General features: G+C 67.7%; 55 protein-coding genes (2 of these 55 only partly in view). 22 read left to right on the top strand and 33 right to left on the bottom strand.

The genetic code is table 11. The features are described from left to right. From thpR to ACT9AS_RS07715, 5 genes are all read right to left on the bottom strand, one after another. Positions 1-405, bottom strand: partial view of an RNA 2',3'-cyclic phosphodiesterase gene (thpR, locus tag ACT9AS_RS07735; RefSeq protein WP_445099540.1) — the 5' portion only. 174 nt of this gene lie to the left of the window's left edge; the window shows 405 of its 579 coding nt (coding positions 1-405); the start codon lies at positions 403-405; the stop codon falls past the left edge of the window. A gap of 13 nt (positions 406-418) precedes the next feature. Further along, positions 419-2,314 (bottom strand): ATP-binding cassette domain-containing protein, encoded by a 1,896-nt coding sequence (locus ACT9AS_RS07730; protein WP_445099539.1) that lies wholly within the window; start codon positions 2,312-2,314, stop codon positions 419-421. Positions 2,315-2,354: 40 nt separating this feature from the next. After that, positions 2,355-3,062 (bottom strand): DUF5666 domain-containing protein, encoded by a 708-nt coding sequence (locus tag ACT9AS_RS07725; RefSeq protein ID WP_445099538.1) that lies wholly within the window; start codon positions 3,060-3,062, stop codon positions 2,355-2,357. A 292-nt stretch (positions 3,063-3,354) separates the two neighbouring features. After that, complete coding sequence (locus ACT9AS_RS07720; RefSeq protein WP_445099537.1) at positions 3,355-4,953, bottom strand: protein adenylyltransferase SelO family protein; 1,599 nt, start codon at positions 4,951-4,953, stop codon at positions 3,355-3,357. A 3-nt stretch (positions 4,954-4,956) separates the two neighbouring features. Then, complete coding sequence (locus ACT9AS_RS07715; RefSeq protein WP_445099536.1) at positions 4,957-5,637, bottom strand: glutathione S-transferase N-terminal domain-containing protein; 681 nt, start codon at positions 5,635-5,637, stop codon at positions 4,957-4,959. Positions 5,638-5,738: 101 nt separating this feature from the next. Here ACT9AS_RS07715 and ACT9AS_RS07710 point away from each other — a divergent pair, with 101 nt between their 5' ends. Continuing rightward, a complete protein-coding gene (locus tag ACT9AS_RS07710; protein WP_445099535.1) occupies positions 5,739-5,918 on the top strand; it encodes a hypothetical protein in 180 nt (59 codons plus the stop codon). A gap of 114 nt (positions 5,919-6,032) precedes the next feature. Further along, positions 6,033-8,093 carry a DEAD/DEAH box helicase gene (locus ACT9AS_RS07705; protein WP_445099534.1) on the top strand — a complete coding sequence of 687 codons (2,061 nt, stop codon included), beginning with the start codon at positions 6,033-6,035 and terminating at the stop codon, positions 8,091-8,093. Between the two features lie 128 nt (positions 8,094-8,221). On the opposite strand, the gene ACT9AS_RS07700 is transcribed toward ACT9AS_RS07705, so the two are convergent. Then, positions 8,222-9,121: a pseudouridine synthase gene (locus ACT9AS_RS07700; protein ID WP_445099533.1), complete on the bottom strand. Its 900-nt coding sequence runs from the start codon at positions 9,119-9,121 to the stop codon at positions 8,222-8,224. A gap of 109 nt (positions 9,122-9,230) precedes the next feature. Here ACT9AS_RS07700 and ACT9AS_RS07695 point away from each other — a divergent pair, with 109 nt between their 5' ends. From ACT9AS_RS07695 to ACT9AS_RS07675, 5 genes are all read left to right on the top strand, one after another. After that, a complete protein-coding gene (locus ACT9AS_RS07695) occupies positions 9,231-10,259 on the top strand; it encodes a putative sulfate exporter family transporter (RefSeq protein WP_445099532.1) in 1,029 nt (342 codons plus the stop codon). A 663-nt stretch (positions 10,260-10,922) separates the two neighbouring features. Continuing rightward, a complete protein-coding gene (locus ACT9AS_RS07690; protein ID WP_445099531.1) occupies positions 10,923-12,311 on the top strand; it encodes a DUF4932 domain-containing protein in 1,389 nt (462 codons plus the stop codon). A gap of 622 nt (positions 12,312-12,933) precedes the next feature. Then, complete coding sequence (locus ACT9AS_RS07685) at positions 12,934-13,170, top strand: hypothetical protein (RefSeq protein WP_445099530.1); 237 nt, start codon at positions 12,934-12,936, stop codon at positions 13,168-13,170. 91 nt (positions 13,171-13,261) lie between these two features. Then, on the top strand, positions 13,262-13,807 hold the full coding sequence (locus ACT9AS_RS07680; RefSeq protein ID WP_445099529.1) for a YaeQ family protein: 546 nt from the start codon (positions 13,262-13,264) through the stop codon (positions 13,805-13,807). A 16-nt stretch (positions 13,808-13,823) separates the two neighbouring features. After that, a complete protein-coding gene (locus tag ACT9AS_RS07675) occupies positions 13,824-15,023 on the top strand; it encodes an aminoacetone oxidase family FAD-binding enzyme (protein ID WP_445099528.1) in 1,200 nt (399 codons plus the stop codon). A gap of 13 nt (positions 15,024-15,036) precedes the next feature. Here ACT9AS_RS07675 and ACT9AS_RS07670 read toward each other — a convergent pair whose 3' ends face one another. Further along, on the bottom strand, positions 15,037-15,894 hold the full coding sequence (locus ACT9AS_RS07670; protein WP_445099527.1) for a PA4780 family RIO1-like protein kinase: 858 nt from the start codon (positions 15,892-15,894) through the stop codon (positions 15,037-15,039). Positions 15,895-16,000: 106 nt separating this feature from the next. Here ACT9AS_RS07670 and ACT9AS_RS07665 point away from each other — a divergent pair, with 106 nt between their 5' ends. After that, positions 16,001-16,450 (top strand): FKBP-type peptidyl-prolyl cis-trans isomerase, encoded by a 450-nt coding sequence (locus ACT9AS_RS07665; RefSeq protein ID WP_445099526.1) that lies wholly within the window; start codon positions 16,001-16,003, stop codon positions 16,448-16,450. On the opposite strand, the gene ACT9AS_RS07660 is transcribed toward ACT9AS_RS07665, so the two are convergent. Genes ACT9AS_RS07660 through ACT9AS_RS07650 form a run of 3 tightly spaced genes read right to left on the bottom strand, consistent with a single transcriptional unit; the run spans position 16,447 to position 19,313 of the window. Further along, a complete protein-coding gene (locus ACT9AS_RS07660; RefSeq protein WP_445099525.1) occupies positions 16,447-17,433 on the bottom strand; it encodes an MsnO8 family LLM class oxidoreductase in 987 nt (328 codons plus the stop codon). The genes ACT9AS_RS07665 and ACT9AS_RS07660 overlap by 4 nt on opposite strands. Before the next feature lie 46 nt (positions 17,434-17,479). Beyond that, positions 17,480-17,632 (bottom strand): hypothetical protein, encoded by a 153-nt coding sequence (locus ACT9AS_RS07655; protein WP_445099524.1) that lies wholly within the window; start codon positions 17,630-17,632, stop codon positions 17,480-17,482. Between the two features lies 1 nt (position 17,633). Continuing rightward, entirely contained in the window at positions 17,634-19,313 is a 1,680-nt protein-coding gene (locus ACT9AS_RS07650; protein ID WP_445099523.1) for a serine hydrolase, read from the bottom strand. A 315-nt stretch (positions 19,314-19,628) separates the two neighbouring features. Between ACT9AS_RS07650 and ACT9AS_RS07645 the strand changes: the two genes are divergently transcribed. After that, entirely contained in the window at positions 19,629-20,873 is a 1,245-nt protein-coding gene (locus ACT9AS_RS07645) for a TIGR03862 family flavoprotein (protein ID WP_445099522.1), read from the top strand. 147 nt (positions 20,874-21,020) lie between these two features. Here ACT9AS_RS07645 and ACT9AS_RS07640 read toward each other — a convergent pair whose 3' ends face one another. Both ACT9AS_RS07640 and ACT9AS_RS07635 read right to left on the bottom strand, forming a co-directional pair. Further along, positions 21,021-23,501 carry a TonB-dependent receptor domain-containing protein gene (locus tag ACT9AS_RS07640; RefSeq protein ID WP_445099521.1) on the bottom strand — a complete coding sequence of 827 codons (2,481 nt, stop codon included), beginning with the start codon at positions 23,499-23,501 and terminating at the stop codon, positions 21,021-21,023. 296 nt (positions 23,502-23,797) lie between these two features. After that, positions 23,798-24,541 (bottom strand): sulfurtransferase, encoded by a 744-nt coding sequence (locus ACT9AS_RS07635; protein ID WP_445099520.1) that lies wholly within the window; start codon positions 24,539-24,541, stop codon positions 23,798-23,800. Between the two features lie 58 nt (positions 24,542-24,599). On the opposite strand from ACT9AS_RS07635, the gene ACT9AS_RS07630 reads away from it, so the two are divergent. After that, the gene (locus tag ACT9AS_RS07630) at positions 24,600-25,328 is read left to right on the top strand and encodes a S4 domain-containing protein (protein ID WP_445099519.1); all 729 of its coding nucleotides are present in this window, start codon (positions 24,600-24,602) and stop codon (positions 25,326-25,328) included. 7 nt (positions 25,329-25,335) lie between these two features. Here the strand turns inward: ACT9AS_RS07630 and ACT9AS_RS07625 are convergent, their stop codons facing one another. Then, a complete protein-coding gene (locus ACT9AS_RS07625; protein WP_445099518.1) occupies positions 25,336-25,833 on the bottom strand; it encodes a DUF1993 family protein in 498 nt (165 codons plus the stop codon). A 174-nt stretch (positions 25,834-26,007) separates the two neighbouring features. Between ACT9AS_RS07625 and yczE the strand changes: the two genes are divergently transcribed. After that, a complete protein-coding gene (yczE, locus tag ACT9AS_RS07620; RefSeq protein ID WP_445099517.1) occupies positions 26,008-26,646 on the top strand; it encodes a membrane protein YczE in 639 nt (212 codons plus the stop codon). Between the two features lie 64 nt (positions 26,647-26,710). Here the strand turns inward: yczE and ACT9AS_RS07615 are convergent, their stop codons facing one another. From ACT9AS_RS07615 to ACT9AS_RS07580, 8 genes are all read right to left on the bottom strand, one after another. After that, positions 26,711-26,914 carry an oxidoreductase-like domain-containing protein gene (locus ACT9AS_RS07615; RefSeq protein ID WP_445099516.1) on the bottom strand — a complete coding sequence of 68 codons (204 nt, stop codon included), beginning with the start codon at positions 26,912-26,914 and terminating at the stop codon, positions 26,711-26,713. Positions 26,915-27,105: 191 nt separating this feature from the next. Then, positions 27,106-28,878 carry a M1 family aminopeptidase gene (locus ACT9AS_RS07610; protein WP_445099515.1) on the bottom strand — a complete coding sequence of 591 codons (1,773 nt, stop codon included), beginning with the start codon at positions 28,876-28,878 and terminating at the stop codon, positions 27,106-27,108. A gap of 138 nt (positions 28,879-29,016) precedes the next feature. Then, a complete protein-coding gene (locus ACT9AS_RS07605; protein WP_445099514.1) occupies positions 29,017-29,382 on the bottom strand; it encodes a DUF6164 family protein in 366 nt (121 codons plus the stop codon). 18 nt (positions 29,383-29,400) lie between these two features. Further along, complete coding sequence (locus ACT9AS_RS07600) at positions 29,401-30,018, bottom strand: TRIC cation channel family protein (protein ID WP_445099513.1); 618 nt, start codon at positions 30,016-30,018, stop codon at positions 29,401-29,403. Positions 30,019-30,158: 140 nt separating this feature from the next. Next, positions 30,159-31,286 (bottom strand): hypothetical protein, encoded by a 1,128-nt coding sequence (locus tag ACT9AS_RS07595; protein WP_445099512.1) that lies wholly within the window; start codon positions 31,284-31,286, stop codon positions 30,159-30,161. Further along, positions 31,283-32,503, bottom strand: a complete 1,221-nt coding sequence (locus ACT9AS_RS07590; RefSeq protein ID WP_445099511.1) for a tyrosine/phenylalanine carboxypeptidase domain-containing protein — start codon at positions 32,501-32,503, stop codon at positions 31,283-31,285. Before ACT9AS_RS07590 ends, ACT9AS_RS07595 begins: the two co-directional genes overlap by 4 nt. Next, positions 32,494-33,321, bottom strand: a complete 828-nt coding sequence (locus ACT9AS_RS07585) for an N-formylglutamate amidohydrolase (RefSeq protein WP_445099510.1) — start codon at positions 33,319-33,321, stop codon at positions 32,494-32,496. The genes ACT9AS_RS07590 and ACT9AS_RS07585 overlap by 10 nt, the downstream gene beginning before the upstream one ends. A gap of 101 nt (positions 33,322-33,422) precedes the next feature. Then, positions 33,423-34,028 (bottom strand): tetratricopeptide repeat protein, encoded by a 606-nt coding sequence (locus ACT9AS_RS07580; RefSeq protein ID WP_445099509.1) that lies wholly within the window; start codon positions 34,026-34,028, stop codon positions 33,423-33,425. A gap of 204 nt (positions 34,029-34,232) precedes the next feature. On the opposite strand from ACT9AS_RS07580, the gene ACT9AS_RS07575 reads away from it, so the two are divergent. Next, positions 34,233-34,703: an FKBP-type peptidyl-prolyl cis-trans isomerase gene (locus ACT9AS_RS07575; protein WP_445099508.1), complete on the top strand. Its 471-nt coding sequence runs from the start codon at positions 34,233-34,235 to the stop codon at positions 34,701-34,703. Positions 34,704-34,765: 62 nt separating this feature from the next. Here the strand turns inward: ACT9AS_RS07575 and trhA are convergent, their stop codons facing one another. Together trhA and ACT9AS_RS07565 are read right to left on the bottom strand one after the other, a co-directional pair. Further along, positions 34,766-35,422, bottom strand: a complete 657-nt coding sequence (gene trhA, locus ACT9AS_RS07570; protein ID WP_445099507.1) for a PAQR family membrane homeostasis protein TrhA — start codon at positions 35,420-35,422, stop codon at positions 34,766-34,768. A 4-nt stretch (positions 35,423-35,426) separates the two neighbouring features. Beyond that, positions 35,427-35,771 (bottom strand): zinc ribbon domain-containing protein YjdM, encoded by a 345-nt coding sequence (locus tag ACT9AS_RS07565; protein ID WP_445099506.1) that lies wholly within the window; start codon positions 35,769-35,771, stop codon positions 35,427-35,429. Positions 35,772-35,925: 154 nt separating this feature from the next. On the opposite strand from ACT9AS_RS07565, the gene ACT9AS_RS07560 reads away from it, so the two are divergent. Then, positions 35,926-36,531, top strand: a complete 606-nt coding sequence (locus tag ACT9AS_RS07560) for a DUF4136 domain-containing protein (RefSeq protein WP_445099505.1) — start codon at positions 35,926-35,928, stop codon at positions 36,529-36,531. Between the two features lie 28 nt (positions 36,532-36,559). Here ACT9AS_RS07560 and ACT9AS_RS07555 read toward each other — a convergent pair whose 3' ends face one another. Next, entirely contained in the window at positions 36,560-37,918 is a 1,359-nt protein-coding gene (locus ACT9AS_RS07555) for a Gfo/Idh/MocA family oxidoreductase (protein WP_445099504.1), read from the bottom strand. Between the two features lie 82 nt (positions 37,919-38,000). On the opposite strand from ACT9AS_RS07555, the gene ACT9AS_RS07550 reads away from it, so the two are divergent. Beyond that, on the top strand, positions 38,001-39,629 hold the full coding sequence (locus tag ACT9AS_RS07550; protein ID WP_445099503.1) for a phospholipase D-like domain-containing protein: 1,629 nt from the start codon (positions 38,001-38,003) through the stop codon (positions 39,627-39,629). A gap of 6 nt (positions 39,630-39,635) precedes the next feature. On the opposite strand, the gene ACT9AS_RS07545 is transcribed toward ACT9AS_RS07550, so the two are convergent. Together ACT9AS_RS07545 and ACT9AS_RS07540 are read right to left on the bottom strand one after the other, a co-directional pair. Continuing rightward, on the bottom strand, positions 39,636-39,902 hold the full coding sequence (locus tag ACT9AS_RS07545) for a DksA/TraR family C4-type zinc finger protein (RefSeq protein WP_445099502.1): 267 nt from the start codon (positions 39,900-39,902) through the stop codon (positions 39,636-39,638). A gap of 91 nt (positions 39,903-39,993) precedes the next feature. Next, complete coding sequence (locus tag ACT9AS_RS07540; protein WP_445099501.1) at positions 39,994-40,914, bottom strand: dienelactone hydrolase family protein; 921 nt, start codon at positions 40,912-40,914, stop codon at positions 39,994-39,996. A gap of 180 nt (positions 40,915-41,094) precedes the next feature. Between ACT9AS_RS07540 and ACT9AS_RS07535 the strand changes: the two genes are divergently transcribed. Both ACT9AS_RS07535 and ACT9AS_RS07530 read left to right on the top strand, forming a co-directional pair. Then, positions 41,095-41,550 (top strand): hypothetical protein, encoded by a 456-nt coding sequence (locus ACT9AS_RS07535; protein ID WP_445099500.1) that lies wholly within the window; start codon positions 41,095-41,097, stop codon positions 41,548-41,550. 79 nt (positions 41,551-41,629) lie between these two features. Continuing rightward, positions 41,630-43,480 carry an ATP-binding cassette domain-containing protein gene (locus ACT9AS_RS07530; RefSeq protein ID WP_445099499.1) on the top strand — a complete coding sequence of 617 codons (1,851 nt, stop codon included), beginning with the start codon at positions 41,630-41,632 and terminating at the stop codon, positions 43,478-43,480. Here the strand turns inward: ACT9AS_RS07530 and ACT9AS_RS07525 are convergent. Beyond that, positions 43,471-44,598, bottom strand: a complete 1,128-nt coding sequence (locus ACT9AS_RS07525) for an HDOD domain-containing protein (protein WP_445099498.1) — start codon at positions 44,596-44,598, stop codon at positions 43,471-43,473. The two genes, ACT9AS_RS07530 and ACT9AS_RS07525, sit on opposite strands and share 10 nt — an antisense overlap. Positions 44,599-44,801: 203 nt before the next feature. Between ACT9AS_RS07525 and ACT9AS_RS07520 the strand changes: the two genes are divergently transcribed. After that, positions 44,802-46,484, top strand: a complete 1,683-nt coding sequence (locus tag ACT9AS_RS07520) for an EAL domain-containing protein (RefSeq protein ID WP_445099497.1) — start codon at positions 44,802-44,804, stop codon at positions 46,482-46,484. Positions 46,485-46,508: 24 nt separating this feature from the next. Here ACT9AS_RS07520 and ACT9AS_RS07515 read toward each other — a convergent pair whose 3' ends face one another. The 4 genes from ACT9AS_RS07515 to ACT9AS_RS07500 form a co-directional block, all read right to left on the bottom strand. After that, the gene (locus tag ACT9AS_RS07515; RefSeq protein WP_445099496.1) at positions 46,509-46,979 is read right to left on the bottom strand and encodes a DUF1456 family protein; all 471 of its coding nucleotides are present in this window, start codon (positions 46,977-46,979) and stop codon (positions 46,509-46,511) included. Positions 46,980-47,045: 66 nt separating this feature from the next. Further along, positions 47,046-47,546 carry a GFA family protein gene (locus ACT9AS_RS07510; RefSeq protein WP_445099495.1) on the bottom strand — a complete coding sequence of 167 codons (501 nt, stop codon included), beginning with the start codon at positions 47,544-47,546 and terminating at the stop codon, positions 47,046-47,048. Continuing rightward, a complete protein-coding gene (locus tag ACT9AS_RS07505) occupies positions 47,543-48,142 on the bottom strand; it encodes an alpha-ketoglutarate-dependent dioxygenase AlkB (protein ID WP_445099494.1) in 600 nt (199 codons plus the stop codon). The genes ACT9AS_RS07510 and ACT9AS_RS07505 overlap by 4 nt, the downstream gene beginning before the upstream one ends. A 60-nt stretch (positions 48,143-48,202) precedes the next feature. Continuing rightward, the gene (locus ACT9AS_RS07500) at positions 48,203-48,649 is read right to left on the bottom strand and encodes a BON domain-containing protein (RefSeq protein ID WP_445099493.1); all 447 of its coding nucleotides are present in this window, start codon (positions 48,647-48,649) and stop codon (positions 48,203-48,205) included. Positions 48,650-48,737: 88 nt separating this feature from the next. On the opposite strand from ACT9AS_RS07500, the gene ACT9AS_RS07495 reads away from it, so the two are divergent. The 3 genes from ACT9AS_RS07495 to ACT9AS_RS07485 all read left to right on the top strand — a co-directional run bounded on the left by ACT9AS_RS07495 (position 48,738) and on the right by ACT9AS_RS07485 (position 50,515). Then, a complete protein-coding gene (locus tag ACT9AS_RS07495) occupies positions 48,738-49,796 on the top strand; it encodes a cation diffusion facilitator family transporter (protein ID WP_445099492.1) in 1,059 nt (352 codons plus the stop codon). Positions 49,797-49,865: 69 nt separating this feature from the next. Continuing rightward, a complete protein-coding gene (locus tag ACT9AS_RS07490; RefSeq protein ID WP_445099491.1) occupies positions 49,866-50,156 on the top strand; it encodes a DUF4258 domain-containing protein in 291 nt (96 codons plus the stop codon). Between the two features lie 23 nt (positions 50,157-50,179). Then, positions 50,180-50,515 carry a hypothetical protein gene (locus tag ACT9AS_RS07485; RefSeq protein ID WP_445099490.1) on the top strand — a complete coding sequence of 112 codons (336 nt, stop codon included), beginning with the start codon at positions 50,180-50,182 and terminating at the stop codon, positions 50,513-50,515. A 59-nt stretch (positions 50,516-50,574) separates the two neighbouring features. Here ACT9AS_RS07485 and ACT9AS_RS07480 read toward each other — a convergent pair whose 3' ends face one another. Beyond that, entirely contained in the window at positions 50,575-52,695 is a 2,121-nt protein-coding gene (locus ACT9AS_RS07480; RefSeq protein WP_445099489.1) for a M13-type metalloendopeptidase, read from the bottom strand. 202 nt (positions 52,696-52,897) lie between these two features. On the opposite strand from ACT9AS_RS07480, the gene ACT9AS_RS07475 reads away from it, so the two are divergent. Next, on the top strand, positions 52,898-53,197 hold the full coding sequence (locus tag ACT9AS_RS07475; protein ID WP_445099488.1) for a biotin--protein ligase: 300 nt from the start codon (positions 52,898-52,900) through the stop codon (positions 53,195-53,197). Continuing rightward, a complete protein-coding gene (locus ACT9AS_RS07470; RefSeq protein WP_445099487.1) occupies positions 53,194-53,970 on the top strand; it encodes a lipoyl protein ligase domain-containing protein in 777 nt (258 codons plus the stop codon). Before ACT9AS_RS07475 ends, ACT9AS_RS07470 begins: the two co-directional genes overlap by 4 nt. Before the next feature lie 12 nt (positions 53,971-53,982). Here the strand turns inward: ACT9AS_RS07470 and ACT9AS_RS07465 are convergent, their stop codons facing one another. Continuing rightward, positions 53,983-54,751 carry the 3' portion of a TMEM175 family protein gene (locus ACT9AS_RS07465; RefSeq protein WP_445099486.1) on the bottom strand. It continues 110 nt past the right edge of the window, so only the last 769 of its 879 coding nucleotides appear in the window; its start codon lies beyond the right edge, outside the window; its stop codon occupies positions 53,983-53,985.

Below are 54,751 nucleotides of genomic sequence, written 5' to 3'. Positions count from 1 at the left end.
CACACGCACGCCCGACCGCGCCAGCGCGGCGCCGAGTGAATCCCACAGTTGCAGCAGCCCGTCGGGCACGGTCTCGCAGCCCAGCCACCACGGGATCGAACGGTTGCGGAAACTGCCGGCGCGATCGAGCACCAGCTCGAACGGTGCGACCGTGACCGAAGCGGCGGCCGCGCTGGCCTGCGCCACCAGCGACGGCGGCAGTTCGGCGTAGTCGCCCAGGAACTGCAGCGTCAGGTGGTAACGGTGTGGACCGATCCGACGGCCACCGGGCTCGTGCTCCCACAGCAACCGGGACGCCGCGTCGGAGATTTCCTGGCGAACGTCATCCGCCGGCCACAAGGCGAAGAACAGCCGGTGGAGGTTGTTATCGGGTGCCGCGAAGCCGGCAAGGTCGGGCTGCTGCATGGGCTGCGACCCGTTACTCCAGCTCCGACCAGCGCGCATAGGCGCGGTCGAGCTCGGCCTGCACCTCGGCCATCGCGGTGTTGTGCGCGGCGATGCCGTCGGCGCCGCGCTGGTAGAACGCGGGCTCGTTCATCTCGGCCGTCATTGCCTCCACCCTCGCCTCGAGCTCCTCGATCCGCTGCGGCAATTGTTCCAGCTCGCGCGCGTCCTTGTAGCTGAGCTTGCGCTTCGGCGCCGACGGGGTAGCGGCCGCGGCGGCGACCGGCGAGACCGGCATCGACGCCGATTTTGCCGACGTGGAGCGGGCCGACGCCGGCGCGGTGAACTCGACCCGGCGCTGGCGCAGCCAGTCACTGTAGCCGCCGACGTACTCGCCGACCCGGCCGTTGCCTTCCATCACCAGCGTCGAGGTCACCACGTTGTCGAGGAAGTCGCGGTCGTGGCTGACCAGCAGCAGCGTGCCGGGGTAGTCGCCGAGCAGCTCTTCCAGCAGCTCCAGGGTCTCGACATCGAGGTCGTTGGTCGGTTCGTCCATCACCAGCAGGTTGGACGGCTGGGCGAACAGCTTGGCCAGCAGCAGCCGGTTGCGCTCGCCGCCCGACAGCCGGGTGATCGGCGCGCGGGCGCGCTCGGGGGTGAACAGGAAGTCCTGCAGGTAGCCGATCACGTGCTTCTGCTTGCCACCGACCTCGACGAACTCGCGGCCCTCGGACACGTTCTCCAGCGCGTTCCAGTCCTCGCGCAGGGTCGCGCGGTACTGGTCGAAGTAGGCGATCTGCAGGTTGCTGCCGGTCTTGACCTCGCCGACGCTCGGCTGCAGATCACCGAGCAGGGTCTTCAGCAGCGTGGTCTTGCCGCTGCCATTGGGACCGATCAGGCCGATCCGGTCGCCGCGGAAAACAATCGTCGAGACGTCATCAAGCAAGGGTTTGCCGCCGAAGTCGAACGAGACGTGCTTCGCCTCGATCACCTTCTTGCCCGAGTTCTCGGCCTGGGCGAATTCCATCCTGACGTTGCCGGTCAGGTCGCGGCGCTGCGAACGCTCGACGCGCATCGCCTTGAGCCGGCGAACCCGGCCCTCGTCGCGGGTGCGACGGGCCTTGATGCCCTGGCGGATCCAGATCTCCTCCTGCGCCAGCATCTTGTCGAAGCGCGCGTTCTCCTGCGCCTCGGCGTTCAGCCGCTCCTCGCGGCGGCGCTCGTAGTTGGCCCAGTCGCCGGGCCAGCTGGTCAGCTGGCCGCGGTCGATCTCGACGATGCGGGTGGCCAGCGCACGCAGGAAGCGGCGGTCATGGGTGACGAAGATCAGCGCGCCCTGCCACGACTTGAGGAAGCTTTCGAGCCAGTCGATCGACTCGATGTCGAGGTGGTTGGTCGGCTCGTCCAGCAGCAGCAGGTCGGGCGCCGACACCAGCGCACGCGCCAGCAGCACCCGGCGCTTCATGCCGCCCGACAGGCCGGAGAACGGCGCGTCGCCGTCGAGGCCGAGCTTGTCGAGGGTTTCGACCACGCGCTGGTCGGCGCTCCAGCCCTGGGCGGCGTCGATCTTGGCCTGCACCGCCGACATCGCGTCGGCGTCGAACTCGTCGGCGTGGCTGAGGTGGTGGAACTCGGCGAGCCACTTGCCCAGCTCGCCCATGCCGTCGGCGACCACGTCGAACACGTCGCCGTCGGCACCGGCCGGGACCTCCTGCTCGAGCCGGGCGATACGCGCCCCACCCTCGCGGCGGATCTCGCCGTCATCGGCGTGGATGTCGCCCGACAGCAGCTTCAAAAGGGTGGACTTGCCGGCGCCGTTGCGACCGATCAGGGCGACGCGCTCGCCCGGTTCGACCGAAAAATCGACGTTCTCGAGCAGCAGCGGGCCGCCGACGCTGTAGTCGACGTTGTTCAGGGTAATCAGGGGCATCCGCCCATTCTACGTGGCCGGGCTGCGGCGGTCGCCTGCGTCAGTATTCGCGGACGCTGCGCTCCACCCGGATCCGCTCGGCCAACCAGTCGTTGCCCCAGCGCCGTGCCTGGATGCTCACGATGTCGCCGGATTCCAGCTGTTCCGGACGCACCCGACGCCCGCGGTACTCGACCACGGTGCGGTTGTCGTAACGGACCTGCTCGCGCCTCCCGCCGTAGCCGCCACCTGAGATGCCGATGACCTGCGCACGCGGATCGACGAAGCTCACCGCACCGCGCAGCTCACCACCGTAGTTGCCACCGCCATAACCATCGCGGACGTTGTGCACGACCTCGATCTGGCGTGCCCACAGTTCGCCGTTCGAGCGCACCGCGTCGACACTGACGCCGTCGCCGCGCTCCAGCCCGCTGACCGCCTGTTGCCGCCCCTGGTAGAACAGCCGGGTGTTGCGGTCGAAGCGCAACGCGACCCGTGAACCGCGGTTGCCGTAGCGATCATCCGTGCTCAGCACGATCCTGCCGTAACGCGGGTCGATGTCCTGCACGGTGCCGAGTACGCGCTGGCTGCGATAGTCGGAGTAGCCGCCGCCATACCGGTCGCCATACCCGCTCCCCGAACCATTGCCGTAGCCGCTGACGCAACCCGCCAGCAGCATGGACGCGAAGGCGAAGGCCAGCCAGCGCAATACGGCGCGCCGGTGGTGACGAGGTCCCTCGGGAAATCGGGCTTGCCGTTCGACGTTCATGGCGACTGTCTCCTCGTGGTGCCTCGCGGAGGATCATTCGCGGCGGGTGAACGCACGGTTATCGGGTGAACAGCCGGGAGATCGATGGGCTCCCGTTTAATCGATGGGCTCCGTTGTAATGGGCTCCGTTGTAATGGACTCCGTTGTAATGGGCTCCCTTGTAATGGGCTCCCTTGTAATGGGCTCCCTTGTAGGAGCGACGTAAGTCGCGATTTCACTGATGCCCGGATTCGCCGTTCGATCGCGACTCACGTCGCTCCTACATGGGGCGCTCGCGTGTTTCGCTTCTCGCTCAGGAGCTGCATGACAGCATCGAGCATCCGGCCTTGCTCCGCGCCCACTCGGGGCGCCTCTGCGCGAACGCCTCGCGTCCCGGCTGGTCCTCGTACGGCCGCCGCATGACATCCAGCAACTCCACCACTCCGCCCGGATCGCCCGCTTCCGCACGATCGATGGCCTGTTGCGCGAGGTAGTTGCGCAACACGTAACGCGGGTTGGCGCTGCGCATGCGCTCCCGACGCTCACCCGGTTCCAGCGGGTCATCGCGCAGACGGACCGCATAACGATCCAGCCATTGGTTGAACGCCGGAGTCGCCGCGTCGCGTTTTGCTTCGTCGTAGAACGCATCGGCAAACGTCGCCAAGCCGTGCGACCTGGATCCCGACACCGGCCCAGCGTCCGACTCCGGGCCAGCGGCAGGATCGAAATCGGCCAGCGCACGGAAGAACAGCGTCATGTCGACCTCGGCCTCGCGCAACAGGTCCTGCAGTGCCTGCATCAGCGCGAGGTCGTCGTCGCGGCACTCGACCAGACCGAGCTTGCGCGCGGTGTTGTCGCGGTCGGCCGCGGTGCAGGTGTCGACGAAGCGCTGCAACCCGGCCTGCAGCGGCTCGACGCCGTCGAACAGCGGCGACAGCGCGCCGGCCAGCCGACCGAGGTTCCAGTACGCCACCGCCGGCTGCTGGCCAAAGCGGTAGCGGCGGTTCTGGCGGTCGGTGGTGTTGGGGGTCCAGTCCGGGTCGTAGTTGTCGATCCAGCCGTAGGGGCCGTAATCGATGGTCAGCCCGAGGATCGACATGTTGTCGGTGTTCATCACGCCGTGCACGAAGCCGACCCGCATCCAGTGGCCGATCATCACCGCGGTGCGTTCGCAGACTTCGACGAACCAGGCCGCGTACAGCGCTTCGCCGTCGCCTTGCAGGTGCGGGAAATCTCGCCGGATGCAGAAATCGACCAGTTGCCCCAGCAACGCGGTATTGCCGCGCGACGCCGGCAGCTCGAAGTTGCCGAAGCGCAGGAACGACGGCGCCACCCGGCACACGATCGCGCCGGGTTCGGGCCGAGCATTGCCGTCGTAGAACATGTCGCGGACGACTTGCTCGCCGGTACCGACCAGGCTCAGCGCGCGGGTGGTCGGGACGCCGAGACGATGCATCGCCTCGCTGCACAGGAACTCGCGGACCGACGATCGCAATACCGCACGTCCGTCGGCGGTGCGCGAGTACGGCGTCAACCCGGCGCCCTTGAGTTGCAGTTCCCAGCGCTCACCGGCCGTGTTGACGGTTTCGCCCAGGGTGATCGCGCGGCCGTCGCCGAGTTGCCCGGCCCAGTGGCCGAACTGGTGGCCGCCGTAGTTGGCCGCGAACGGCTGCATCCCCGGCAGCAGTTCATTGCCGCCGAACACCCGGGCGAACTGCGCCGAGCCGACGTCGTCCGCATCCAGCCCCAGCCGCGTCGCCATTTCGGCCGACCACGCCAGCACCGTCGGGTCGGCCACCGGCGTCGGCTCCACCGCCGACCATGCCGCCCCTTCGACCTGCCGCACCCGAGGTCCTGTTTCCGGGTCGCCCGGCAGTTCGCGCACGAACGCGTTGTCGAAGTCGAATTCCATCGCCTACTTCAGCGGCCCCGATCCGCCGCCCTGCTCCACCGCCCGCTGGTACGCCGGCCGCGCGCGGATGCGATCGAGGAAATGCTGCAGCCCGGGATAGCCGTCGACACCACCGCGGGTCATCGCGGCCTCGACCGGATAGCTCATCTGGATGTCGGCCGCGGTGAAGCGCTCGCCGGCGAACCACGCGTGCTTGCCCAGCTCGGCCTCGACGTAATCCATGTGCAACCTGACCTGCGGCCGCACGAAGGTCATCAGCACCTTGTCGGCGATGCCACGGGCAATGGGTTTGGCGAAAAACGGCATCGGCGCCTGCTTGACCCGCGCGAACACCAGGCTCAGCAGCAGCGGCGGCATCATCGAGCCTTCGGCGTAGTGCAGCCATTGGCGGTAGCGCAGGCGTTCCGGGTCGTCGGCTGGCCCCGGCGGCGGCGACAGCCGATGGGCCTGGTCGTGCTTCTGCACCAGGTACTCGATGATCGCGCCCGACTCGGCCAGCACCAGCCCGTCCTCCTCCAGCACCGGTGACTTGCCGAGCGGATGCACCTGGCGCAATTCGGGCGGCGCCAGCAACGTCTCCGGGTCGCGCCGGTAGCGGACCACCTGGTACTGCAGGCCGAGTTCCTCGAGCAGCCAGAGCACGCGATGGGAACGGGAGTTTTCGAGGTGATGCAGCTTGATCATGATGCACGCCGTCGTCGGGGGATCACGCCATCGTAAACACTCCGTCTGTGAAACCGGTCCACATGGCCTAGACTGGTCGGCAATCCACACAGGAGCTGCCCATGGCAAAGCCGAATTATTCGTTCGAGAAACGCCAGCGCGAGATCGCGAAGAAGAAGAAGAAGGAAGAAAAGCTGGCCCGGAAGCAGGCCGCCAAGTCCGATGACAGCGTGCCCGCAGACACCGCTGCCGACCCCGGCGACAACACCGGCGACGCTGCCGAAAGCACCCCGCAAGGCTGAATCGCAAACGCGGGACTGAACATCCGGAACACCAGACATCACGCGGGAACACGTCCCGCCAGCTAAACTAGCGGGTCCATACGACCGGCATCGCCGGCGCCAACGAGACCTGCGATGAGCGCCGAGACGCCCGCAACACCCGCTTCCCCCGACACACCGTCGATCAAGTTCACCGACCTGGCCCTGCCCGAGCCGTTGCTGCGGGCACTGGCCGATGTCGGCTACGAGTCGCCCTCGCCGATCCAGGCCGCGACCATCCCGCCGCTGCTGGAAGGCCGCGACATGATCGGCCAGGCCCAGACCGGCACCGGCAAGACCGCCGCGTTCGCGCTGCCGATCCTGGCGCAGATCGACCCCGCCCAGCGCAAGCCGCAGGCGCTGGTGCTCGCGCCGACCCGGGAACTGGCCATCCAGGTCGCCGAGGCGTTCCAGAAATACGCCACCCACCTGCCCGGCTTCCACGTGCTGCCGATCTACGGCGGCCAGAGCTACTACCCGCAATTGCAGGCGCTCAAGCGCGGCGTGCAGGTCGTGGTCGGCACCCCGGGACGGGTCATCGACCACCTCGACCGCGGCTCGCTGGACCTGTCGGAGCTGCGTTGCCTGGTGCTCGACGAGGCCGACGAGATGCTGCGGATGGGCTTCATCGACGACGTCGAGTCGGTGCTCAAGAAGACCCCGGAGACCCGCCAGGTCGCGCTGTTCTCGGCGACGATGCCGCAGCAGATCCGGCGCATCGCCCAGACCTATTTGAAGGAGCCGGTCGAGGTCGCGATCAAGAACAAGACCAGCACCGCGGCCAACATCCGCCAGCGGTACTGGGCGGTCAGCGGCGTGCAAAAGCTCGACGCCCTGACCCGGATCCTCGAGGCCGAGCCGTTCGACGCGATGATCGTGTTCGCCCGCACCAAGCTCGGCACCGACGAGCTGGCCGGCAAGCTTGCCGCGCGCGGCATCTCGGCCGCGGCGATCAACGGCGACGTGCAGCAGGCCCAGCGCGAGAAAACCATCCAGCAGCTCAAGGACGGCCGGATCGACGTGCTGGTGGCGACCGACGTCGCCGCACGCGGGCTCGACGTCGACCGCATCAGCCACGTGCTGAACTACGACATCCCCTACGACACCGAGAGCTACGTCCACCGCATCGGCCGCACCGGCCGCGCCGGGCGCAAGGGCGAGGCGATCCTGTTCGTGGCGCCGCGCGAGCGCGGCATGCTGCGGGCGATCGAGCGCGCCACCCGGCAGCCGATCGAGCAGATGGAATTGCCGAGCATCGAGACCGTCAACGAGCAGCGCGTGTCGAAGTTCCTCGGGCGCATCGGCGACGCGCTGCAGGGCGACGACCTGAGCCTGTTCCGCGACCTGGTCGAGCGCTACGAGCGCGAGCAGAACGTGCCCGCGGTGGAAATCGCCGCCGCGCTGGCCAAGCTGGTGCAGGGCGACCATCCGTTGCTGCTGTCGGCGCCGGCGCGTCCGTCCTACAACAAGTTCGACCGCGACACGGGTCAGCGCGACGCCGGCCATCGCGGCCAGCCGCCGCGCCCGCCGCGCCAGCAACGGTCCGACCGTGACGCACCGCCAGCACGCGAACCACGCAGCTTCGACGAACGCCACGCGCCGCCCGCCCCGCGCCATGCCGACCGCCAGTTCACCCCACCGGTGCACACCCCGTCCACGCCGCCGGCCAGCCACGGCCACAACGCCGCCGAGGCGATGTTCGAGGACGACGCCCCGCCGCGCCGCGCCCCCGAGCGCAAGCCACCGCGCCACGACGCGCCGCACCCCGGCGAGATCGGCATGGAGACCTTCCGCATCGAGGTCGGCCACAGCCACGGCGTGCAGCCCGGCAACATCGTCGGCGCGATCGCCAACGAGGCCGACCTGGAAAGCCGCTACATCGGCCGCATCGACATCCGCGACGACTACAGCCTGGTCGACCTGCCCGAAGGCATGCCGCGCGAGTTGATGGAGCACCTCAAGCGCGTCTACGTGTCCGGCCAGCCCCTGCGCATCCGCCACGCCGAACCCGGCGACACCGCTGGCGGCCGCAGCGGCCCGCGCGCCAACGTCGCCGCCCGAGCCCCTGGCCCGCGCGGCGCAGGCCCCCGCGGCCCCCGCCCGCCGCATGCCGGCAAACCCCATGGCGGCCCGCGCAAACCCTTCAAGCCGCGCTGAGCGTAAATCCCGTTGTCGACCCGGGCCGGGCAATCCCCGGCCCCCCGCGACAACCCCCGTGTAGGAGCGACGTAAGTCGCGATTTCCTCGCACCCCAAACGTTCAGAGCGTCGCGACTCACGTCGCTCCTACATTTCGCGGGAACCCACTTCCATCAACTCCCGCCCACTCCGGAACTCCCGCCGCTCCCCACTCAGCGGATCGACAAACACCAGCGACCGCGCCAGCAACTGCAACGGCTTCGACCAGTCGTCCGCCCCCTGCGCCCGCAGCACCGGATAGAACGGATCGTTGACGATCGGCGCCCCCAGCGCCGCCATGTGCACGCGTAGCTGGTGCTTCTTCCCGCTCACCGGCTCCAGCGCGTATCGCCAGCGCGTGCTGCCGCGTTCGATCACGTCGACCCGGCTCTCGCTGTTGGCCTCGCCATCCACCTCGGCCATCCGGAAAAACGGCTCGCCCCGCACCAGCCGGCTGCGGCGCACCCGCGGAAACTCCAGCCCCGGCAACGGCGCCGCCACTGCCTCATAGCGCTTCCCGATACGCCCCTCGCGGAACAAGGCCTGATACCGCGCCCGCGACGCCGGATCGGCCGAGAACAACACCAGCCCCGCCGTGCCACGATCGATCCGGTGCAACGGCACCAGCTCCCTGTTACCCAACTCCTGCACCAATCGCGCCAGCACCGTCTCGCGCACGTAGCCACCGGCCGGCGTCACCGGCAGGAAGTGCGGCTTGTCGACCACCACCAGGTGCGCGTCGGCATGCAGCACCGACATTTCAAAGGGAATGGCCGGCTCGTCAACGACCTCGCGGAAGTAGCGGATCTCCATCCCCACCCGGTACGGCGCATCGGCCGCCACCGCCTGCCCCCGGGCATCGAGCACCAGTCCGCGCGCGAACCGGTCCAGCCAGGTCGCCCGGTCGATCGCCGGGAACCGCGCGCACAAGCCGTCGATCACCGTCGCCCACGCACCCGGCGGCAACTGCAGCCGACTGCAGGGCGTGTCATCCGCGACGGGGCGCACAAATCTTCCCGGGTTCCGGGCATTCGATATAACCGTCGAGCATTTTCAAATATCCTTGCGTTATCTGAGCTCACGCACTCACGTGGACTGGCCGTTCCGCTCCCGCCCGATGCCCGCCACCTCCAACCCTGTCGCCCACACCATCGATACCCCGTCCTCCCTCTGGCCCGGCCTCCTGCTGTCGGCGGGACTGGCCGCTGTCGCCTTCGGGCTCGGCCAGTGGTTGCCGCTGATCGGCGGGCCGGTGTTCGGCATCGTACTGGGCGTAGTCGTGCGCAACCTGGCGCCACCACCCCTGACTTGCCGGCCGGGCATCCGCTTCGCCGGCCAGAATATCCTGCAATGGTCGATCGTCGCCCTGGGTTTCGGCCTGAGCCTGACCCAGGTCGCGCACACCGGCATGGACTCGCTCGCCGTGACCCTGGTGAGCGTCGCCGCCGCCTTCGGCGCGGCGCTCCTGCTCGGCCGCCTGCTCGGAATCCCGTCCAAACTGAAGCTGCTGATCGGCGCCGGCACCGCGATCTGCGGTGGCTCCGCGATCGCCGCGGTGACCCCCATCGTCAAGGCCGACGAGCACGACACCGCGTTCGCCATCTCCACCATCTTCCTGTTCAACCTGGTCGCGGTGCTGGTCTTCCCCGCCCTCGGCCATCTGATGGGCATGAGCCAGGAAGGCTTCGGCCTATGGGCCGGCACCGCGATCAACGACACCTCATCGGTGGTTGCCGCCGGCTACAGCTACGGCGCCGCGGCCGGTGACCACGCCACCATCGTCAAACTGACCCGCGCCACCCTGATCATCCCGCTGTGCCTGCTGCTGGCCACCATCGAAGCATGGCGGCAGAAGAAGCACGGCGGCGGCGACTTCGCCCTGCGCAGGGTGATCCCGTGGTTCATTCTGTGGTTCGTGGTCGCCTCGGCGGTTAGCAGTGCCGGCGTGATACCCGATGCGTGGCAACCCACCATCCGCTTGGGCGCCAAGCTGCTGATCATCGTCGCGTTGACCGCGATCGGACTGTCCGCCGACCTGCGGCGGATGGCGGCGACGGGCTTCCGGCCGATCGTACTGGGGTTGGGGGTTTGGGTAGCGGTGGCGCTGTCGAGTCTGGGGGTACAGTACGTGACCGGGCAGGTGTAAGTACTGCGGGTTTGGGGTGATAACGGATAACGCTGCGTTTTTGCGGCTTTTTGCCTGGGCTCTGAGGGGACCCCGCGGAGCTGGAAGTTGCAAGCTGTTGAATTGCGGTAAGGTTTTGCGGCAGCTTGATGGGAGATCGTTGCCGGCTGTTATCTTTTAACACCCTAAATTTTGGGGCTATTTAGTCTTGGGCCGCACAAGCAGCAATCGCTCTTTGATTGGGCCGCAGCGGCTTTCGGCTCATCGCGCTACCGGCTCTTTTGGGGCATCGCGTTTGCAGCGCTCTCGCCCTTCGGCAAGTTGCTGTGCAAGTTCATGCAGGCCTGCGCGGTAGGGCTCTCGCCCGGCCAGTTCATTGCGTCTTGCGGTTCTTGGGGGTGCAGGTTCTCGGCGCGCAGGCACGGTTGTCACTGCAGCTTCGTGCAAGGAGTTGGTCGCGCTCGGCTTTCATCGGCTAAGGTGCGGCCTAACAAGTCATTCAAGCCGAACCCGCTTCGCGGCTTCGGACCATTTTTTTCCGCAGCTTGCATCATGTTGGGTCTTCACCCATCACGTTGCGGGTCGGCTTAATTCCGGCGTTAGGCGCACGACGTCCCTCGTAGTTGGGCATCTTGCATACTGTGTAATATTTCGATTTCCTTCTACATCACGTCTCTCAACGCAATGATTCTCAAGCCCAGAGAACTCCTCACAGTCGTAATGACGCTGTGCTTCGGCCTGTTTGGCAGCGCCGCTGTAGCTTCAGTGCCCGTCTCGGTCGACACGCGTGTTGAGCTGACAGCGGTCATAGCCCGGCTGGCGGACTTTGAAGAGTTCAAAGCTGCTGGCATTCCTTCCTACGATGCGGAAGTTGAGCAGTACTTTGGCCGATTCAAAGATCATCCTACCGTTGATCTGTTGCGGCAGTTTCGCAGTGATCTCGGCGTGGGCTACGGAGATACCGTCGCCTTGGCACTGCTGGCGCAACCAGAAAGCTGGGAACCACGAACAGAACTGAAGGAATGGCTACCCAGTTCGTCGACGAATTGGGACGAGCAATCGGCCGAACAAATGCTTGCAGAAATATGCAGGTTCGCACGAGACACCGAAGCTGCCGCCTTTTTCACGGCGCATTCTGCGCTGTATTCACAAGTGGTCAAACAAATTGCGGATGACGTCCACGATTCGCTGGACGCGCCTTGGTTCGATGGCATTAGCGAAGACAACAAGCCTGTTCGCATGATGATAGTGCCTGGCCTGCTACATGGTCGGGGCAACTATGGTCCCAGGATCGTCATGTCTGACGGTACTGTAGACGCGTACGCCGTGATCGGCACACCGAAACTTGCCGTGGGGGATTCGTTGAAGTGGTCCGGTGCGGGGACTTCACGGCTGCTGGTGCACGAGTTTACTCACTCGTTCGTCAATCCCTGGGTAGACGAACATGCTGATGTGTTGAAATCCGGTGCTACAGCACTGTACGAAAATAACGAAATGCGCATGCGGCAGAACGCTTATGGCGACTGGAATATACTTCTATACGAGAGCCTAACGCGAGCGGTAACACTGCGGTACTTCCTTGATCACGATATGCATGACCAAGCACTGGCAGCCCAGAGAGATGACGAGCAAAGAGGTTTTGCCTGGACATTGGAGTTGGCGAACCTGCTGCCAACCACAGCACCGTTGCTCACGACCGAGGTCATTCCTGGCATCTCATCCCTTCTGACGTCATGGGCGAACACGACTATGGAGGCACAAACTGCTACGCCAAACGCATCTCTGTTTCCGAGTTTTGGAGACCTGAACGTTGATCCGGACCTCAGCCAGATTACTATCATATTCGACCGACCGATGAGCACCGACATTGGCGTCTTCGGAGAGAAGACACCGGAGTTTTCTGGCCCGCCATCGTGGAGTGACGATGGCACTGAACTGCATTTGCCCGTGGAGCTGAAGCCTGGAACAGAGTACGAGTTGTATCTGAACCACGCCGACATGCCCGGTGGGTTCAAGTCGCGGGACGGAATTCAGCTGGCACCAATCCCATGGACTTTCCAGACACAGGAATAGTCACCCAAAGCGGCTCGGAATTACGAGTAGCGCCTAACAGCTCGTTCAAGCTGAAGCCGCTTCGTTAACTTAGGTGTTTCGGGCTCACATGACGCTTTGGAAGCAACTTGTCGGGGCTGAAGCGGTTGCGATGGGCTGGCTCATAGTTGCAGCTGGCCTTGCGGCCACCTTTGGCGCGCTGGTGCGATTCACTCCCCGGGAATGGTGGGCCCCATGGATTCCGCTCAGATCGGTTTTCTAGGCACGTTGCTGTTTGGTCTTGTGCCCGTCACACTCTACGCAGTACCCCTGTATGTCTGGCTGTCGCGTACAGGCCGAGCCAACTGGCTCTCGGTGTCGGCCGTCGCTTTGGTGCCCAGCGCCCTCCTGTTGCTAATTCAACTGGAGGTTGGCCTATTTGCGTTTCTATGTGGCCTTCCGGTCGCGTGGCTCACGCATCTTGTGTGCCGCACGTGGGTGAGCCCCAACAGTTCGTCCAAGCCGATGCCGCTTCGCGGCGCGGGTTAATTCTGGCGTTTTACGCCACATGATTCATACAAACGATGCCATTCGAAGTATCGCGGGACTTGAGATAGTTCGAGCCGTCACCGCTCAACCAGCCCCCAGCATGGGAGACGCATCAATGCCCAGCAATCGCAACGACAAAAAATCCAGCTACCTTGGCATTGGCATTGCGCTTGGCGTCGCCATCGGCGCAGGTTTCGGCGTTGCGCTGGACAACCTTGCACTTGGCATCGGCCCCGGCATCGCCCTGGGCATCGCCATCGCGCTTGCCATGTCCGGCCGCCAGTCCAGCAAGGATGGCAAGTCCAGGCAGGACGCCGGCGATGACGGTGGCAGCGACGACGGCGAGGCTTAGGCGGGACGTTGCCTTGCCGCGTCCCCATGCTCGCGGCGGCGGCGGATTCCGGAGACGCTAGAATGGCCGCCCTTCCCCGAGCCCGCTGCCAATGGCACTCAACTCCACCGTGGTCAAAGCCGAGTTGCAGGTCAGCGACATGGACCGGCATTACTACGCGACCCACAACCTCACCCTCGCCCAGCATCCGTCGGAGACCGACGAGCGGCTGATGGTGCGGCTGCTGGCGTTCGCGCTGTATGCGGACGAGCGGCTGGAGTTCGGCCGCGGGATCAGCGACGAGGACGAGCCGGCGCTGTGGAAGCGCGACTACACCGGCGCGGTCGAGTTGTGGATCGAGCTGGGCCATCCCGACGAGTCGCGCATCAAGAAGGCCAGCGGCCGCGCGCAGCAGGTGGTGGTGGTCAACTACGGCGGCCGTGCGTCGGACGTCTGGTGGGACAAGATCGCCAGCTCGCTGACCCGCTTGAAGAACGTCACCGTGATCGACCTGCCGGCCGAGGTGGTCGATGCGCTGCCGGCGCTTGGCGAGCGCGGCATGCGGCTCAATGCGCTGATGCAGGACGGTGAACTGCAGTTGATGGGCGAGCGCGGCAGCACGTCGGTGCGGCCGACGGTGCGGATGGCGCCGCGCTGAGCGACCGCGCGACGCGATGGAGCATTACGACGTCCTGGTGATTGGCGGCGGTGCCGCGGGGCTGATGTGCGCCCTCACGGCGGGCCAGCGCGGCAAGCGGGTGCTGGTGGTCGAGCACGCCAACAAGATCGGCAAGAAGGTCCTGATGTCGGGCGGCGGGCGCTGCAACTTCACCAACACCGGCACCTCGCCGGAGAACTTCCTGTCGGCCAATCGGCACTTCTGCAAGTCCGCCCTCGCCCGCTACACGCCGTGGCACTTCATCGGGATGGTCGAGCGGCACGGCATCGCCTACCACGAGAAGGAGCTGGGCCAGCTGTTCTGCGATGTGTCGTCGAAGCTGATCGTGAAGATGCTGGTCGACGAGTGCGCCGATGCCGGGGTGCGGATCGAGACCTCCTGCGGGGTCGAGCGGGTGGTGCATGGCGAGACAAGCGACAGGCTGTTCCACCTGCACACCGCGCGCGGGACGTTCGCGGCGCCGGCGCTGGTGGTGGCGACCGGCGGGCTGTCGATCCCGAGCATGGGCGCCAGCGGCTTCGGCTACGAGCTGGCGCGGCAGTTCGGCCACGCAGTGCTGCCGACCCGCGCCGGGCTGGTGCCGCTGACGCTCAGCGGCAAGCACCAGGAGCGGTTGGCCGACCTCAGCGGCGTGGCCTTGCCGGTCACGGCCAGTTGCAACGACCAGGATTTCAGCAACTTCATGCTGATGACCCACCGCGGCATCAGCGGGCCGTCGATCCTGCAGATCTCGTCGTACTGGCAGCCCGGCGACGCGTTGCGGCTGGACCTGCTGCCCGGACGCGATGCGCTGGACGCGCTGCTGCAGCTGCAGGCTGAACGGCCGGCCGCGGAACTGCGGACCCTGCTCGGCGAGTTGCTGCCCAAGCGCTTCGCCCAGCGGCTGTGCGAGGTGTGGCTGCCGCAGCTGCAGCCGTCGCGGCCTATCAGGCAGTTCAACCTGCCGCAGTTGCGCGAGGTCGCCGCGGTGCTCGCCGACTGGCCGCTGGTCGCCAGCGGCACCGAGGGCTACCGCACCGCCGAGGTCACATTGGGTGGAGTTGATACCGACGGGGTGTCGTCAAGCACGATGCAGTCGCGCCACGTGCCGGGGCTGTACTTCGTCGGCGAGGTGCTGGATGTGACCGGCTGGCTCGGCGGCTACAACTTCCAGTGGGCGTGGGCGTCGGGCCACGCGGCGGGCAGCGCGGTCTAGCGCCGCAACCGCGTCAATCGTCCTGTTCGGCGGCTTCGCGGCCCTGCTGGCGGATCATTGCTTCCTCGCGGGCGTCGCGGATCGCCAGTTGCACGCTGTCGAGGTCGGCGACGGATTCGTCGAACTCGAACTCGCCGGTCAGTTCGCTGTCGGGCCGCAGCTCGCCGGCTTCGTACAGCGCCCACATCTCCTCGGCGTAGTGCGTGGACAGCAGTTCCGGGGCGAACCGGCCCAGGCTCAGGGTCAGGTTGTTGACGTCGCGCTGCAGCATGCGCCGGGCGGCGTTGTTGCCGGCGGCGCTGACCACCTGCGGGAAGTCGATCACCACCGGACCGTCGGGCGCGACCAGCACGTTGTACTCCGACAGGTCGCCGTGGATCAGGCCGATGCACAGCATCTTCTGCACCTGGTGGACCAGGAACCGGTGGAAGCCGCGCGCCTGCACCGGCGACAGCTCCACTTCGCCCAGCCGCGGCGCCGAGTGGCCGTCGGCGTCGACCACCAGCTCCATCACCAGCACGCCGTTGAAGAACCCGTGCGGCTGCGGCACGCGCACGCCGGCATCGACCAGCTGGTAAAGCGCGTCGACCTCGGTGTTCTTCCAGACCGCTTCCTGTTCCTTGCGGCCGAATCTGGTGGCCTTGCCGATCGCGCGCGCCTGGCGGCTGCCGCGGACCTTGCGGCCTTCCTGGTACTGCACGCGCTGCTGGAAGCTGCGCTGCGCCATGTCCTTGTAGACCTTGGCACAGCGGATCTCCTCGCCGACGCGGACCACGTAGACCGAGGCTTCCTTGCCGCTCTTGAGCGGGCGCATCACCTCGTCGATGACGCCGTCGTCGATCAGCGGTTGCAGGCCGGCCGGGGTTCTCATCCAGTGCGTTTTTCAGCGGCAAGGGGTGGTCAGTATGGTCGATCGCGGCGGCAGCGTCGCGACCGGATCGGCTAACCTGAGGCGTCCCCTCCAGGAAACCTGCCCGATGCGCATTCGCCCCCTCCGCTTTGTCACCGTGCTGCTGTGCGGCCTGCTGCTGGCGGCCTGCGCCGATCCCGGCCCGCCGCCGGGCGGCAGCGTCGACGAACTGCAGCGGATCGACCTCAAGGTCGGCACCGGCGCGGTCGCGTCGTCGGGCGACGAGGTCAGCGTGCACTACACCGGCTGGCTTTACGACGAGGACGCGCCGAACCAGCGCGGCCAGCAGTTCGACAGCTCGATTGAACGCGGCGAGCCGATCACGTTCCTGCTCGGCGCCGGCCGGGTGATCCGCGGCTGGGACGACGGCGTCGCCGGCATGCGCGTGGGTGGACGCCGGGTGCTGCTGATTCCGGCCGATCTCGGCTACGGTCGCAAGGGCGCTGGCGGGGTGATTCCGCCGAACGCCTCGCTGGTGTTCGAGGTCGAACTGGTCGACGTCAAGAAGGGCGGCTAACCCGCCCGCATCACATCCGCCGCGATCTCGAACGAGCGCACCCGCACGGCGTGGTCGAACACGTTGGCGGTCAGCAGCAGCTCGTCCGGACGATGGCGTTCGACGAATGCGGCGATGCCCTGCTTCACCGTATCGGCATCGCCGACCACGCTGCAGGCCAGCGCGCGTTCGACGCCGTGCTTCTCGACCGGCGTCCACCACGACTCGATGTCGTCGATCGGCGGTGGCACCAAGCCCGGACGGCCGCGACGCAGGTTGACGAACGCCTGCTGCTGGGTGGTGAACAACCGCCGCGCCTCGGCGTCGCTTTCGGCGGCGACCACGTTCAGGGCCAGCATCGCGTATGGCTGCTGCAGCCGGGCCGACGGCGTGAATTCACGGTGGTACAAGGCCAGCGCCTGGTCCATCGCATCGGGCGCGAAGTGCGAGGCGAACGCGAACGGGAGACCCAGCGCCGCCGACAGCTTGGCGCTGAAGAGGCTGGAGCCCAGCAGCCAGACCGGCACCTCGATGCCGGCGCCGGGCACTGCACGCACCGCCTGCCCGGGCTCGGCCGGCTGGAAGTAGTGCAGCAGCTCGACCACGTCCTGCGGGAAGGTGTCGGCGCCATCGACGTAACGCCGCAGCGCCCGCATCGTCGCCTGGTCGGTCCCGGGCGCGCGGCCCAGGCCCAGGTCGATGCGGTCCGGATACAGCGCGGCCAGGGTGCCGAACTGCTCGGCCACCTGCAGCGGCGAGTGGTTCGGCAGCATGATCCCACCGGCGCCGACGCGGATCGTCGAGGTGCCACCGGCGACGTGGCCGATCAGCACCGAGGTCGCGGCGCTGGCGATGCCGGGCATGTTGTGGTGCTCGGCCAGCCAGTAACGTTGGTAGCCGAGCCGCTCGGCATTACGCGCCAGGTCGAGCGTGTTGGCGAACGCCTGGCCGATGTCGTTGCCCTCGGTGACGGGGGCGAGGTCGAGGAGCGAGTACGGGACCATGTCGGATCCTGCGTGGGGTTGAATCCCTGACATGGGGGCGACCGGCTCAGAACACAGCCGGCAACCCCAGCATCGGCGCCAACAGCCAGTAAAGGCCAAACAGCACCAGCGCCCAGAGCAGCAACTTGAGCGCGAAACCCGCGACTTTCAGCGCAAGCCACAGGCAGACGATTACGAGGACGATGCCGATCCAGCTCATCTCAGGACTCCTGCTTTGACTTGGATTTTTCGGGTTCCGCCGGGACCAGCCGCAGGTGGTGGAAGTCGAAGCTGAAGTCGGTCATCGGCGAGATCGCCTCCATCCGCGCCTCGCGTATGCCGCCGTCGGGGTCGAGGCTAAAGGTCAGGAACGCGTCGGCATTGAGCCAGCGCTGGTCCCAGCGGACCACGAAGGTGTCGTGCTGCCAGTGCGACAGGGTGCCGACCAGCGCCTCGGTGTGGCTGAAGGCGATGCGCAGCTTTCCGCCCTGCTGGCTGATCTCGATGTCGCCGTACCACGGGTCGGTGTAGGTGCCGGTGTAGTCGGCCAGCGGCAGTGACGGCTTGCTGTCGGCGTCGCGCTCGGCCTGGTGCTTCTTCCAGTCGGTCGCGGCCTCGTCTTCCGACTCGCCGCGGGCCTTGGCGTAGGCGGCGGTCCAGTCGGTCCGCGGCGCGCCAAGCATTGCGTCCAGTGCACGCATGGTCACCGCGTTGAACGCGCCGCCGACTTCGCCACTGGTCAGCACGATGACGCCCAGTTCCTGCTCCGGCACCATCGTGATCCGCGACACGAAGCCCGGCCAGCCGCCGGTGTGCCAGACCAGTTTTTCGCCGCGGTAATCGGACAGGTTCCAGCCCTGGCCGTAGCCGCGGAAGTTCGGGGTCGCCGCTTCCAGCTCCGGGATCTTGGCTTTGGGCACCGGGATCGGCGTCATCACCGTCCACATCTCGCGCTGGCGCTTCTCGCTGAACAGGCGCTCGCCGTCGGTCCCGGGGATCACGCCCTGGTCGAGCTGCGTCCGTACCCAGCGGCTCAGGTCGTGCACGCTGGAGTACAGCCCGCCGGCACCCGATACGTTGCCCCACGACATTCGCGGCGCGGCGACGAGGTCCTCGAAGTTGGCCTTGGAATAGCCGGTCGCGACGTTGTCGCCCGGCTGCAGGCGGTCGCTGTTGAAGCGGGTCGCGTCCATGCCGAGCGGCTGCAGGATGCGGCTGCGCAGGAAGTCCTCGTAGGACTGCCCGCTGGCCGCCTCGATCACCAGCTGGGCGACGCCGAACAGGATGTTGTCGTAGGCGTACTGGGCGCGGAAGCCGCCGTCGATCGGCACGTTGCGCAGGCGCCGCGCGACCTCTTCGGTGTCGTAGTCGGTGCCTGGCCAGTACAGCAGGTCGCCGGCGCCGAGCGCCAGCCCGCTGCGGTGCGCGAGCAGGTCGTTGATGCGCATCTCGTGGGTGATGTAGGGGTCGGACATGCGGAACCACGGCAGGTGCTCGATCACACGGTCGTCCATGTCGAGCTTGCCGTCCTCCGCCAGCATCTGCAGCGACGCGGCGGTGAAGGCCTTGGTGTTGGAGGCGATCGCGAACAGGGTGCGCTCGTCGACCGGCTCGCGGGATTCCAGATCCTTGACCCCGTAACCGCGCTCGAGCACGACCTTCCCGTCCTTGACGATGGCGACCGCGATGGCGGGCACGTCGAACTGCTTGCGGACGTTCTCGACGTAGGCGTCGAAGCCCTGCAGGGCGGAAGCGGTATCGGCCGGGCTGGTTGCGGCGGGAGCGGTGGAATCTGGCGTGGCGGCAGCGGGCGTCGGCGCGGTCTGCGCGGTCGCGCCCGCGGCCAACGTGAAGCCCAGCGCCAGTACGAGGGCGCGCAACCCGGGTGTCTTGAGGTGCATCGGATGGAATCCCCTGGAACGAAGCACCGACCTTACCGCAGCCGCGCGTCGATGCCTCCCCTTCGCGACCTGTAGGAGCGCCCTGTAGGAGCGACGTAAGTCGCGAAGGCGGGGATGTGGCCGGTGCGGCGGGGGTCGCCTGTCGAGGTTTCTCGGGACGCTTCGGCAGGATCGTCGCAAACGGATATGCGGGGGTTTGACGGGTTCAGAGAGTCGCGACTTACGTCGCTCCTACAGGGGCGGTCGTGCGGGGCCGGCGGTGCGGCGGCGGCCATGCGATCCTTTGCTGCCATGGCCCCTGATACCGCAATGCCCATGCCTGACACTCCCCCCACCCTCCCCGGCCTGGCCATCATCGGCGGCGGCCCCGCGGGCCTCATGGCCGCGGAGATCGCGCGTGCGGCCGGGGTCGAGGTGGATGTGTTCGAGGGCAAGGGTTCGGTCGGGCGCAAGTTCCTGATCGCCGGCAAGGGCGGGCTCAACCTGACCCATGCCGAGCTGCGGCCGGCATTCGACTCGCGCTATCGCGAACGCCGCGATGCGGTCGGTGCCTGGCTCGATGGCTTCGACGCCGACGCGTTGCGCGAGTGGGCGCGCGGGCTCGGTATCGACACCTATGTCGGCAGTTCCAGCCGGGTGTTCCCGAACGACCGCAAGGCCGCGCCGCTGCTGCGCGGCTGGGTGCGGCGCCTGCGCGACCACGGCGTGCGTTTCCACGTGCAGCACCAGTGGCTGGGCTGGACCGACGAGGGGGCGTTGCGCTTTTCCACCCCGACTGGCGAGCGGCACGTCATCGCCACCGCGACCGTGCTCGCGCTGGGTGGCGCCAGTTGGCCGCAGCTCGGTTCCAACGGCGCATGGCAGGCGACGCTGGCCGAGCGCGGTGTCGATGTCGCACCGCTGGTGTCGTCCAACTGCGGGTTCGATATCGGCTGGAGCGAGCACTTCGCCAGCCGCCATGCCGGCGCGCCGCTGAAACCGGTGGTCGCCCATTGGCAGGAGGATGGCCGCGAACACCAGCGGCAGGGTGAGTGTGTCGTCACCGGAACCGGCATCGAAGGCAGCCTCGTGTACGCGCTGTCGGCGCCGCTGCGCGACGCGATCGCACGCGACGGCGAGGCGACGTTGCATCTGGACCTCGCCCCCGGCCGCGAGCTCGACCGCCTGCGTCGCGACCTCGGCAAACCGCGCAACGGCCGCAGCCTCAGCGACCACCTGCGTCGCCAGGCGGGGTTGACGGGCGTGCGCAGCGCCCTGCTCCACGAGGTGCTCGGCAAAGCGCGGATGGATGACGTCGAAGTGCTGGCACGCACGATCAAGCGGCTGCCGCTGGTACTCAAGCGCGCACGACCGGTCGAAGAGGCCATCAGCAGCGCAGGCGGTGTCCGGCTGGAAGCGATGAACGCACGCCTGATGCTCGATGCACTCCCCGGCGTGTTCTGCGCCGGCGAGATGCTGGACTGGGAAGCACCCACCGGCGGCTACCTGCTGACCGCGTGCTTCGCCAGTGGGCGCCGTGCGGGCTCGGGCGCGGTGGACTGGCTGCGCGCCAACGCATAACTGCCCACCACTGCAGGAGCGGCTTCAGCCGCGATCTGGAATCGAACGAGCGACAGACACCCGCGCACCGTGCCTGCCCCGCACCACGCCAGCGCAGCCTGGGGCACAACGCGCGCTGCTGCGGACGCAGCGCGCACCCAGACCGACTTACCAGCGGTAACTGACCTTCCCGTAGACGAACGCACCCTGGGACCCGAACGGCGAGCTGCTCGGATACGGGAATATCCCGTGGAAGTTGCTGCCCTCGGGCGCCTTTTCCGGATAGGTATCGAAGATGTTGTCCGCGCCCACGGTGAAGGTCCAGCGGTCACGGTAGTAATCAACGGCCGTGTTGAAGATCCACTTGGCCGGATAGATGTCGTCGTTGGAGGCGTCGGTCGAGCTGTATTCCGTCACCCCGCCGTAGCGGATGGCAGTGCCGGTGAACCCCCAGTTGTTCTTCTTGTAGGTATTGGTCCAGATGAACTTGGAACGCGGCATCTGGTCGGCCAGCAACCCCTTGGTCTGGCTGCGGGTGATGCGGTTGAAGCCGACGTCGCCCAGCGCCTCGAGCACCGCCGGGTTGGGACGCACCCCGGTCACCTCGTTCTTGTGGTACGCCCAGTTGACCGTGGTTTCGAACTCCCCGCCGTCCTCGAACTCCTTGAAATAGTTCGAGACGATGCCGATGCCCCGGATGCGCATTTCCGCGGCATTGGTGAAATAGGCCAGCGCGACGTACTGCGGGTTGGTGATGCCGTTGTCCGCCAGGTAATCCTGGACCGAATCGGCCACCAGCGACATCGAACTCGACATCAGGATGCGGTCATCGAGGTCGATCTGGTACAGGTCCACGGTGGTGGTGAACGAAGGAACCGGATTCCACACCGCACCGACGGTGTAACTCTTCGAGGTTTCCGGCTTCAGCGGCTCGCTGCCCAGCAACACGGCCAACTCGTGGTCGACCGGCACCAGCCCGCGCAGGTAGATGCCCTCGGGCAGGCCCAGCGAGTTGCCTTCGGGATAGGACACGGAAGTGGTCGCCGAGCCGTGCTGCTGCCCCAGGCCCGGCGCACGGAACCCGGTGGAGACGGTCCCGCGCAGGGCGAATCCGTTGTCGAAGTCGTAACGCCCGGACAGCGCGTAGGACAGGTTGGTCCCGAAGTCCGAATAGTCCTCGTGGCGCACCGCAATCGAGGTGCTCAGCCGCTCGGTGATGTTGCCTTCCAGTTGCGCGTACTCGGCGATGGAATGCCGGGAATTGTCGCTCGCGTCCTGCGGCCCCCAGCCGGCAAACCCCTGCGCAGCACCCGTGATCCCGGAATTGCCGACGTACCACGAGGCCAGGTCGCCCTCGACGATCTCGTACCGCTGGTGCAGGTACTGCGCGCCGAAACCGAGATCCCAGTTGTCGCCCAGCGACTTGGCCATGGCGACATCGAACACGGCCTGCGATGAAGTCAGGGTGCCGTCGTGGATATCCCTGGGGCTGTAGCCGAAATCGTTCCAGAACGCGAAGTTGACCGTGTTGAAGGTGCCGTACGACACGCGGTTGGCGCCCCAGTTGGCGCTGACGTCCCAGCTCCAGCCGCCGTCGGTATAGCCTCGCAGCCCCGTGACGAAGCTCTTGTCCCGCGACTCGCCGTGCTCCACCGGCTGGAAGCCGTCGCCGTCGGGGAAGATGTACTGCATCAGGTCGTTCTTGGGTTCCGGCGCGTTGGCGCCGTACCGGTAGAACGCCATGGGCTCGGCCATGAGCATGCCGTAGTGTCCGGACCCGTAGAGGCTCACCGCCGGGCTGAAGTCGTATTGCCAGTTGAGGAAGGTGTTGTAACTCTCGGATTCGGGGATGCCGACCCGGAACTTCTTCCCCAGCTCGGTGAAGCCCGGGCGGTTGTCCAGCCCCGCGCGGTTGGTCGGCTCCTGGTTGGCAACCTCCGCGGAGATCCGCAACCAGCCGTTCTCACCCAGCGAAAAGCCGACGTCGCCCTGGATCCGGGCGCGGTCGCCATCGCCCGCCGAATACTTGCCGTAGCTGGCCTGCAACTGGCCGCCTTCCGCGCCTTTCTTGAGGATGATGTTGATGACGCCGGCCAATGCATCCGAACCGTACTGGGCCGAGGCGCCATCGCGCAGCACCTCGATGCGCTCGATGGCGCCGATGGGAATGGTGCCGATGTTCACGCCCTGCGAGCCCTGCCCGACCTGGCCGAGCGTCAACATCAGCGCACTGGCATGCCAGCGCTTGCCGTCCACCAGTATCAGCACCTGGTCGCTGTTGAGGCCGCGCATCTGGAAGGGGCGCGTGAAAGCGAACGTGTCGGACATGGACGCGAGCGGGAAATTCAGCGACGGAACCACCTGGTCGAGCGCACTGCCCAGGTCGATGGCGCCGGTCTGGGTCAGGACCTCGCTGGGAATCACGTCGATCGGCACCAGCGACTCGGCCTGGGTGCGATCGCTGATGCGGGTGCCCGTCACGATGACCGTGGACAGGTCCAGGGCCTTGGCGGACTGGGATCCGGTGTCCTGGGCAGGAGCGGCCTGGTCCACGTTTGCCGCGTCCTGCGCGGTTGCGGTACCGGCCAGTGCAAGCAGCACCGACGCAGCCAGCACGGTGGGAATATTCCGGCCCAGTCGATCATTCATGCGAAGTTTCTCCCAGCATTATGTGTCATGGAATGCCGCGGCCAAAAAGCAACCAGATCCCCTTGACCGTGCAACGGATGCCCCAACAGCCGGTCATGGAACCGGTTCAGCAGCGTGCGGGCCGCGCTTCTAACTGCAGCGCATATTGGCCGCGACACATGGCTCCTTGTTTCCATGACGCGCTCCGAGCATAGACACAAGCTGCCGACAGCCGCCATTAAAAAGACGGGCATGGGTCATAACCGCAGGTTGTGGGTCGTTTTGTCCCGGACGCGCCGCGTGCGGGTGGGTGATTCTCACGCGTCCGCGCGATCCACCAGTGGTTGCAGCGCCGGGTCCAGTGCCACGCGCTCGTCGAACACGAAGCAGCGGCCGTCATAGCCGGCGCCGCCGACCTGTTCGAAATATCCAAGGATGCCGCCGTCCAGTTGCAGCAGGTTGTCCATGCCGTCGGCGCGCAGCCACAGCGCCGCTTTCTCGCAGCGGATGCCGCCGGTACAGAAGCTGACCACGGTGGCATCGGCCAGCGACTCGCGGTGCGGTGCCAGTGCGTCGGGCAGTTCGGTGAAGTTGTCGATCGGCAGGGTCAGCGCGCCCTCGAAGGTGCCATGACCCACTTCCTCGCGATTGCGGGTGTCGAGCAGCACCAGCCGCCGGCCGCTGTCGTCGTGGCCCTGCGCCATCCAGCGCGCGAGTTCGGCCGGAGCCACCGTCGGCGCGCGACCGTCCAGCGGCGAACTGTTGTCGCGACGGAAACTGATGATTTCCGGCTTGAGTTTGACCTTCAGCCGCGCGAACGGCTGCCGCTGGCTGTGGCTCAGCTTGACCGTGATGTCGGCGAAACGCGGGTCGGCCCGCAGGCGATCGAGGAAGCCGTGGATCGCAGGCTCTGTTCCGGCCAGGAACAGGTTGATGCCCTCTCCCGCCACCAGCGCGGTTCCGCGCAGTCCGCCGGCATCGGCCCACTCGCGCAGATCGTCGACCAAGTCGGCGGGCTGGTCGATCGGGGTGAAATGGTAGGCGGCGAGGTTGAGGATCATCGCGGCATTTTACCGGTCCGCTCGCTTTACACTGGGCCGCCCGACCGCGGTTCCGCCCATGCCTGAGCAATCCACGCCTCCCGCGCCCGAGCGGCTCGCCCGTCGCGTTGCCGGGTTGACCGGCTGTTCGCGCGCGCAGGCCGAGCAGTACATCGAGGGCGGCTGGGTCCGGGTCGATGGCGTGGTGGTGGAAACACCACAGTTCATGGTCGCCGACGAACGCGTGGAGCTGGATCCCGAAGCGCGACTGGAGCCGGCCGAGCCAGCGACGATACTGCTGCACAAGCCGGCCGGCGTTGCGTCGGGCACCGTCACATCACTCGTTACCCCCGCCACGCATGCCGAGGGCGACGTCAGCGGCATCCGCGTGCTGCAGCGCCACTTCGCGCATTTGCAGCAGTTGATGCCGCTGGACGACGAGGCCAGCGGGCTGGTGGTGCTGAGCCAGGACGGCCGCGTCGCACGGCGACTGAAAGAGGATGGCGCGAAGATCGAGCAGGAGTTCCTGGTCGAGGTCCGCGGCGCCACCGGTCCGTACACCCTGGGCCGATTGTCGCGCGGGCTGACCTACGAAGGACGAGCGCTGCCGCCGTGCAAGGTCAGCTGGCAGAACGAGGTGCGGCTGCGCTTCGCGATCAAGGACGTGCGCCCCGGGCAACTGCGGCACATGTGCGCCGAGGTCGGGCTGGACGTGGTGGCGATCCGGCGCCTGCGGATCGGCCGGATCGGATTGAACAGGATGCCGCCGGGCGAATGGCGCTACTCGCCCGTCGGCGACCGGTTCTGAGCGCGGCTCAGTAGGCGCCCATGTAGTCGCGCTTGCCGACGTCCACGCCGTTGTGGCGCAGCAGTGCGTACGCGGTGGTCACGTGGAAGAAGAACTGCGGCAGGCCGTAGCCGAGCAGGTAGTCCTGGCCGTTGAAGCGGCGCTCCTTCGGGGTGCCGGGACGGGTGACGATCTCGCGCGCCTCGCTGCCATCGAACGCCGCGGCATCGAAGCTGTCGATGAAGGCGATGGTGCGGTCGATTCGCGTCCGCAACTCTTCGAAGGACTGCTCGGCGTCGTCGTACGCGGGCACCTCCGCGCCGGCCAGGCGCGCGGTCACGCCCTTGGCGAAGTCGCAGGCGATCTGCACCTGACGCACCAGCGGGAACATGTCGGGAAACAGGCGCGCCTGCAGCAGCACCTCGGGAGCGATCTTGCGCGCTTCCGCGTGTGACCCGGCCTTGTCCAGCAGCGCGGCGAGGCTGCCGAGCATCTGCTTGAATACCGGAACGGAAGCGGCGTGCATGGAAATCGTCATGAGGGGCTCGAAGGTGGGGATCCAGCCGCCGATGGTACGCGTCGCCGGTGTCGCAGTAGCTGCCTGTGCATTGCAGCGTTCCACCGGACGCGGCGAACCGGCATGACGCGTCCACTAGAATGGCGCCCCTGACGCTGCCTCCCCACAGCACGCCAACCGGCCATGACACGTCGCCTCCTCCAGCTCTACCTCGGCCTGATCGCCTATGGCGTGTCGATGTGGCTGATGCTGCAATCCGACCTCGGGCTGATGCCGTGGGACGTGCTGCATCAGGGCGTCGCCCTGCAGGGCGGCTGGTCGATGGGCCGCGTGGCGATCGCGACCAGCTTCGTGGTGTTGCTGGCCTGGATCCCGATCCGGCAGAAGCCCGGCATCGGCACGATCAGCAACGCGATCGTGATCGGCGTGGTATTCGACCTGGTCAACGGCTGGTTCGACAATGCGCTGGGTGATGTCGGAATGGCCGGGCGGATGGGCCTGTTGATCGCCGGCATCGTGCTCAACGCCATCGCGACCGCGGCCTACATCGGCGCGCACTTCGGACCCGGCCCGCGCGATGGACTGATGACCGGACTGGCGCGACGCAGCGGCTGGTCGGTGCGGCTGGTCCGAACCCTCATCGAGGGCAGCGTGCTGCTGGCCGGCTATTTGCTGGGCGGCACGTTCGGGCTGGGCACCGTGGCCTATGCGCTGGCGATCGGGCCACTGATCCAGGCGGTGTTGCCGGTATTCGACCGGGATTACCGCAAGGCCGGTGGCGGCGACACACCGGCGCCGGAACCAGTGTCGGAGTCAGGCTGACCGGCTACGCCTGTTGGGCGGTTGGCGGCTGGACCAGTCGAGCGGGTCGAGCCGGCTACGCGGGTTACTCCAGACCGGGGACCTGTCCGGCTTCCGGATGACGCTCGCGCCATGCCGCCAGCGCGGCTTCGTAGCGCTCCATCGCCTCGTCGTAGACATCGAAGATGCAGCGCGGGCAGCCTTCGCCGCAGCAGTCGGCCGCGTCGGGCTCGACCGGGCGGACTGGACGTGGGTCGGGCGTGGGTAGTGGGACCGGGTCTGGGGACATGCGGATATTCTGCCGCAGACGGGACCCTCCGTTGTGCGGGACTCTTCGTTGTGCGGGCCCCCTCCGTTGCGCGGGGCCCTCCGTTGCGCGGGCCCCTCCGTTGTAGGAGCGACGTAAGTCGCGATTGCACGGCGATCCCGGGTGGCGGTGAAATCGCGACTTACGTCGCTCCTACATGGGGTGGCGGGCGGCTACTTCTTGATCTTCTTTTCCGCCTCGGCCTGCTTCGCGCGCTGCAGCTTGTCCTGCTGGAACGCGACGACATGCGGCAACGCCCGCAGCACCTTCGAATGCGGATCCAGCGTGTACAACGCACCGGCCGGCAGGTCGACATGGCCGGTGCCGTCGCTCATCGCCACGGTCCGCACATTGCCGTCGACCGAGCCGATGCGGACATCCACCGGCATCGGAAACGGCTTGTCGCCCTCGGTCTTCCAACGCAGCGCGAGGCCATTGGCGTCACGGGTGGCGACCAGTTCCGGCAATGCCGCGGAATACAGGTAGACGTCGAAGAACCAGCGATAGTCCCTGCCGGTCACCTCGTTGACGATGTCGATGAAGTCGCCGGTGCTGGCGTAGCGCGGCGCGAAGTTGCCCGGCTCCGGGCTGTCGGTGCCATACACCACGCGGCGGGTGGCGCTGAAGAACGCCTCGTCGCCGATCAGCTCGCGCAGGCTGTGCAGCATCACCGAAGCCTTGGCGTAGATGTCGCCGCCGGGACCGTCTTCCTTGTCGTATACGTCGTCCTCGAGCATCGGCCGGCCGGAGACGATCGGATGCCTGTTGGCCAGCCCGAGCCGCTGGCCATGCAGCGACGCGTAGTACGCCGCATCGCCCCGCAGGTACTGGCCGTACAGCGGCTGCATATAGCTGCCGAAGCCCTCGTGCAGCCACATGTCGTCCCAGTTGACATTGGTCAGCTGGTTGCCGAACCACTCGTGCGCGAACTCGTGCTGCAGCAGCCAGTCGAAGCCGTATTCGCCCTGCTTGTAGTCGTTGCCGTAGGCATTGATGGTCTGGTGCTCCATGCCCAGGTGCGGGGTCTCGACCACGCCCATCTTCTCGCCGGCGAACGGATACGGGCCGATGGTCGACTCGAAGAAGTCGAGCATCAGCGGGAACTCGGCGAACAGTCCGCGCGCCTCCTCGGCGTTGCCGCGCAGGTGCCAGAAACGCAACGGGATGGTGTTGCCGTAGCGGCTCTCGTACTCGCCTTCCAGCAGCTCGTACGGGCCGATGTTGAGCGCGATCGCGTAGGTGTTCGGGTTCTCCGTGCGCCAGTGCCAGGTACGCCAGCCGTCGTGCTGGTCCATGCCCATCGCGACGCCGTTGCCGGCGGCCACCAGCAGATCGGGCACGGTGATGTGCTGGGTGACCACCTGCGGCTCGCCCATCGGGTGGTCGATGCACGGCCAGAACAGGTCGCAGCCCTCGCCCTGCACGGCGGTGGCGATCCACGGCTCGCCGGTGGGCGCGGTGGCCCAGACGAAACCGCCATCCCACGGCGCCTTCTCGGCCACGTGCGGCTCGCCGGCGTAGACGATGCGCAACGCGGCTTCGTCGCCAACCGCGAGCGGCTGCGGCAGCGTGACCGTCAACTGGCCTTCGGGATTGGCATAGGCGCTGTCCGGCAGCACCGTGCCGTCGACCGAGACCGACTCGATCACATAGTTGCGGTCCAGGTCGACGACGAGCTTCGCGACCGGCGCGGTCGCGCGGAATTCCAGGGTTGCGTCTCCGTCAATGCGTTTGCCCTCGGGAAACACCTTGAACGTCAGGTCGGCCGACTCGAACACCACCGCCTTCTGCTCGGCCGTCATCGGCGCGCCGGTGGCGTAGGTGTGGTCGGTCAGTTCGGCCTGTCCCGGCTTGGCGGCCGGGCCGGCGATGGCGAGGCCGGCCACCGCGAGCAGCAGGCCAGCGGGCAGCAGGGAGCGATGGAGTGCGGAACGTGGACGGGTCATGCGGGCAACCTCGAATGGACGACGGCAGGCGACGCGAGCGGCATCCCCGGCCCGCTCCCCAGCTGTCGACGATTGCACATCCGCGCCAGCCCCACCAATGACCAAAGGCCTATCCGCGCGTGACCGGTGTTGCGCCCGTCAGGTGCGCAGCAGCACTGCCGGCAATGCGACCAGCCCCAGCAGCAGCACGATCGCCAGCACGATCAGCAGCACCCGCCCGGGTTGCGCGCGCAGCACGTCCATGAAGGTTTCCGCGGTGCCGTCGCGACGCGCTGCATCGTTTTCGGCCCGCACCCTCGCCTGGCGCTCGGCCTGGTACCCGGCCATGAGCTGCTTGGCCCTTGGCAGGTCATCGTCGTCGCGGACCCAGATGCCGCCATGGGAGATGCCCCAGCGGCTGGGTTCGGTCTCGTAGAATCCGATCCGGTTCCCGTCGAGCATGGCGCGGACGTCCTCGATCTCGTCGTCCAGTACGTAGCGCAGGTTGAGCAACAGCTTCGACATGGCCGGATGATAGCCGGCTCAGGACTCGCGGTGCTCTGCGACCGGCAACCGCCAGCCGTGGCGGATGGCCATGTAGCGCAGCCCGAAGCACAGCCCCACCCCGACCACCACCACCGGCACCAGCGGCAGGCCGAGGCCGTGGCCGACCACCACCGCCGCCGCGCCCGACAGCGCCGCGACCGCGTACAGGTCGGCCTGGAAGATCACCGGGGTGCGCGCGACCAGCACGTCGCGGGCGATGCCGCCGCCGATGCCGCTCAACATGCCCAGCAGCGTCGCCGACACCGGGGCCAGGCCGAAGTCCAGTGCCTTCAAAGCGCCGGTGACCGCGAACAGGGCCAGTCCTCCCGCATCGAACAGTTGCACCGGGTTGCGAAGCCGGTCGATCTCGACGTGGCGATAGAAGGTGGCCAGGCCGGCCAGGCAGCTCACCGCGAGGTAGTACCAGTTGGCCAGCGCGACCGGTAGGCTGGCGCCGATCAGCAGGTCGCGGGCGATGCCGCCGGAGGTGGCGGCCGCGAACGACAGCACCAGCACGCCGAACAGGTCCAGCCGGTTGCGCACGCCGAGCGTCGCGCCCGAGAGCGCGAAGACGAAGGTGCCGATGAGGTCGAAAGTGAGGAGGAAGGTGTCCACGGCGCAGCTCGCAGGGGTGCCTGACAGTATCCCTCACGCGGGATGGGTGCAGGCGGGGCGAGTGGCTTGACGGGGGCCGGGGATTCGCGGATTGCGGGGTGTGGCTTTCGCGACTTGCGTCGCTCCTACGTTTGAGGCGGTTACATCATCGCCAGTTCGGTGTTGGTCAGGGTGCGGTTGTACTGGTCGCGCAGGCGGACCTTGCGTTCGAGGTCGCCGATGATATGGCCGCTGAAGTCGGCGCCGGTCAGTTCCTCGGCCATGTTGATCCCGCCGGGGGTGTCGACGTTGATCTCCATCATCTTGTTGCCGACGATGTCGAGCCCGGCCAGGTACATGCCGTCGCGCATGAGCTTGGGTCCGGCGATCTCGGCCAGCCGCAGTGCATCGGCATCCGGCACCGCCATCTCCACCTTGCCGCCGGCGGTGATGTTGCTGCGCGCGTCGCCGCTGTCGTTGTAGCGGCGGAAGCAGGCGTAGTGGCCGTCGACCACCAGCGGCCGGCCGTTGAGGGTCAGCAGGCGCAGGTCGCCGTTGACCGCGTCGGGCAGGTACTCCTGCACGATCGCGTAGCCGTCGCGGGTCACCGCGTCGATCATCTGGTTGAGGTTGGAGCCACTGTCGGGGGTGACCACGAACACGCTCTGCCCGCCCGAGCCCTGCAACGGTTTGATGACGCCGTAGCCGTCGTGGGACTTGATGAACGACTTGATCTCGTCGGCATCCAGGGTGATGCAGGTGACCGGCCTCACCTCTTCCGGGAAATGCTGGAAATAGGTCTTGTTGGACGCGTCGGTCAGGTGGGTGGGGTCGTTGAGCACGATCACGTGCTTGAGCGCCGCGAGCTGGGCGAACAGCAGCCCGCTGTTCGGAGCCCACGGCCGGTCCACCACCTCCTCGGCCGGGTCGCTGCGCAGCAGCAGCACGTCGAGTTCCTCGACGGAAATCCGGTGGATCTCGGCGCCTTCGCCCTGCAGGTCCGCCAGCAATTCGTCGTCGTCCTTGTAGTGGTCCTGCCGCGGAATATGGGCGTGCGCGCGGACGGTGCCGTTGGCGTCGTAGATGAAATTGCCCAGGCCGATCAGCGCGACTTCGTGGCCCCGGTTCACCGCGGTGCGCGCGAGCCGGATAGTGGTGTAGTTGTTCTTCTCGGTAGCCATGTCGTTGATGACGAAGCCGAGCTTGATGGAGCGCCGTCCGGGCGAGGCATCGCTGGTCGAAACGGGACTCGGGCCGGTACTGGAATCGTCGCTCGGGTTGCTGGTCATTGGGCAGGCTCCTGGTGGAAGAGGCGTTCGACCGGAAGGTTCCGGCAACGGGCAAGGCGTTCGGTGAAATCGGGCCACGAGCAGTAGCGCGGCAGCAGGTCGGGGGCGACGGCCCAGCCCTCGTCGATCAGCTGGTCGAGCACCACGCGGTGCGACAGCGCGAACTTGCCGACGAACAGCGGCTCGAACTCGCCGTCGTCGCGCAGGTAGTCGATCAGGTCGCGCAGGCCGCCGAGGTAGACCGCATCCTTGGTCAGGCCACCACCGCGCAGCGCGCGCACGGCGACATCGAAGGCATCGTCGCTGGGCAGGCCGTGGGTGACGTGGAGCAGGTCGTAGATCGCCGGGATGCCTTCGCCGTGGATCGCCATCTCGGTGGCGACCACGCGCGCGGCCAGCACCCGCAGCCGTTCGGCCGGCAGGTAGCCTGCGAGGTATTCGGCCAGCACGCCGAGGCCCTCCTGCAGCGGGTCGTAATGCGCCAGCCCGACCTCGAGCTGCCGCAGCGATTGCCGCCGGCCGTTGTGCCGGGTGACCACGTGGGTGCCGATCTCGTGCTGGATCAGCGGCTGCACGCGCGCCCGCGGCACCCGCAGGTCGCCGTCGATGTAGAACGTGCCGTGGGACACCATCATCAGCGAGTTGAGGTCGGTGTCGACCACCACCTCGGCGTTGAAGTCCGGCGACTGCTCGCGGTACCAGGCCATCTCCTCCTCGACCGCGGCCATCACCTCGTCGATGCCGGCGTCGGCGTCCTGCGGTGCGCCCGACCCGACCTGCTCGAGTATCGCGTTGGCGAGCTTCAGCAGCGAGGGCTCGACGCCGCCGAACAGGTCGAGGCTGGCGGTGATGAAACCGACGGTGCCGCGCAGCCGGACCAGCTCGATCTGGCGCTCGAGTTCGCGCTGTTTTTCCGACAGCAGGCCGGAGAGCAGCGGCGATTCGATGTCCTCGACCGGCAACGCGCGGAGCCGTTCACGCGCGGCGTGCAGGTCGACGTCGAGATCGATGTACTGCAACGGCGCGACGGAGGTGTGGCCGCTGGCCTCGAAGCTGTCCCACAACGCATCGTTGCCGATCGGCGACAGCGCCAGCAGCCAGTCGACCTCGCCGTCCATCCGCGCCAGTTCGGCATCGACGCGCGCCGCGACCGGGGGCAACGGCCGGCAGGCAGACATCGGCGGATGCAGGCTCGACGCGCCCCTGTCTAGCGACATGTGCCGAACTCCCCGCGCACCGCGTCGACCGCATTGCGCAGGCTGTCGCGCATGTCCTCGATGGCCGCGATATCCGCCTGCGCGGTCCATTCGTCCATGTAGGTCTTCTTGTACTCCGGCGAGATGGTGCAGACGCGCTCGCCCCAGGTCGCATACACCCACTCGGGGAAGTATCCGCCGGTCGGGAAGCGCACGTTCTCGCGGACATCGGGCGTGCGCCCGGCAATCGGGTTGGCGCGCAGGGTGTCGGCGAAGCGGGTCGCGACCCGGCCCCAGCGGCGGGGATCGAGCGTGGTCACGCCCAACTCGATGTCGGGGTTTCCGCGCGGCGGCGCCGGGTCGGCATCGGCGCCGTCGCGGCGATGGTTGTAGCTGTGGATGTCGATCAGCAACAGCGTGCCCCAGCGATCGAGCAGTGCGTCGATCAGCTCGCGCATCAGCGCGTAGAAGCGGTCGTGTTCGGCGAGCGAGCGTTCGCGCTCGGCGTCGGGGAGATCGTCGCGCCAGACCCGCAACCCCCAGGTATCGGCGGGATCGGTCGAGAACGCCTTCTCGCGCGGGCGGTTGAGGTCCGCCTGGAACCGCGACGCACGGGCCTGGAACCGCACGTCGCCGACCACGGTCAGCAGGCCGGTGAGCGGATCCTCCTCGCGGCGTCGCTCGTCTTCATCGATCGCAAGCCAGGGTTGCAGGGATTCACGGACGGCGTGGCCATCGTGGATCGCGGTCGCGATCACCGGCCCGTCGCCGAGGACCAGGTCCCAGTCCTCGCAGGCCCAGCCGCCGGAACGGGGCAATGGATTGTCGGGATTCCGCATGCGCCGATGCTCCCAAAGGCGGCATGAGTCATCCGTGAGCAACTGAACGGCGGTTCAAGATGCTGCGGCGCGGCCCTCGTGCGGTCGAGGCTGGCGCGCGGTCAGTCGCCGCCGAGCAGGTCCAGCGGGTCGCCCTTGGGCTCCGGCTTGCGCGCGTCCGGCAGGCGCTTGTTCCGCGCGGCCCGGTAACGATCGATCGCGTCGCGCGCCAGTTGCGTCCTGAACTCCTCGGACACCAGCAACTCCGGCCCGAACACTTCCGCCATCAACGCCGCGATCAATTGCGCCTGGGCACGACGGGCATCGTCCGGCGGCTGTGCCGATCCACGCAGGCGTTCCAGCGTGCGCTGCGCCACCTGCAGGCCACTGTCGATGGTGATCGCGTACGCGGCGCTGTCGGCCGGGTCGCGGCGCAACACCTGCTCGGCCGCCGCCAGCGCATCGACGTGGCGGTTCTGCGCGGCGCGCAGCTGGGCGATGCGCAACCACGGTTCCTTGTGTGCCGGTTCCAGCGCCGCGGCCTGCGACAGCGCCGCCACGGCCGCCTCGACCTGGCCCGTGTCCGCGTGGGTCTGCGCGATCGCCATCGATCCGGCGTAGTCCGGCGGGGCCGGCTTTCCGGACAGGCTGGCGCACGCGCCGAGCGCGAGCAGCAATCCCGCCGCGCCGGCAAGCCGTGCGAATCGAGCCGGGTCCTTGAGCTTCATGCCGAAACCTCCATGCGCCCCGCGGGAGCTATCAATGCGGCCAAGTGGATACGGCTCGGACAAGCCGGCCTGGCACCCGCCATTGTGGCCCAAGCTTGCGCTCTCCGGGCAACTTTCCTAGGCTGGACGACGCACCATTCCAGCATCGCCGTGAATCCACCGGCGTATCCACTCCCCTCCAATCCCATCATCGAGAGGTTTCCCATGGAGATCGCCGAGCGGCGTGTCGCCGCAATCCACTACACCCTGACCAACGATGCCGGCGACGTGATCGACAAGTCGCCGACCGACGCACCGCTGACCTACCTGCACGGCGCCGGCAACATCATTCCCGGCCTGGAAAAGGCACTGCTCGGCAAGAAGGCCGGCGACAGCCTCAACGCCGACGTGGCGCCCGAGGAAGGCTACGGCCCGCGCCACGACGGGCTGATCCAGACCGTGCCGCGCAGCGCCTTCGAGGGCGTGGAATCGGTGGAGCCGGGCATGCAGTTCGAGGCCCGCACCCCCCAGGGCCCGTTGCTGGTGACGGTGACCAAGGTCGAGCCGGAGCAGGTCGTCGTCGACGGCAACCATCCGCTGGCCGGCCAGAACCTGCATTTCGCGGTGGAAGTGGCCGACGTGCGCGAAGCGTCGGAGGCCGAACTCAACGACGGCCGCGTGGCGCCCGCCGCCTGAGTGCACCACCCGGAAGGGAGCCCGCTTCGACGCGGGTTCCCCGGCTCGTTCCAGGCGATGCCTCAGACCACCTGCGCCATCACCGAGACGTAGTGGCAGACGCTGCCGGCGACCACGAACAGGTGCCAGATCGCGTGCGAATACCGTAACGACGGGCGGTGGTAGAACACGGTGCCGAGGGTGTAGCAGGCGCCGCCGGCAAGCAGCCAGCCGAGCGTCCAGTCGTCCAGCGCCACCAGCAACGGCTTGAACGCGACCAGCACCAGCCAGCCCATCGCGATGTAGATCAACGTCGACAGCCGCTTGAAGCGCCCGGTGAAGTACAGCTTGAACACCACCCCGGCCAGCGCCAGCGTCCAGATCGCCGCGAACAGCCCCCAGCCCCACGGTCCGCGCAGGCCAATCAGCGTGAACGGCGTGTAGGTGCCCGCGATCAGCACGTAGATCGCGCAATGGTCGAACACCTTCAGCCGCGCCTTGGCCAGTGGCTGCGCGATCGCGTGATAGAGGGTCGAGGCGACATACAGCAGCAACAGCGATGCGCCGAAGACGATCGCCCCGGCCAGTTGCCAGCCGTCCCCGTGCAGCGCGGCCAGGGTGATCAGCAGCGCCCCGCCCGCCAGCGCCGCGACCGCCCCCAGCCCATGGGTCAACGCGTTGGCGAGTTCCTCGCCGGGACCACTGTCGGCCGGTTGCGCGCCGGCCCCGCTGTCGTCCATGGACTCATCCCTTCCTGAGGAAGCAGGTCTTCAGCACCAGCCCCTTGATCCTGTCGGAATTGCCTTCGATGTGCTCCGGGTCGCCGTCGACCAGGCGGATGCCCTTGATCACCGTGCCCTGTTTCAGGTTGATCGACGAGCCCTTGACCTTGAGGTCCTTGATCACCACCACCGAATCGCCCGCCGACAGGACATTGCCGTTGCTGTCGCGGACCACGGCACCGTCATCGGCACCCGCCGCGCTGCCCGACTGCGGCCATTCGTGGGCGCAGTCGGCGCAGACGAAGTTGTCGCCATCGGGATAGGTGTTTTCCATGCCGCATACGGGGCAGGCGGGGATATCAGGCATGATCCGTCCAGGTCGGTAACGACCCCGGATTATAGGCGCGGCCCGTCCGGGCGGGCCGGGAACGCCGGAGCACTTTTCACGCAGGACACTTTTCACGTGGTGCCCGGGGCGGGGTTGCTAGTTTCGCAATGACCCACGCGCTGCGAGGCACGCCATGCGATTCCAACGCTTCTTCCCCGCTCGCCCACTCCTGGCTGGACTGGCACTGGCGGCGCTGCTGTCCGCCTGCGCCACCGGCCCACGCGTACGCACCGATGCCGACCCCGCCGCCGACTTCTCGAAGTACGCGACCTACGCGTTCTACGAGCCACTGGCGATGGAACAGTCCGGCTACACCACGTACCTGTCCGATCGGATCAAGACCAGCGTGCGCCGCGAGATGGAAGCCCGCGGCTACCGGTTCGACCCGGAGGATCCCGACCTGCAAGTGAACTTCCAGGGCGTCATCCGCGAGCGCACCGATGTCTACAACGTGCCGCGTTCGGACGTGCAGTACTTCTACAGCTATCGCGCGCGCCGCTACTTCGCCGTGCCGGTGTGGTACGACGAGACCCGGGTGAACGACTACACCGAGGGCACCCTCACGGTCGACCTGGTCGACGCCGAACGCAACCACCTGGTCTGGACCGGCGATGCGATCGGCAGGGTGACCCAGCGCAGCCCGCAGGAGCGCGTCGACGCGGCCGACGAGGCGATCGCCGCGATCTTCCGCGAGTTCCCCTACACCGCGGCTTCGGCGCAACCGGTAGGCACGCCGTGACCGGTGGCGGGACCGCCCGTCGCCCGGATCAATAGCCGCTGTCGAGCGCGAAGACCGGCTTGCGCGCCTTCCACCGGCCTTCGGTGAAATCGGGGAAGTCCAGCGTCTCGAAGCCACCGGCGATCGACTGTTCCGACAACGGCGTGATCGCGCTCCAGGTCACCGCGTCGTAGATGTCGATCGGCATCGGGTCGCCGGCCTTCAACGCCTCGACGAAGCCGTTGAGGACGAACCAGTCCATCCCGCCATGGCCGGCACCCGCGGCGGTTTCGGCGTGCTTCTTCCACAGCGGGTGGTCGTACCTGGCGAACCACTCCTGGGCGTCGTCCCACTTGTGCGGCGGGCTCTTGCCCTCGATATGGACGCCGTTGTTGACGTCCATCCACAAGCCTTCGGTGCCCTGCACGCGGAAGCCCAGCGAATACGGCCGCGGCAGCGACACGTCCAGTTGCAGCAGGATGGTCTCGCTGTTCGCGCAGGCGATCTGGGTGGTGACCACGTCGCCGTGGGCGAACCTGAGCTTCGCATTCGGATGGTCCGGCCCGGCCCTGTCGACCAGATAGTCGTGCAGGCCGCGGGCCTTGCTCGCGAACGAGTTGATCCGGGTGAAGCGGTTGCCGCGGTTGATGTTGGCCAGGTGCGCGCAGGGGCCGATGCCGTGGCTGGGGTAGAGGTCGCCGTTGCGTTCGATCGAGTGTTGGGTGCGCCAGCGCGCCTCCGACCAGCCCTTGTCGCCGAACTCGACGCCGCTGTTGTACGGCTCGTCCGGATCCCCGGAGTTGAACTTCACCCCGCGCAGGTCGTGCTGGTAGCCGCCCTGCAGGTGCACGAGCTCGCCGAACACGCCCTGTCGCGCCATGTTGAGTGCCGCCATCACGTCGCGGCGATAGCAGACGTTCTCCAGCAGCATGTACGGGGTGCCGGTCTGCTGCTGGGCGCGCAGCACGTCCCAATGGTCCTGCAGGGTGATGCCGGCGACGACCTCGCAGCCGACCGCGACCCTGGCCTGCATCGCGTCGATTGCCATCGGCGCGTGCCATTCCCACGGCGTGGCGATGATCACGCCGTCGAGGTTGTCGAGCTCAAGCAAGCGACGGTAGGCGTGCACGTCGCCATCGGCACCGAACGTCACCGGGGCCGGCTGGCCGGCTTTCTCGACCGCCGCCACCGCGCGGCCGAGCATGATCGGCTCGATGTCGCACAGCGCCACCATGTCGACGTCGCCCCGCCCCAGCAGCGAGCCCATCAGGCTCTGCCCACGCAGGCCGGTGCCGATCATCCCGAGGCGCAGCTTGCCGCGCGACCGGGCAAACGCCGGCGTCCAGGCATCGGCAACGGCCAGGGTGCCGGCGGCGACGCCGGTGATGAGGAAATCGCGACGATTCATGCGGTCGATACCCGTGTGGAGTCGACCGTCAATGTAACGGCACCCAACCCGGCATTGCATGACCCGATCCGGCGGATCTGGCATGGCAGTCGATATCCATCGAAGGTGGAGCCTGCCCGCAGGCCGCCGGCATACTGCGGGGATGCTAGGACCCGGGATGTCGCGACTACTCCGCTGGATCGGTGCTGGTGCACTGGCGCTGGCCGTCATCATCGGCAGCGGCCTGCTGCTGGCCGACCACCTGACGCCGCCGGCCACCGGCGCGCCGAGCCATGCACTGGCGCTGCAACCCGACCAGACCGCGATCGATCGCGAACTGGCGCCGATGCTCGCCGCCCACCCCGGCAAGACCGGCGTGCTGCTGCTGGCCGACGGGCTGGACGCCTTCGCCGCGCGCACGATCGCCACCCGCAAGGCCGGCCGCAGCCTCGACCTGCAGTACTACATCTGGCACGACGACCTGACCGGCCACCTGCTCGCGCGCGAGGTCCACGATGCCGCCGAGCGTGGCGTGCGCGTGCGCCTGCTGCTCGACGACATGAACGCCGAGGGCCTCGACCCGCAACTGATGACGCTGGACGCCCACCCCAACATCGAGCTGCGCCTGTACAACCCGTTCCGCAACCGCGAAGGCTTCGAGCGCATGCTCGAAATGATCCAGCGCGTCTTCAGCATCAACCACCGGATGCACAACAAGGCCTGGATCGCCGACGGCCGGGTGGCGGTAATCGGTGGGCGCAATATCGGCGAGGAGTATTTCAGCGCCGACGCCGAGGTCAACTTCCGCGACCTCGACCTGCTGCTGTTCGGCCCCGCGGTGGGCCAGGCCAGCGCGATCTTCGACCGCTACTGGAACAGCGCCGCCGCGGTGCCGATCGCCGCGCTCAACCGCAAGAGCCCGGAACAACTGCAGGCGATGCTCGCCAGTGTCGACCTCGAAGCACGCCAGGCCGAGGCGCAGCCCTACCTGCGACGCGTCGCCGAATCCCAGGCCATGCGCGCCTACCAGCAGCGCGCGCTCGAACCGCACTGGAGCGCCAACGTGAAGGTGGTTGCCGACCCGCCGATAAAACGCGGCGGCAACCGCGACGACTGGCTCGCCGGGCGCCTGACCGACATGCTCGCGACCACCCGCCAGAAGGCGCTCCTGATCTCGCCCTACTTCGTTCCCGGCGACGACGGCGTGGCCGGGTTCGCCGCCCTCGCCCGCCGCGGCGCCGAGGTCGGCATCGTCACCAACTCGCTTGCGGCCAACGACGTACCGGCGGTGCACAGCGGCTACGCCGGCTATCGCGAGGCCCTGCTCACCCAGGGCGTGCACCTGTACGAAATGAAGGCGCGCGGCCACACCGAATCGGCCGGCGTGTTCGGCAGCAGCGGCGCCAGCCTGCACACCAAGGCGTTCGTGGTCGACGACGCACGCGGCTTCGTCGGCTCGTTCAACCTCGATCCGCGCTCGATCGACCTCAATACCGAAATGGGCGTGCTGTTCGAGGACCGCGCGATCGCCATCGACCTGCGCAACGAGTACCTGCGCCTGACCGATCCCGCGCTGAGCTACTGGATCTATCTGGACGGCGATGGCGAGGTGCGCTGGCTCGACCGTGCGCAGCAGCCGCCCGCCGCGCTGGCGCAGGAGCCCGATACCAGCGCGTGGCAGCGTGGGCTGGTCACCGTGCTTGGCTGGTTGCCGATCGAGTCGCAGCTCTAGCCGCCGTCAACGCAGCTGGCTGTCCTTGCTGCCGCGCCGGTTGTAGCCCGCGGCGATGCCCTGTTCGCGGTCCTCTGCTTCCTGGCAGGTGATGCACAGGCGCACGCCGGGCACCGCCTCGCGCCGCGCCTCGGGGATCGGCGCGTCGCATTCCTCGCAATGGGTCAGGCCCGGGCCGCGCTTGAGCTGACTGCGCGCGCGCTTGATGCCGTCCTTGACGGTGGCATCGATCTGGTCCTGTACGGCGCCGTCGCCGGCCCAGCCAGTCGCCATGGGAGCCTCCGGAAAACAGTCGGTCAGGCCGGCAGGATAGCGCCGGCCGGATGAATCCCCGGTGGTCGACCGGCCACCGGTTGGGCTTGTGTCAGGCGGCCGGACGACCCGCCGCAACGCGCAATGTGCGGTCGAACAACGCGATCGTGCGGCGCCAGGCTTCCGCCGCCGCGTCCTCGTCGTAGCGCGGCGTGGTGTCGTTGTTGAAGCCATGCTGGGTGCCGGCCGGCCGGTACAGGGCGTAGGTCACGCCAGCCGCCTTGAGCGCGGCCTCGTAGGCCGGCCAGGTCGCGTTGACGCGGTCGTCGTTGGACGCAAGGACCACCAGCAACTCGGCCTTGATGGCGGCCACGTCGTCCACCGGTGGCGCGGTGCCGTAGAACGGGGCCGCCGCGGCCAGGGCCGGCAAGCGCGTGGCGAGGAAATTGGCCATGGCGCCGCCGTAGCAGAAGCCGACCACGCCCATCCGCCCGTTGCCGCCCTCGAGCTTGCCGAGCATCGACGCCGCGGCAAGGAAGTCCTCGTGGGTCTTGTCCTGGTCGAGCTTGCCGAACAGCTCGCGTGCCGCGTCCTCGTCGCCGGGGTAGCCGCCCAGCGGGAACAGCGCGTCGGGGGCGAACGCGATGAACCCCTCCAGCGCCATCCGTCGCGTGATGTCCTCGATATGCGGGTTGAGTCCGCGGTTCTCGTGCACCACCAGCACCAGCGGCAACGGCCCGTCGGCCTTGGCAGGCTTGACCAGGTAGCCGCGACCGGTGCCGTAGCCGCTGGGCGAATCGAACTCGACGAAATCCGCCGACAGCCGCGGATCGTCCGGCTTGACCTGCTGCGCTTCGGCGAAGCGCGGCGCCAATGCCGCGAGCAGTCCGGTCGCGGTCGCCGCGCCAACCGCGAAACGCGCCGCCCCGGCGAGGAAGCCGCGGCGATCGATCGCGCCGTGCACGTACTGGTCGAACAGTTTCAGCACTTCCGGATCGAAGTCGCTGGCCTTGGCACGGGGTCGGTTCGACATGGCGTTCTCCGCTACGGATGGTTCGCGGGTCGAAGCATATCCGGGGAACTGTTATCGAATGGGAAAACCGCGCGCATGCTCACCCGCGTTTCGCATCCTGCGCCCTAGAGTCCCTAGCTACCTCAGAGTCCCCAGCTACATCAGAGTCCCAACCTGCATCGCATGCAACCGGAGTCCATCGTGAAGCCAACTCTTCTTGCAGTCGCCCTAATCCTCATCGTCGGCTGCACCCCGACCAGCGAACCGCAGCCGCCCACCGACACCGCACCCGGCGCGCCGCCCGCCGTCGCGGCGGAACCCGGGCCGCCGACGGAACCGCGCAGGCCAACCCCCGACGAAGCCAACACGGTGCCGGAACGTTTCCAAGGCGAGTGGAACAGCACGCCCGCCGACTGCGGCACCGGCAACAATCCGTCGCGGCTGCGGATCGGCGCCGACGACATCCGCTTCCACGAAAGCAGCGGCACGATCACCTCGGTGACCGTCCGCGACGGATTGGACATCACCCTGGCCGCCGACATGACTGGCGAGGGCGAGGTGTTCGAGTCGACCTACGGGTTCCGGCTGTCGGATGACGGCAACACGCTGACCGATACCACGTCGGGTACCGGCATGGCCCGCCACCGCTGCGATTGAGCGGCCATGCGGGTGGGCCATTTGCGGATGCGGGCAACCGACCCCATATCGCGGATTCCGCCTCCGTCCGGACCGCTTCTTGCCTCCTTCCCGTCACACCTCCCCCGACACCGGCCCCGGTGAACTGACCAGCAGCTTCCTCGGCGTGTTCCGCTTCAGCGGGCGCGCCCTGGAACTGGTCTGGAGCACCAGCCGGCCGCTGACCGTCGCGCTTGGCCTGCTGACGCTGGCCGCCGGCCTGCTGCCGGCCGGCATCGCCTGGGTCGGCGCACTGATCATCGATGCGGTGGTCGAGGCCAGCCGCGCGGCCGCCGCCGGCGAACCGCTGGTGCTGGCGCCGGTGTTCACCGTGATCGCGGTCGAGGCCGCGCTGGTGATGGCGCTGGCCGGCGCCCAGCGCGGCATCTCGCTGTGCCAGTCGCTGCTGCGCGCGCAGCTGGGCCAACGGGTCAACGTGATGATCCTGGAGAAGGCGCTGACGTTGCAGCTGGCGCACTTCGAGGATTCGGAGTTCTACGACAAGCTCACCCGCGCCCGGCGCGAGGCCTCGTCGCGGCCGCTGTCGCTGGTCAACCGTACCTTCGGGCTGGTCCAGAACGGCATCTCGCTGGTCAGCTACGGCGTGCTGCTGGCGCAGTTCTCGCCATGGGCGGTCGGCGTGCTGCTGCTGGCCGGGCTGCCGTCGTTCGTGGCCGAGACGCGCTTCTCCGGCGACGCCTTCCGGCTGTTCCGCTGGCGCTCGCCGGAAACCCGCATGCAGATGTACCTGGAGACCGTGCTGGCGCGCGAGGACCACGCCAAGGAGGTCAAGCTCTACGGCCTCGGCCCGCTGCTGCTGGATCGCTACCGCGGCATCTTCCACACCCTCTACAGCGCCGACCGCGAGCTTGCGATCCGCCGCGACGGCTGGGGCTTCGTGCTCGGCCTGATCGGTACCGTCACGCTCTACGTCGCATACGGCTGGATCGCCATGACCACCGTGGTCGGGCGCATCACCCTGGGCCAGATGACGATGTACCTGATGCTGTTCCGTCAAGGCCAGGCGGCGGTGTCGGCGAGCCTGTCGGCGATCGGCGGCATGTACGAGGACAACCTGTACCTGTCGACGCTGTACGAGTACCTGGAAACCCCGGTGCCGGCGGCGCGCGGCACGGCCGAGAAGGGTCCCGATCCCAGCGACGGCATCCGCTTCGAGAACGTGAGCTTCACCTATCCCGGCGCCGACACCCCGGCGCTGCAGGACATCGACCTGCATATCCGCCCCGGCGAGTCGCTGGCGCTGGTCGGCCAGAACGGTTCGGGCAAGACCACCCTGATCAAGCTGCTGACCCGGCTGTACTCGCCCGACACCGGCCGCATCCTGCTCGACGGCCGCGACCTGCAGGAGTGGGACGAGGCCACGCTGCTGCAGCGCATCGGCGTGATCTTCCAGGATTTCGCGCGCTACCAGATGCGCGTCGGCGAGAACGTCGGTGCCGGCGACGTCGAGCACTTCGAAAACCGCGAGCGCTGGCAGGAAGCGGCCGACATGGGCATGGCCACGCCGTTCATCGAAACCCTGCCGGCCGGCTTCGATACCCAGCTCGGCAAGTGGTTCCGCGAGGGCCGTGAGCTGTCCGGCGGGCAATGGCAGAAGATCGCCCTGGCCCGCGCCTTCATGCGTTCGCGCGCCGACATCCTGGTGCTCGACGAGCCGACCGCGGCGATGGACGCGGCCGCCGAGGCGACGATCTTCGAGCACTTCCGCAAGCTCACCGACAACCGCATCGCGATCCTGATCTCGCACCGCTTCTCGACCGTGCGCATGGCCGACCAGATCATCGTCATCCAGGATGGCCGCATCATCGAACGCGGCAACCACGAGCAGCTGATCGCGCTCGACGGCCACTACGCGCACCTGTTCTCGCTGCAGGCGGAAGGCTACCGCTGATCGGCGCCGCGGCGCAGGCGCTTCCAGATCTCCACCGTCGCATGGTCGCGCGGCTCGATCGACGCCAGCAGGCGCAACGCCTCGCCGTCCTCCATGCGCCCGTGCTGGCACAGCATGGCGAGCGCGGCTGCGGCGCGGCCGAACCGCAGCGAGCGCCCCGGCGAGTCCGGCGCCACGCCACGCTGCTGGTCGTCCAGCGCCTGGCGGATCCGCGGAGGCAGGGACCATTTCTCCGCCAGCCGGCGCGCGGTCGGCGCCGCCCAGCCATCCAGCAGCGCCGCGACCACGCTGGCGTCGGGCACCAGTCCGGCGCGCCGGGCGTACTGGTCGCGCGCGACCCGCGCCACGGTGGCCGACCCCAGCCCCTGCATCAGCCCCAGCAACTGGGCTGAAAACGCATCGTCGCGCTCGACCTGCGCGGCGTGGTCGGCGGCCGCGGCGGCCGACATCAATGTGTGGTCCCAGATGAGACCGGCCAGCCGGCCGAAGGCGCCGCCTCCCGGAGCGCCCATCACAGGCTGCACCAGCGCCGCCGCGATCAGGTGGCGGATGCCGTCGGTGCCGACCATCGCCACCGCATGCGCGATGTTCTCGACCGGTTTCGACTGCACGCAATAGAGCGCGCTGCTGGCAATGCGCAGCAGGTTGCCGGCCAGCGCCGGGTCCCGGGCGATGATGGCCGCCATTGCCTGTCCGGAAGCATTCGGGTCGTTGACCGTGCGCATCAGCTGCGGCAGCAGTTGCGGCCGCCGCGGCGTGTAACGCGGCTGCGTCTCGATCTTCGACAGCGTCGCGACCGAACACGCCACCACGTCCGCATGCGCGGTGCCGGCCACTACGGCGTGCTGGCTGAAGGCGCCGTCTTCGAAAGCGATCGAATGGAAGCGGCCCATCAGCTCGCGTGCCAGCGCGTCGCCGGCGCCGGCGGGCGTTCCGCCTTCTCCCTGCACCGCCGCATCGGTATCGCCTCGCGCGGCGAGGCCGGGCCGGCTCAGGGCTGCGTGGCGGGGCGCCCCGGCTCCGGAAACCAGCGGGCGACGACGGCGCACCGCCCAGACCGCGACACCCGCGATGAGCAGCAGTACGAGGCCCACGAGCAGGAGTGACGGTACCGACATCGCCGAGCCTCGAAACAGGATGAGCCGGCATCTTAGCGTTCGGAGCGGCCTCCACGGCAACGCACCGGACCCGGCCGCAGTTTCCCTCCCGACTCGACCGACCACATTGCGGGGTAGGATGAGGACGGCCAAGGCACGCCCGGGGGGAGCGAATGGATCGATGGTCGGCACGGAATCGAGCACGTCCACGGCGTCTGGCGTGCATGGTCCTGTTCGCGCTGGCCGTCCCCACGGGGCCGTCCGCGGCCGCCAGTCCAGACATCGCGCCCGCCCCCGGTTCACCGCAGACGCTCGTTGTCGGGGGCGACCGGAACTACCCGCCATTCCAGTACCTCGACGAACACGACGAGGCGCGCGGGTTCGACATCGAATTACTGCGCGCGGTGCTCGAACCGCAGGGCCTGTCGCTGCGCGTCGAACTGGGCGAGTGGGACAACGCGCTCGATCGGCTCGACCGCGGTGAAGTCGATGTGGTGCCGATGTTCATGTCGACCGAGCGCGCCGCGAGGTTCCGCTTCAGCAAGCCCTACATGCTGCGTTACCACGTCGTGTTCGGCCATCGCGATTCCGCCCTCGTGCCGTCGCTGCAGGCGCTGGTCGGACACCGCGTCGCGGTGCAACGCGCGGGGCTCGCGGCCGAGACACTGCACGCCATGCCGCCCGGCACGGTGGACATCGTGGAAGTGGACATCGAGTCGGATGCGCTGGCGGCGGTCGACCGTGGCGATGCCGAATACGCGCTCGTGCCGACGGGGATCGGGCTGTATGCGACCGCCCGGGCCGGCATGAGCGACATCATCGCGCTCGGTCCGCCACTGCTCGAACGCCAGTACGTGTTCGCCGTGCCGCGCAACCGGCCCGACCTGCTGCCGATCATCGACGCCGGGCTCGACCGCGTCCGTGCCACCGGCGAACGCGAACGCCTGTACGTGGCCGCCACCGTCGGCCAGGGCGCCGTCGACGTGGGCAGCACCCCGACATCGATCCCGGCGATGGCGGCGACCATCCTGCTGGTGGCGCTGCTGCTTGCCGCGCTGGCCTGGTGGCGCTTTTCATCGGGCGGATTCCTGCGGGGGCACCGCCGGCCAGGGCCGGACCCCGCCGAGCTGGCCCTGCTGTCGGAACTCCGCGAAGCCATCGCCACCGGCCAACTGGGTTACGCGCTGCAACCCAAGCTCGATCTCCGCAGCCGCCGCTGGACCGGCGCCGAACTGCTGGTCCGCTGGCAGCACCCGCGACATGGCGCGCTGGCACCGGCCGATTTCGTGCCGATGGCCGAGCGCGCGGGCATGATCGGCGAGATGACGCTGTACATGGTCGAACGCGCCATCGGGCTCTGTCGGCAATGGCGCGACCAGGGCCGCACGCTCAGCATCGCCGTCAACGTGTCCGCAAACGACCTCGCGGCCCCCGAACTGGTCGGCGCGATCATCACCGCGAGCGGCGACCTCGGCTCGCAACTGCTGCTCGAACTCACCGAAACCGACGTCATGCGCGAGCCCGACAAGGTCGTCGAGGCCGTCGCACGGCTGCGCCCATGCGGCATCCGCTTCTCGATAGACGATTTCGGCACCGGCCACTCCTCGCTCAGCAGCCTGCGCCTGCTGGAAGCCGACGAACTCAAGATCGACCGGTCCTTCGTGACCCGGCTGCTGCAGTCGCCCTCCGACCAGGCCATCGTGCGATCGACGATCCGGCTCGCCCACGAACTGGGCGTGCACGTCACCGCCGAGGGAATCGAGGACGACCTGACACTGGCATGGCTGGCCAAGGCCGGCTGCGATGCCGCGCAGGGCTTCGCCCTCGCCCAGCCGATGGGTCCGGAAGATTTCGCATTGCTGCTCGACCGCGGCGCCGGCCCGGACCAGTCACGGGCCTCGTCCTGATCCACGCTCCTGCGGCGGCGTCGCTCAGCCGCCGCGCACGCGCAGGGTCAGGCCCTTGAGGAAATTGCGCAGCAGCTGGTCACCGCACTGCCGGAAGTTCTTGTGCCCCGGCTGGCGGAACAGCGCGGAAAGCTCCGGCTTGGAGATCGGGAAGCCGGCGGCCTCGAACACCGCGTGCATGTCGACGTCCTTCAACTCGAACGCCACCCGCAGCTTCTTCAGCACCACGTTGTTGTCGACCCGCTTCTCGACCGGTCGCGCCGGCAGGTCCGGATTGCGACCGCGGCGGTGGATCACCAGCCCGTCAAGAAAGTGCGCCAGCACCGCGTTGCCGCATTCGACGTAACCGTCCTCGTTGTCCTTCTTCAGGAACGCCTCGACATCCTCCTTCCCGACCGGGAAGTCCGCATCGGCCAGGCGGGTGATCTCCACCACCTTGCCATCGCTGAGATCGAGCATGTAACGGATGCTGCGCAGTACGTCGTTGTTGATCATGGTGGGCCCCGGCTTCAAACCGGTCAGTCAATCCGGTCAGTTCGATCCGGGCAATGATAGTCGCCCTCAACCACCCTCGCCGCCGCCATCCAGCAAGCCCTGGCGTCGATGCCAGTCCTCCAGTGACTCCTCCGGGAATGCATCGAAATGGCGATCGTGCCGGCCTTGGGGTACCTGCACCCAGTTGGCCTTCGAGTCCAGCAGGATGTGCACCCGCTCGGGCGGTGACGGCAGGGGGGTGTCGATGGCGGACGCGTGCGGATGCACCAGTTCCGGCCATTGCGGGTCGAACAGCCACAGCGCGCTGCCGCAGCCGGTGCAGAAATGTCGCTGGCCTGAACTGATGCGGCACTCGTCGCCGTCGTCGATATGCGCGTGGTAGACGCCCAGGTGTTCCCGGCCTTCCACCTCCAGCGTGTCGGCGTGCGCGCCCAGGTTGATCGCACTGCCGCTGCCGCCGGCGGTCTTGCGGCAGATCGAGCAGTAGCAATGCATGAACGGTGCCGGCGCATAGGCGTCGCAGCTGAAACGCACCTGGCCGCAGTGGCAGGAACCTTCGAGTTTCACGGTCGCTTCTCCTCGGGTCGTACACGGAAGGCCAGGCTCATGCGCGCCGCCACGTCACCGCGGGTCTTGGGGATGCCATGGTCGTAGTGCAGTTGGGAAAGATAGCTCATCACCAGCAGGCTGCCGGGTTCGAGGTCGATGCGGATCGGGATGCGTGGCGCGGCTTTCGGCCGGATCACCATGCGCCGGGCCGATCCCAGCGACAGCAGCGCGATGGGATGGCCCGGCACCAGCGAGTGCAGCTTGTCGTTGTGCGGGGCGACGCTGTCGCGGCCGTCGCGGTAGAAGTTCAGGCCGACGCTATTGAACGGCTCACCCAGCTCGCCGCGGACGTACGCGGCGATGGCGGGCAGCGGTTCGGGCAGCGACGGCGCGTCCAGCCGATACGTCGCGACCAGGCGCGGCACGTCGACCACGCGGTCGTACATCGGCCGGCGCATCGACTTCCAGCCGACGTTGTCGCGCAGGGCCTCGAACCATCGGGCAGCGAGCGGCGGCGGGATGACCCCGGGGCGATAGAACACGCCGCCCTCGCCGTCCTCGACCAGCATCTGCGGACCGGGGTCGAACAGGAGCGATTGCTGGATGCCGGACATGCGACCAGCCTGGCGCGGACGCGTCTCAGCCGCTGCGTCGGCGGTCGGCCCGGTGAGCCGTCAATGCGGCGGTCCGGGCGGCAGGTCCGCCGACATCCGGTTGTCGATCCCGGCAACCTCGCGCATGGCCACCAGCGCGGCCATGAGGTCATCGATTTCCGCATCCGTGGCGTGGCCGCGCAGCACCACGTGACCGCCGTCCACCTCCACGCTCACTTCGCCCGGATGCGCGACCATCCGCCCCAGACGGGTGCGGATGCGCCCGTGGAGCCGGCCATCGTCCACCGGCGAATGCGACAGGCCGGCGCGGGCGCGGGCGATCATGCCCTGCGCGCGGTCGATGGCATGCCGGGACCTGGAACGCACCAGGTGTTCCGCCTCGTGGCCGGCGGAAACGCCACGGTCGCGCGCCAGTGCACGCCGCCGGCGGCCGGTCACCGGGTCCAGGTAGTACATCAGCGCGGCTCCGGCGGCGAATGCAGCGGCGATTCGGGCGACGTTTCTCATGGGGCGCACTCCTCGGAAAGCATGTGCGAACCATGGTGCGGTCCGGGCCGATAAGCGGACGCGAAGATGGCGGCAAAGCGGCGTTGGCATGATCTTCCGACCCGCCCGCGAACAAGCCCTTCATGCCCCGGCCACCACCATGGCCCCTGCGCCGCCAGCTTCGGCGCACGTGCCTGCACCGAGGATGCAACCCATGGCCAAGACATCCGGCAGCAGCAGGAAGGTCGTCCTCGCCGCCCTGTTCGGCAATGGCGCGATCGCCGTCACCAAGTTCATCGCCGCCGCGATCACCGGCAGCTCGGCGATGTTGAGCGAAGGCGTGCATTCGCTGGTCGACACCTGCAACGAGCTCTTGCTGCTGTACGGCCTGAAGCGCGCCTCGAAGCCGGCCGACGAGACCCATCCGTACGGCTACGGGCGCGAACTGTATTTCTGGAGCTTCATCGTGGCGCTGCTGGTGTTCGCGCTCGGCGGCAGCGTGTCGATCTACCAGGGCATCCATCACCTGCAGCATCCGGAGCCGATGGACCGGCCGCTGGTCAACTACGCGGTGTTCGGGGCGTCGCTGGTGTTCGAGGGGTACACGTGGTGGGTGGCGGTGAAAGCATTCCGGGCCACCAAGGGCGACCAGGGCTGGTTCGAGGCCTTCAAGTCGAGCAAGGACGCCAGCACCCTGACTGTCCTGCTGGAAGACAGCGCGGCGCTGATCGGATTGATGCTCGGCCTGGTCGGCATCACACTGGCACTGGTGCTGGAGGACCCGAGGTTCGATGGCTACGCGTCCATAGGCATCGGCCTGCTGCTGGTCGCCACCGCGACGTTGCTCGCGCGCGAGACCAAGGCATTGCTGCTGGGCGAGTCGGCGCACCCCCGGTTGCGCGCCGCGATCATCCGCATCGCCAACGACGACCACGACGTGCGCTGCGCCAATGGCGTGCTGACCACGCAGATGGGACCCGACAGCGTGGTCGCCGCACTGAGCGTGGAGTTCGAAGACGCGCTCACCACCCCGCAGGTCGAACGCTGCATTAACCGGCTGGAGACCACCGTGCGCGCCGAACACCCGGAGGTGGTGGCCCTGTTCGTGAAACCGCAAACGCCGCAGGCGTGGCAGGCGCATTACGAGGCGTTGGCCGGGGAGTCATAGTGCCTCGACATTACTTGTATATACAGAATGGGCAGCCTAGACTGCCCTCCCCACTCATGGATCGAGTGCATGGATCTTCGAATTTCGCCTCGCGTTGCTGACAAACTGAAGGAGAAACACAGCGTCAGCCACAACGAGATTGCCGAGTGCTTCGCAAACCGCCACGGCAAGTTCTTTACCGATACCCGGGCCAATCATGCGACCGACCCGCCCACCTACTGGTTCGTGTCGGAAACCGATACCCGCCGGGTGCTGAAAGTTGTCTTCATTCGACACCCGGACCATTTCGCCATCAAGTCCGCGTACGAGCCGAAGGATGGATCGAGCGAGCTTTACGCCAAGCTTTGCCGCGCTCAGTAAATCCGGCTACAGGAGAGACAACCATGTCCAGGAAAAAACACGACGCCGAATGCCAGTGGGAACGCGGAGAACTCGGGTTGTCGGCCGAACACGCGGTTGCCGCGCCGGAGGAACTGGAACGCGAGGTCGACGATGCGCTCGGACTGCAGCCCATTTCGATCCGCCTCCCGAAAGGACTGATCGAGGACATGAAGCTGATTGCCCAAAAGGAAGGCTTGGGCTACCAGCCCCTGATCCGCCGCGTGTTGCTTCGTTTCGCGGAGATGGAGTTCCGGTCGATGGCCCACGGACGGCTCGCGTCGACTCTCAATCAGGCCACCGACCCCGAACCTGAAGAACTGCGGCGCGTAAGCAGATGAAGAAAAACCCCCGGGATCACCGGGGGTTTTCTTTTCAGCGCGGCATCACCAGCGCATCATCACCAGATCCGCACGCGATCCTCCGGCGCGATCCATAGCGGATCGGCCTCGGTGACGTCGAACGCGTCGTACCAGGCGTCGATGTTGCGCAGCGGGGCGAACGCGCGGATCTGGCCCGGCGAGTGCGAGTCGCCGACCAGTTGCTGGCGCAGGGCGTCGTCGCGGTACTGGGTGCGCCAGACCTGCGCCCAGCCCATGAACAGGCGCTGCTCGCCGCTGAAGCCGTCGATCACCGGTGCCGGCTCGCCATCCAGCGAGCGGCGGTAGGCCTCCAGCGCGATGGTCAGACCGCCGAGGTCGCCGATGTTCTCGCCCATCGAGGCGCGGCCGTTGATGTGCAGGCCCGGCAGGGTCGGGAACTCGTAGGCTTCGTACTGGGCGCCGAGGCGCTCGGCCTGGACCTCGAACTGGGCGGCGTCCTCGGCCGTCCACCAGTCGCGCAACAGGCCGCTGCCGTCGGACTTGCGGCCCTGGTCGTCGAAGCCGTGGATGATCTCGTGGCCGATCACGCCGCCAATGGCGCCGTAGTTGACCGCCGGGTCGGCGTCGGGATCGAAGAACGGCGGCTGCAGGATCGCGGCCGGGAACACGATCTCGTTCTTGACCGACGAGTAGTAGGCGTTGACGGTCTGCGGGGTCATGCCCCACTCGCCCTCGTCGACCGGCTTGCCGATGCGGACGCGGTCGTGCTCCCACTCGAACGCGGCGGCGCGCTCGGCATTGCCGAACACGTCGCCGCTCCTGACCTGCAACGCGGTGTAGTCGCGCCAGGTGTCGGGGTGGCCGATCTTCAGGCCGAAGTTGGCGAGCTTCTTCGCGGCCTCGGCCTTGGTCGCCGGGCTCATCCACTCCAGTTGCTCCAGCCGCGCGCCCATCGCCGCCTTCACGTTGGCGACCAGGTCGTCCATCTTGGCCTTGGCGTCGGCCGGGAAGTACAGCTCGACATAGTCACGGCCGATCGCCTCGCCCATCGCCGACTCGGCGAAGGCGACGGCACGCTTCCAGCGCTCGCGCTGCTCGGGCTGGCCGGACATGAACTTGCTGCGGAACCCGAACTCGGCGTCGACGAATTCCTTCGACAGCAGCGGCGCGGCGTTGTCGGTGGTCTGGAACGCCTGCCAGGCCTTGAGCGTGGCCAGGTCGGTATCGGCGAACACCTGCGCGATCTTCGGGAACGCGCTGTCCTGGCGGATCACCGCGCGGTCGGCGTAGTCGACCCCGGCGGCCTTGAAGAACGTCGCCCACGGGAAGCCCGGCGCGGCGGCGTCGATGTCGGCCAGCATCACCGGGTTGTAGGTCTTGTCACGGTTGCGGCTTTCGGCGCGGGTCCAGTGCGCCTGGGCGATCTTCGTCTCCATCGCCATGATGTTCTCGGCGCTGGCCTGCGGTGCGTCCCAGCCGGCCAGCTCGAGCATCTGCGCGATGTACTCGACGTAGCGCTCGCGCTGCGGGGCGAACTTGTCGTCGAGGTACATCTGGCGGTCGCCGAGGCCGAGGCCGGACTGGCTCAGGTACAGCGCATAGGTGTCGGGGTTCTTCTGGTCGTCGGACACGTAGGCGCCGAAGAAGCTGCTACCGAAGCCGGCGTTGCGCTGGCCCATCAACGCGGCGATCGCGTCCTTGTCACTGGCGGCGCGGATGGCGTCCAGGTGCGGCTGCAGCGGCGCGGCGCCGAGCGCCTCGATCGCCGCCTCGTCCAGGAAACCGTGATACAGCGCGGCGACCTTGGCTGCATCGCCACCGCTGGCCGGGTCGCCCTGCGGGTAGCCCTCGACCAGCTGGCGCACGCGCGACTCCGACAGGTTGCGCAAGGCGTAGAACGCGCCCCAGCTGGATCGGTCGGCCGGGATCTCGGTGTTCTCCGCCCAGGTGCCGCTGACGTAACCGAAGAAGTCCGCGCCGGGGTCGACGCTGGTGTCCATGCCGTCGGTATCGACGCCCCAGGTGCCGAAGCGGGTGGCGTCGGTGGTGCTGCCGCCACCGGCGTCGTCGCTAGCGCTGCTGAACAACGAGATGGTGTCGCAGGCGTCGTCGACGCAGCTTTCGTGGGCGTGGGCGGCCGGCGCGGCGGCCAGTCCGAGGGCGACGACGGTCGCCAGGCTGAGCAGGGTCTTGTTCAAGGTGGTCCCCCGGGGAACGGTGCATGGATGGGTTCGACCGTCTGTTTTACCCCGTCCCGGGCCCCGGGGGCAGTGTCCAAAGTTGGCCGTTCGACGTGCGGGGCGGGTCCGCAGCGATACCGGCCTGCCCTTGACGCGGGTCAAGCTGCGCCATCGTGCCGAAAACGCCGCCCGGGTAGCATGGCCGCAACAGGAGGCGCGCATGCACGGTGAGTACAAGGTTCCCGGTGGCAAGCTGGTGGTGGTCGATCTGGAGGTGGCGGATGGGCGACTGTCAGCGGTCCAGGTGAGCGGCGATTTCTTCCTCGAACCCGACAGCGCATTGGACACCATCAACGCCGCCCTGCTCGGCCTGCCCGCCGACCGCGACGAGCGCCAGTTTGCCGAGGCGGTGGAAAACGCGCTGGGTCCCGAGGTCAGCCTCTACGGCATCACCCCGGAAGGGGTCGCGGTCGCGGTGCGCCGGGCGCTGGATTCCACCCCGACGGAGTGCGCGTCATGACCCGCAGCATCTGGGCCGACCACGACTGGCAGGTCATCCACACCGCACCGCAACCGCCCGCGCTGCACATGGCGCTGGACGACGTGCTGACCGACGAAGTCTCCTCGGGACGTCGCCCGCCTACCCTGCGCATCTGGGAATGGGCCGGCCCGGCGGTGGTGATCGGCCGCTTCCAGTCGCTGCGCAACGAGGTCGATGCCGGGGCCGCCGCGCGCCACGGCATCGAGGTGGTCCGGCGCATCAGCGGCGGCGGTGCGATGTTCATCGAGCCGGGCAACACCATCACCTACTCCATCGTGGCGCCGGCCTCGATGGTCGAGGGCATGAGTTTCGAGCAGGCCTACGCCTTCATGGACGAATGGGTGCTGGCGGCGCTCGCCGAACTCGGCATCGACGCCTGGTACCAGCCGCTCAACGACATCACCTCCGCCGCAGGCAAGATCGCCGGTGCCGCCCAGGCGCGCCGCGGCAAGGCGGTGCTGCACCACGTCACCATGGCCTACGACATCGACGCGGCGAAGATGCTCGACGTGCTGCGGATCGGCCGCGAGAAGCTGTCCGACAAGGGCACCACCAGCGCCAACAAGCGCGTCGACCCGCTGCGCAGCCAGACCGGCCTGCCGCGCGAGGCGGTGATCGAGCGGATGCTGGAGGTGTTCACGCGCCTGCACGGCGGCACGCGCGACGTGTTGCGCCCGGCGGAACTGGAGCGCGCCGAAGCATTGGCTGCCGGCAAGTTCTCGACGCCGGCGTGGACCGGGCTGGTGCCCTGAGTCGGGCACTCATTATCCGGTGATGGGCTCACCGTCATCGGACGGAATTGCCTGCCCGGAACGGCGCCGCCCGCGTCTCGCCCAGTACCAGGGCATCGCGATGCCGAGCCCGGCGTAAGTCCACATCGGCAGCGCGACCAGGAATGCCGCGCCGCCACGCAATGGCAGGTCCAGCACCATCAGGATCACGCTCAAACCCGCCGAAACCCCTGCGACGCACGCCATCAATGCGTAAGCCCCGGCTTCCGACGCGGTGTCGTATCGCTCCAGCCCGTCCACTCCAGCGCAACGCAGCGCGTGCACATTGAGCCGCCAGATCAGCACGGCCATCAGGCCGAAACCCAAGCTGTAGATAAGAAAGGCAAGCTGCAGGTCGGCGCCGGGGCTGGCGGCTGAAAGCTCCAGCTCGCTGGGCACCCAGCCGCCGGTGAGCAACGCCAGGAAGCTCGACATCACCATCCTCAACGGATAGACATAGATCAACACCACCATCACCAGCGCCAGGCTCAGCAGCACCGAGCGACCGTCCTCCAGCGCGTGGCGGTTGCGCCACAGCCGGTGCGCGTTCCAGAACATCCCCACCAGCGCGAAGCACACGACGAACACCGGCACCCGCCGCAACGCCTCGCGCAGCTCCGCCACGGAATCGGGCAACTGGTTGTAGGAGATCACCAGCAGGGTCAGCGAGAACGCGAAAGCCGCATCGACGAACGTATCTAGCCGACCCTGGCAGGACGGTGCCGGTTCCGCGCGCCGACCTCCATTGCGATCCGGCACCAGG

The organism is Lysobacter sp. F60174L2 (assembly GCF_052547135.1).
This window is presented reverse-complemented; position numbering and strand designations above follow the sequence as displayed.

Excerpts from the sequence above, each read along its gene's own strand:
- ACT9AS_RS07625 (WP_445099518.1), bottom strand. The coding sequence starts at position 25,833 with ATGCACGCCGCTTCCGTTCCGGTATTCAAGCAGATGCTCGGCAGCCTC.
- ACT9AS_RS07695 (WP_445099532.1), top strand. The coding sequence starts at position 9,231 with ATGCCCGCCACCTCCAACCCTGTCGCCCACACCATCGATACCCCGTCC.
- ACT9AS_RS07595 (WP_445099512.1), bottom strand. The coding sequence starts at position 31,286 with ATGACCAGCAACCCGAGCGACGATTCCAGTACCGGCCCGAGTCCCGTT.
- ACT9AS_RS07720 (WP_445099537.1), bottom strand. The coding sequence starts at position 4,953 with ATGGAATTCGACTTCGACAACGCGTTCGTGCGCGAACTGCCGGGCGAC.
- ACT9AS_RS07725 (WP_445099538.1), bottom strand. The coding sequence starts at position 3,062 with ATGAACGTCGAACGGCAAGCCCGATTTCCCGAGGGACCTCGTCACCAC.
- ACT9AS_RS07490 (WP_445099491.1), top strand. The coding sequence starts at position 49,866 with ATGGATCTTCGAATTTCGCCTCGCGTTGCTGACAAACTGAAGGAGAAA.
- ACT9AS_RS07655 (WP_445099524.1), bottom strand. The coding sequence starts at position 17,632 with ATGAGCTGGATCGGCATCGTCCTCGTAATCGTCTGCCTGTGGCTTGCG.
- ACT9AS_RS07470 (WP_445099487.1), top strand. The coding sequence starts at position 53,194 with ATGACCCGCAGCATCTGGGCCGACCACGACTGGCAGGTCATCCACACC.
- ACT9AS_RS07505 (WP_445099494.1), bottom strand. The coding sequence starts at position 48,142 with ATGTCCGGCATCCAGCAATCGCTCCTGTTCGACCCCGGTCCGCAGATG.
- ACT9AS_RS07630 (WP_445099519.1), top strand. The coding sequence starts at position 24,600 with ATGCCTGAGCAATCCACGCCTCCCGCGCCCGAGCGGCTCGCCCGTCGC.
- ACT9AS_RS07520 (WP_445099497.1), top strand. The coding sequence starts at position 44,802 with ATGGTCCTGTTCGCGCTGGCCGTCCCCACGGGGCCGTCCGCGGCCGCC.
- yczE (WP_445099517.1), top strand. The coding sequence starts at position 26,008 with ATGACACGTCGCCTCCTCCAGCTCTACCTCGGCCTGATCGCCTATGGC.
- ACT9AS_RS07585 (WP_445099510.1), bottom strand. The coding sequence starts at position 33,321 with ATGCGGAATCCCGACAATCCATTGCCCCGTTCCGGCGGCTGGGCCTGC.
- ACT9AS_RS07540 (WP_445099501.1), bottom strand. The coding sequence starts at position 40,914 with ATGTCGAACCGACCCCGTGCCAAGGCCAGCGACTTCGATCCGGAAGTG.
- ACT9AS_RS07650 (WP_445099523.1), bottom strand. The coding sequence starts at position 19,313 with ATGCACCTCAAGACACCCGGGTTGCGCGCCCTCGTACTGGCGCTGGGC.
- ACT9AS_RS07590 (WP_445099511.1), bottom strand. The coding sequence starts at position 32,503 with ATGTCGCTAGACAGGGGCGCGTCGAGCCTGCATCCGCCGATGTCTGCC.
- ACT9AS_RS07705 (WP_445099534.1), top strand. The coding sequence starts at position 6,033 with ATGAGCGCCGAGACGCCCGCAACACCCGCTTCCCCCGACACACCGTCG.
- ACT9AS_RS07495 (WP_445099492.1), top strand. The coding sequence starts at position 48,738 with ATGATCTTCCGACCCGCCCGCGAACAAGCCCTTCATGCCCCGGCCACC.
- ACT9AS_RS07545 (WP_445099502.1), bottom strand. The coding sequence starts at position 39,902 with ATGGCGACTGGCTGGGCCGGCGACGGCGCCGTACAGGACCAGATCGAT.
- ACT9AS_RS07615 (WP_445099516.1), bottom strand. The coding sequence starts at position 26,914 with ATGTCCCCAGACCCGGTCCCACTACCCACGCCCGACCCACGTCCAGTC.
- ACT9AS_RS07500 (WP_445099493.1), bottom strand. The coding sequence starts at position 48,649 with ATGAGAAACGTCGCCCGAATCGCCGCTGCATTCGCCGCCGGAGCCGCG.
- ACT9AS_RS07730 (WP_445099539.1), bottom strand. The coding sequence starts at position 2,314 with ATGCCCCTGATTACCCTGAACAACGTCGACTACAGCGTCGGCGGCCCG.
- ACT9AS_RS07525 (WP_445099498.1), bottom strand. The coding sequence starts at position 44,598 with ATGTCGGTACCGTCACTCCTGCTCGTGGGCCTCGTACTGCTGCTCATC.
- ACT9AS_RS07580 (WP_445099509.1), bottom strand. The coding sequence starts at position 34,028 with ATGAAGCTCAAGGACCCGGCTCGATTCGCACGGCTTGCCGGCGCGGCG.
- ACT9AS_RS07635 (WP_445099520.1), bottom strand. The coding sequence starts at position 24,541 with ATGATCCTCAACCTCGCCGCCTACCATTTCACCCCGATCGACCAGCCC.
- ACT9AS_RS07680 (WP_445099529.1), top strand. The coding sequence starts at position 13,262 with ATGGCACTCAACTCCACCGTGGTCAAAGCCGAGTTGCAGGTCAGCGAC.
- ACT9AS_RS07605 (WP_445099514.1), bottom strand. The coding sequence starts at position 29,382 with ATGTCGAAGCTGTTGCTCAACCTGCGCTACGTACTGGACGACGAGATC.
- ACT9AS_RS07645 (WP_445099522.1), top strand. The coding sequence starts at position 19,629 with ATGCCTGACACTCCCCCCACCCTCCCCGGCCTGGCCATCATCGGCGGC.
- ACT9AS_RS07670 (WP_445099527.1), bottom strand. The coding sequence starts at position 15,894 with ATGAGAACCCCGGCCGGCCTGCAACCGCTGATCGACGACGGCGTCATC.
- ACT9AS_RS07485 (WP_445099490.1), top strand. The coding sequence starts at position 50,180 with ATGTCCAGGAAAAAACACGACGCCGAATGCCAGTGGGAACGCGGAGAA.
- ACT9AS_RS07710 (WP_445099535.1), top strand. The coding sequence starts at position 5,739 with ATGGCAAAGCCGAATTATTCGTTCGAGAAACGCCAGCGCGAGATCGCG.
- ACT9AS_RS07715 (WP_445099536.1), bottom strand. The coding sequence starts at position 5,637 with ATGATCAAGCTGCATCACCTCGAAAACTCCCGTTCCCATCGCGTGCTC.
- ACT9AS_RS07565 (WP_445099506.1), bottom strand. The coding sequence starts at position 35,771 with ATGCCTGATATCCCCGCCTGCCCCGTATGCGGCATGGAAAACACCTAT.
- ACT9AS_RS07515 (WP_445099496.1), bottom strand. The coding sequence starts at position 46,979 with ATGATCAACAACGACGTACTGCGCAGCATCCGTTACATGCTCGATCTC.
- ACT9AS_RS07475 (WP_445099488.1), top strand. The coding sequence starts at position 52,898 with ATGCACGGTGAGTACAAGGTTCCCGGTGGCAAGCTGGTGGTGGTCGAT.
- ACT9AS_RS07685 (WP_445099530.1), top strand. The coding sequence starts at position 12,934 with ATGCCCAGCAATCGCAACGACAAAAAATCCAGCTACCTTGGCATTGGC.
- ACT9AS_RS07640 (WP_445099521.1), bottom strand. The coding sequence starts at position 23,501 with ATGAATGATCGACTGGGCCGGAATATTCCCACCGTGCTGGCTGCGTCG.
- ACT9AS_RS07660 (WP_445099525.1), bottom strand. The coding sequence starts at position 17,433 with ATGGTCCCGTACTCGCTCCTCGACCTCGCCCCCGTCACCGAGGGCAAC.
- ACT9AS_RS07550 (WP_445099503.1), top strand. The coding sequence starts at position 38,001 with ATGGCAGTCGATATCCATCGAAGGTGGAGCCTGCCCGCAGGCCGCCGG.
- ACT9AS_RS07575 (WP_445099508.1), top strand. The coding sequence starts at position 34,233 with ATGGAGATCGCCGAGCGGCGTGTCGCCGCAATCCACTACACCCTGACC.
- ACT9AS_RS07560 (WP_445099505.1), top strand. The coding sequence starts at position 35,926 with ATGCGATTCCAACGCTTCTTCCCCGCTCGCCCACTCCTGGCTGGACTG.
- ACT9AS_RS07610 (WP_445099515.1), bottom strand. The coding sequence starts at position 28,878 with ATGACCCGTCCACGTTCCGCACTCCATCGCTCCCTGCTGCCCGCTGGC.
- ACT9AS_RS07665 (WP_445099526.1), top strand. The coding sequence starts at position 16,001 with ATGCGCATTCGCCCCCTCCGCTTTGTCACCGTGCTGCTGTGCGGCCTG.
- ACT9AS_RS07690 (WP_445099531.1), top strand. The coding sequence starts at position 10,923 with ATGATTCTCAAGCCCAGAGAACTCCTCACAGTCGTAATGACGCTGTGC.
- trhA (WP_445099507.1), bottom strand. The coding sequence starts at position 35,422 with ATGGACGACAGCGGGGCCGGCGCGCAACCGGCCGACAGTGGTCCCGGC.
- ACT9AS_RS07555 (WP_445099504.1), bottom strand. The coding sequence starts at position 37,918 with ATGAATCGTCGCGATTTCCTCATCACCGGCGTCGCCGCCGGCACCCTG.
- ACT9AS_RS07675 (WP_445099528.1), top strand. The coding sequence starts at position 13,824 with ATGGAGCATTACGACGTCCTGGTGATTGGCGGCGGTGCCGCGGGGCTG.